This is a genomic window from Ciceribacter sichuanensis (assembly GCF_024055605.1).
Taxonomy (GTDB): Bacteria; Pseudomonadota; Alphaproteobacteria; order Rhizobiales; family Rhizobiaceae; genus Allorhizobium; species Allorhizobium sichuanense.
This window is the reverse complement of record NZ_JAMXLX010000001.1, coordinates 676205-732419: the sequence shown is the minus strand read 5'-3', so window position 1 is coordinate 732419 and position 56215 is coordinate 676205. Positions and strand designations below refer to the sequence as shown.

Annotated in this window: 55 protein-coding genes and 1 pseudogene (2 of these 56 cut by a window edge); 36 read left to right on the top strand and 20 right to left on the bottom strand. The window is 61.7% G+C overall.

Annotated elements, in window-relative coordinates:
- The 4 genes from NBH21_RS03545 to rsmA form a co-directional block, all read left to right on the top strand.
- A protein-coding gene (locus NBH21_RS03545) for an LPS-assembly protein LptD (protein ID WP_425340371.1) crosses the window boundary here: on the top strand, positions 1 to 2075 show its 3' portion. It extends 268 nt beyond the left edge of the window; 2075 of the gene's 2343 nt are visible here — the last part of the coding sequence; the start codon falls outside the window, past its left edge; the stop codon is at positions 2073 to 2075.
- A gap of 184 nt (positions 2076 to 2259) precedes the next feature.
- Complete coding sequence (locus NBH21_RS03540) at positions 2260 to 3201, top strand: SurA N-terminal domain-containing protein (RefSeq protein ID WP_250912554.1); 942 nt, start codon at positions 2260 to 2262, stop codon at positions 3199 to 3201.
- Positions 3202 to 3215: 14 nt separating this feature from the next.
- A complete protein-coding gene (pdxA, locus tag NBH21_RS03535; protein WP_250912553.1) occupies positions 3216 to 4241 on the top strand; it encodes a 4-hydroxythreonine-4-phosphate dehydrogenase PdxA in 1026 nt (341 codons plus the stop codon).
- Positions 4241 to 5068, top strand: a complete 828-nt coding sequence (gene rsmA, locus NBH21_RS03530; protein WP_250912552.1) for a 16S rRNA (adenine(1518)-N(6)/adenine(1519)-N(6))-dimethyltransferase RsmA — start codon at positions 4241 to 4243, stop codon at positions 5066 to 5068. The genes pdxA and rsmA overlap by 1 nt, the downstream gene beginning before the upstream one ends.
- Positions 5069 to 5161: 93 nt before the next feature.
- Here rsmA and gmk read toward each other — a convergent pair whose 3' ends face one another.
- The 7 genes from gmk to fabD all read right to left on the bottom strand — a co-directional run bounded on the left by gmk (position 5162) and on the right by fabD (position 11706).
- Positions 5162 to 5827, bottom strand: a complete 666-nt coding sequence (gmk, locus tag NBH21_RS03525) for a guanylate kinase (protein ID WP_250912551.1) — start codon at positions 5825 to 5827, stop codon at positions 5162 to 5164.
- A 3-nt stretch (positions 5828 to 5830) separates the two neighbouring features.
- Positions 5831 to 6721: a YicC/YloC family endoribonuclease gene (locus tag NBH21_RS03520; RefSeq protein ID WP_250912550.1), complete on the bottom strand. Its 891-nt coding sequence runs from the start codon at positions 6719 to 6721 to the stop codon at positions 5831 to 5833.
- 23 nt (positions 6722 to 6744) lie between these two features.
- The gene (mltG, locus tag NBH21_RS03515; RefSeq protein WP_250912549.1) at positions 6745 to 7962 is read right to left on the bottom strand and encodes an endolytic transglycosylase MltG; all 1218 of its coding nucleotides are present in this window, start codon (positions 7960 to 7962) and stop codon (positions 6745 to 6747) included.
- 129 nt (positions 7963 to 8091) lie between these two features.
- A complete protein-coding gene (fabF, locus tag NBH21_RS03510; RefSeq protein ID WP_099057312.1) occupies positions 8092 to 9351 on the bottom strand; it encodes a beta-ketoacyl-ACP synthase II in 1260 nt (419 codons plus the stop codon).
- 118 nt (positions 9352 to 9469) lie between these two features.
- Entirely contained in the window at positions 9470 to 9706 is a 237-nt protein-coding gene (locus NBH21_RS03505; RefSeq protein ID WP_099059947.1) for an acyl carrier protein, read from the bottom strand.
- A 284-nt stretch (positions 9707 to 9990) separates the two neighbouring features.
- Positions 9991 to 10728, bottom strand: a complete 738-nt coding sequence (gene fabG, locus NBH21_RS03500) for a 3-oxoacyl-[acyl-carrier-protein] reductase (protein WP_250912548.1) — start codon at positions 10726 to 10728, stop codon at positions 9991 to 9993.
- A 33-nt stretch (positions 10729 to 10761) separates the two neighbouring features.
- Positions 10762 to 11706 (bottom strand): ACP S-malonyltransferase, encoded by a 945-nt coding sequence (gene fabD / locus NBH21_RS03495; RefSeq protein WP_250912547.1) that lies wholly within the window; start codon positions 11704 to 11706, stop codon positions 10762 to 10764.
- Positions 11707 to 11922: 216 nt separating this feature from the next.
- On the opposite strand from fabD, the gene NBH21_RS03490 reads away from it, so the two are divergent.
- The 6 genes from NBH21_RS03490 (at position 11923) to rplI (ending at position 16857) form a co-directional block, all read left to right on the top strand.
- The gene (locus NBH21_RS03490; protein WP_250912546.1) at positions 11923 to 12966 is read left to right on the top strand and encodes an aldo/keto reductase; all 1044 of its coding nucleotides are present in this window, start codon (positions 11923 to 11925) and stop codon (positions 12964 to 12966) included.
- Positions 12967 to 13207: 241 nt separating this feature from the next.
- A complete protein-coding gene (locus NBH21_RS03485) occupies positions 13208 to 14104 on the top strand; it encodes an RTX toxin (protein WP_250912545.1) in 897 nt (298 codons plus the stop codon).
- Between the two features lie 291 nt (positions 14105 to 14395).
- The gene (rpsF, locus tag NBH21_RS03480; protein ID WP_099057307.1) at positions 14396 to 14821 is read left to right on the top strand and encodes a 30S ribosomal protein S6; all 426 of its coding nucleotides are present in this window, start codon (positions 14396 to 14398) and stop codon (positions 14819 to 14821) included.
- 12 nt (positions 14822 to 14833) lie between these two features.
- The gene (rpsR, locus tag NBH21_RS03475) at positions 14834 to 15082 is read left to right on the top strand and encodes a 30S ribosomal protein S18 (RefSeq protein WP_099057306.1); all 249 of its coding nucleotides are present in this window, start codon (positions 14834 to 14836) and stop codon (positions 15080 to 15082) included.
- A gap of 200 nt (positions 15083 to 15282) precedes the next feature.
- Positions 15283 to 16257 carry a DUF2232 domain-containing protein gene (locus tag NBH21_RS03470; protein ID WP_250912544.1) on the top strand — a complete coding sequence of 325 codons (975 nt, stop codon included), beginning with the start codon at positions 15283 to 15285 and terminating at the stop codon, positions 16255 to 16257.
- Between the two features lie 24 nt (positions 16258 to 16281).
- Positions 16282 to 16857 carry a 50S ribosomal protein L9 gene (gene rplI / locus NBH21_RS03465; RefSeq protein WP_250912543.1) on the top strand — a complete coding sequence of 192 codons (576 nt, stop codon included), beginning with the start codon at positions 16282 to 16284 and terminating at the stop codon, positions 16855 to 16857.
- A gap of 82 nt (positions 16858 to 16939) precedes the next feature.
- Here the strand turns inward: rplI and NBH21_RS03460 are convergent, their stop codons facing one another.
- The 3 genes from NBH21_RS03460 to NBH21_RS03450 form a co-directional block, all read right to left on the bottom strand.
- Entirely contained in the window at positions 16940 to 18007 is a 1068-nt protein-coding gene (locus NBH21_RS03460; RefSeq protein ID WP_250912542.1) for an HlyD family secretion protein, read from the bottom strand.
- Positions 18008 to 18014: 7 nt separating this feature from the next.
- Positions 18015 to 19589 carry an MFS transporter gene (locus NBH21_RS03455; RefSeq protein WP_280924865.1) on the bottom strand — a complete coding sequence of 525 codons (1575 nt, stop codon included), beginning with the start codon at positions 19587 to 19589 and terminating at the stop codon, positions 18015 to 18017.
- Positions 19590 to 19740: 151 nt separating this feature from the next.
- Positions 19741 to 20214 carry a MarR family winged helix-turn-helix transcriptional regulator gene (locus tag NBH21_RS03450; protein WP_250912540.1) on the bottom strand — a complete coding sequence of 158 codons (474 nt, stop codon included), beginning with the start codon at positions 20212 to 20214 and terminating at the stop codon, positions 19741 to 19743.
- Positions 20215 to 20550: 336 nt separating this feature from the next.
- On the opposite strand from NBH21_RS03450, the gene NBH21_RS03445 reads away from it, so the two are divergent.
- Positions 20551 to 22047, top strand: a complete 1497-nt coding sequence (locus NBH21_RS03445; protein WP_163904522.1) for a replicative DNA helicase — start codon at positions 20551 to 20553, stop codon at positions 22045 to 22047.
- Positions 22048 to 22155: 108 nt separating this feature from the next.
- Here the strand turns inward: NBH21_RS03445 and NBH21_RS03440 are convergent, their stop codons facing one another.
- A complete protein-coding gene (locus NBH21_RS03440; protein WP_250912539.1) occupies positions 22156 to 22557 on the bottom strand; it encodes a rhodanese-like domain-containing protein in 402 nt (133 codons plus the stop codon).
- An 85-nt stretch (positions 22558 to 22642) separates the two neighbouring features.
- On the opposite strand from NBH21_RS03440, the gene ftrA reads away from it, so the two are divergent.
- Entirely contained in the window at positions 22643 to 23647 is a 1005-nt protein-coding gene (gene ftrA / locus NBH21_RS03435; protein WP_250912538.1) for a transcriptional regulator FtrA, read from the top strand.
- A gap of 25 nt (positions 23648 to 23672) precedes the next feature.
- Here the strand turns inward: ftrA and NBH21_RS03430 are convergent, their stop codons facing one another.
- Positions 23673 to 24530: an AraC family transcriptional regulator gene (locus NBH21_RS03430; protein ID WP_250912537.1), complete on the bottom strand. Its 858-nt coding sequence runs from the start codon at positions 24528 to 24530 to the stop codon at positions 23673 to 23675.
- Between the two features lie 89 nt (positions 24531 to 24619).
- Between NBH21_RS03430 and alr the strand changes: the two genes are divergently transcribed.
- The 6 genes from alr to NBH21_RS03400 all read left to right on the top strand — a co-directional run bounded on the left by alr (position 24620) and on the right by NBH21_RS03400 (position 31303).
- Positions 24620 to 25783 (top strand): alanine racemase, encoded by a 1164-nt coding sequence (gene alr, locus NBH21_RS03425; RefSeq protein ID WP_250912536.1) that lies wholly within the window; start codon positions 24620 to 24622, stop codon positions 25781 to 25783.
- Positions 25784 to 25881: 98 nt separating this feature from the next.
- Positions 25882 to 27288: a DNA repair protein RadA gene (gene radA, locus NBH21_RS03420; RefSeq protein ID WP_250912535.1), complete on the top strand. Its 1407-nt coding sequence runs from the start codon at positions 25882 to 25884 to the stop codon at positions 27286 to 27288.
- 89 nt (positions 27289 to 27377) lie between these two features.
- Entirely contained in the window at positions 27378 to 27980 is a 603-nt protein-coding gene (locus NBH21_RS03415; RefSeq protein WP_250912534.1) for a CvpA family protein, read from the top strand.
- A 125-nt stretch (positions 27981 to 28105) separates the two neighbouring features.
- Positions 28106 to 29596, top strand: a complete 1491-nt coding sequence (gene purF / locus NBH21_RS03410; protein ID WP_250912533.1) for an amidophosphoribosyltransferase — start codon at positions 28106 to 28108, stop codon at positions 29594 to 29596.
- A gap of 27 nt (positions 29597 to 29623) precedes the next feature.
- Entirely contained in the window at positions 29624 to 30364 is a 741-nt protein-coding gene (locus NBH21_RS03405; RefSeq protein ID WP_250912532.1) for an SDR family NAD(P)-dependent oxidoreductase, read from the top strand.
- A 51-nt stretch (positions 30365 to 30415) separates the two neighbouring features.
- Complete coding sequence (locus tag NBH21_RS03400) at positions 30416 to 31303, top strand: DMT family transporter (RefSeq protein ID WP_250912531.1); 888 nt, start codon at positions 30416 to 30418, stop codon at positions 31301 to 31303.
- Positions 31304 to 31305: 2 nt separating this feature from the next.
- Here the strand turns inward: NBH21_RS03400 and NBH21_RS03395 are convergent, their stop codons facing one another.
- On the bottom strand, positions 31306 to 32058 hold the full coding sequence (locus NBH21_RS03395) for a glycoside hydrolase family 25 protein (protein WP_250912530.1): 753 nt from the start codon (positions 32056 to 32058) through the stop codon (positions 31306 to 31308).
- 100 nt (positions 32059 to 32158) lie between these two features.
- On the bottom strand, positions 32159 to 33415 hold the full coding sequence (locus NBH21_RS03390; RefSeq protein ID WP_250912529.1) for a GGDEF domain-containing protein: 1257 nt from the start codon (positions 33413 to 33415) through the stop codon (positions 32159 to 32161).
- Between the two features lie 306 nt (positions 33416 to 33721).
- Between NBH21_RS03390 and NBH21_RS03385 the strand changes: the two genes are divergently transcribed.
- The 7 genes from NBH21_RS03385 to cimA all read left to right on the top strand — a co-directional run bounded on the left by NBH21_RS03385 (position 33722) and on the right by cimA (position 40067).
- Positions 33722 to 34123 carry a hypothetical protein gene (locus tag NBH21_RS03385; protein WP_250912528.1) on the top strand — a complete coding sequence of 134 codons (402 nt, stop codon included), beginning with the start codon at positions 33722 to 33724 and terminating at the stop codon, positions 34121 to 34123.
- A 214-nt stretch (positions 34124 to 34337) separates the two neighbouring features.
- Positions 34338 to 35759, top strand: coding sequence for a cysteine--tRNA ligase (gene cysS / locus NBH21_RS03380; RefSeq protein WP_250912527.1), 1422 nt, complete (start codon positions 34338 to 34340; stop codon positions 35757 to 35759).
- Positions 35760 to 35767: 8 nt separating this feature from the next.
- Positions 35768 to 36151, top strand: a complete 384-nt coding sequence (locus NBH21_RS03375; RefSeq protein ID WP_250912810.1) for a VOC family protein — start codon at positions 35768 to 35770, stop codon at positions 36149 to 36151.
- 4 nt (positions 36152 to 36155) lie between these two features.
- Positions 36156 to 36650 carry a GFA family protein gene (locus tag NBH21_RS03370; RefSeq protein WP_250912526.1) on the top strand — a complete coding sequence of 165 codons (495 nt, stop codon included), beginning with the start codon at positions 36156 to 36158 and terminating at the stop codon, positions 36648 to 36650.
- Between the two features lie 125 nt (positions 36651 to 36775).
- Positions 36776 to 37240 carry a GFA family protein gene (locus NBH21_RS03365; protein WP_163904498.1) on the top strand — a complete coding sequence of 155 codons (465 nt, stop codon included), beginning with the start codon at positions 36776 to 36778 and terminating at the stop codon, positions 37238 to 37240.
- Positions 37241 to 37243: 3 nt separating this feature from the next.
- Positions 37244 to 38203 (top strand): prolyl aminopeptidase, encoded by a 960-nt coding sequence (pip, locus tag NBH21_RS03360; protein WP_250912525.1) that lies wholly within the window; start codon positions 37244 to 37246, stop codon positions 38201 to 38203.
- Between the two features lie 247 nt (positions 38204 to 38450).
- Positions 38451 to 40067, top strand: coding sequence for a citramalate synthase (gene cimA, locus NBH21_RS03355; protein ID WP_250912524.1), 1617 nt, complete (start codon positions 38451 to 38453; stop codon positions 40065 to 40067).
- A 24-nt stretch (positions 40068 to 40091) separates the two neighbouring features.
- Here the strand turns inward: cimA and NBH21_RS03350 are convergent, their stop codons facing one another.
- Complete coding sequence (locus NBH21_RS03350) at positions 40092 to 41126, bottom strand: aldo/keto reductase (protein ID WP_250912523.1); 1035 nt, start codon at positions 41124 to 41126, stop codon at positions 40092 to 40094.
- 58 nt (positions 41127 to 41184) lie between these two features.
- Entirely contained in the window at positions 41185 to 42360 is a 1176-nt protein-coding gene (locus NBH21_RS03345) for an MFS transporter (protein ID WP_250912522.1), read from the bottom strand.
- A gap of 102 nt (positions 42361 to 42462) precedes the next feature.
- On the opposite strand from NBH21_RS03345, the gene NBH21_RS03340 reads away from it, so the two are divergent.
- On the top strand, positions 42463 to 43368 hold the full coding sequence (locus tag NBH21_RS03340) for a LysR family transcriptional regulator (protein WP_250912521.1): 906 nt from the start codon (positions 42463 to 42465) through the stop codon (positions 43366 to 43368).
- Positions 43369 to 43392: 24 nt separating this feature from the next.
- Here the strand turns inward: NBH21_RS03340 and NBH21_RS03335 are convergent, their stop codons facing one another.
- Entirely contained in the window at positions 43393 to 44304 is a 912-nt protein-coding gene (locus NBH21_RS03335; protein ID WP_250912520.1) for a protein-L-isoaspartate O-methyltransferase family protein, read from the bottom strand.
- A gap of 145 nt (positions 44305 to 44449) precedes the next feature.
- On the opposite strand from NBH21_RS03335, the gene rarD reads away from it, so the two are divergent.
- Positions 44450 to 45358 (top strand): EamA family transporter RarD, encoded by a 909-nt coding sequence (gene rarD, locus NBH21_RS03330; RefSeq protein WP_250912519.1) that lies wholly within the window; start codon positions 44450 to 44452, stop codon positions 45356 to 45358.
- Positions 45359 to 45373: 15 nt separating this feature from the next.
- Here the strand turns inward: rarD and NBH21_RS03325 are convergent, their stop codons facing one another.
- Positions 45374 to 45994 (bottom strand): LOG family protein, encoded by a 621-nt coding sequence (locus NBH21_RS03325; protein ID WP_250912518.1) that lies wholly within the window; start codon positions 45992 to 45994, stop codon positions 45374 to 45376.
- A gap of 155 nt (positions 45995 to 46149) precedes the next feature.
- Here NBH21_RS03325 and NBH21_RS03320 point away from each other — a divergent pair, with 155 nt between their 5' ends.
- On the top strand, positions 46150 to 48117 hold the full coding sequence (locus NBH21_RS03320; RefSeq protein WP_250912517.1) for a LysM peptidoglycan-binding domain-containing protein: 1968 nt from the start codon (positions 46150 to 46152) through the stop codon (positions 48115 to 48117).
- Between the two features lie 114 nt (positions 48118 to 48231).
- Entirely contained in the window at positions 48232 to 50118 is a 1887-nt protein-coding gene (locus NBH21_RS03315; RefSeq protein ID WP_250912516.1) for an ABCB family ABC transporter ATP-binding protein/permease, read from the top strand.
- A gap of 19 nt (positions 50119 to 50137) precedes the next feature.
- Here NBH21_RS03315 and NBH21_RS03310 read toward each other — a convergent pair whose 3' ends face one another.
- The gene (locus NBH21_RS03310; protein WP_250912515.1) at positions 50138 to 51271 is read right to left on the bottom strand and encodes a sensor domain-containing diguanylate cyclase; all 1134 of its coding nucleotides are present in this window, start codon (positions 51269 to 51271) and stop codon (positions 50138 to 50140) included.
- A 454-nt stretch (positions 51272 to 51725) separates the two neighbouring features.
- On the opposite strand from NBH21_RS03310, the pseudogene NBH21_RS03305 reads away from it, so the two are divergent.
- The 3 genes and pseudogenes from NBH21_RS03305 to NBH21_RS26030 all read left to right on the top strand — a co-directional run.
- Positions 51726 to 52439: pseudogene (locus NBH21_RS03305) on the top strand (phosphatidylserine decarboxylase); the annotation flags it as partial.
- A gap of 20 nt (positions 52440 to 52459) precedes the next feature.
- Positions 52460 to 53311, top strand: coding sequence for a CDP-diacylglycerol--serine O-phosphatidyltransferase (pssA, locus tag NBH21_RS03300; protein WP_250912513.1), 852 nt, complete (start codon positions 52460 to 52462; stop codon positions 53309 to 53311).
- Positions 53312 to 53507: 196 nt separating this feature from the next.
- On the top strand, positions 53508 to 53642 hold the full coding sequence (locus tag NBH21_RS26030; protein WP_257791089.1) for a hypothetical protein: 135 nt from the start codon (positions 53508 to 53510) through the stop codon (positions 53640 to 53642).
- 6 nt (positions 53643 to 53648) lie between these two features.
- Here NBH21_RS26030 and NBH21_RS03295 read toward each other — a convergent pair whose 3' ends face one another.
- Positions 53649 to 54413 carry an SOS response-associated peptidase gene (locus NBH21_RS03295; RefSeq protein ID WP_250912512.1) on the bottom strand — a complete coding sequence of 255 codons (765 nt, stop codon included), beginning with the start codon at positions 54411 to 54413 and terminating at the stop codon, positions 53649 to 53651.
- A 156-nt stretch (positions 54414 to 54569) separates the two neighbouring features.
- Between NBH21_RS03295 and NBH21_RS03290 the strand changes: the two genes are divergently transcribed.
- The 4 genes from NBH21_RS03290 to NBH21_RS03275 form a co-directional block, all read left to right on the top strand.
- Positions 54570 to 54998, top strand: coding sequence for an NUDIX hydrolase (locus NBH21_RS03290; RefSeq protein ID WP_250912511.1), 429 nt, complete (start codon positions 54570 to 54572; stop codon positions 54996 to 54998).
- Complete coding sequence (locus NBH21_RS03285; RefSeq protein WP_250912510.1) at positions 54995 to 55495, top strand: TIGR02301 family protein; 501 nt, start codon at positions 54995 to 54997, stop codon at positions 55493 to 55495. Before NBH21_RS03290 ends, NBH21_RS03285 begins: the two co-directional genes overlap by 4 nt.
- Before the next feature lie 92 nt (positions 55496 to 55587).
- Positions 55588 to 55845 (top strand): hypothetical protein, encoded by a 258-nt coding sequence (locus NBH21_RS03280; protein WP_099057272.1) that lies wholly within the window; start codon positions 55588 to 55590, stop codon positions 55843 to 55845.
- Between the two features lie 22 nt (positions 55846 to 55867).
- A protein-coding gene (locus NBH21_RS03275) for a hypothetical protein (RefSeq protein WP_250912509.1) crosses the window boundary here: on the top strand, positions 55868 to 56215 show its beginning. The gene runs 405 nt beyond the window's last position; only the first 348 of its 753 coding nucleotides appear in the window; the start codon lies at positions 55868 to 55870; the stop codon falls past the right edge of the window.

Below are 56215 nucleotides of genomic sequence, written 5' to 3'. Positions count from 1 at the left end.
AGTATAATCAAAAGACAGGCCGGGTGCTCGCATCCGGCAATATCGAGTTGGTGGAACCGGGCGGAAACCGGATTTACGCCGAAACGCTCGACGTCACCGACAACTTTGCCGACGGCTTCGTGAAGTCGCTACGCATCGAGACGACAGACAACACCCGCATGGCTGCCGAGAGCGGCGAGCGCGTAGCCGGTACCGAGATGATCCTGCACAAGGGCGTCTACACGGCATGTCTGCCTTGCGCCGAAGATCCGAAGCGGCCGCCAATCTGGCAGGTGAAGGCTGAAAAGGTTATCCAGAACGGACAAAAGCACACGGTTCGGCTTGAGAAGGCTCGCTTCCAGCTGTTCGGCCGCACGCTTGCGGTCCTGCCTTTCATCGAAGTGCCCGACAACACGGTGAAACGCAAAACGGGCTTCCTGTTCCCGGAAATGCGGACGTCCGAAAACCTCGGCTTCGGTCTTGCTGTTCCCTATTATATCGCGATCGCCAACGACAGGGACGCCACGATCACCACGACCGGCTATACCAGCCAGGGCGTTCTGCTCGAAGGTGAGTATCGCCAGCGATTCGAGAAGGGTACGGTCACGCTACGTGCAGCCGGTATCAGCCAGCTGAATTCCGATAACTTCACGGCCGGCACCAGCGATGCCAAGCGCGATCAGCGCGGCATGGTCGCATCCAAGGGCGACTTCCAGATCAACCCGCGCTGGTCGTTCGGCTGGGACGTCATGCTGCAAAGCGACAACAACTTTGCACGCACTTACGATCTTGCCGGCCTCGACCAATCGACCCATACGAACCAAGTCTATCTGACTGGCATCGGCAAGCGTAACTATTTCGATGCGCGCGCCTTCTACTTCGACGTGCAGGACGCCGACTCCGACAGTACGGCCGAGAAAAAGCAGCCGACCGTGCTGCCATCCATCGACTACAGCTATTACGCGCCCGAACCGGTCGCGGGTGGCGAACTGTCTGCCAGGATGAACTTCACTACCCTCTCCCGCTTCAAGCAGGACGAGGAAAGTGTCGATACCAATGGCGACGACATCGACGACCTCATGCGCTATCGCGGACTTGAAGGCACGATGAGCCGTATGACCGGCGAGGTGGAGTGGAAGCGCAGCTTCACCGTACCCGGCGGCCTACAGCTCACACCATTGCTTGCAGCCCGTGGCGATGCCTTTGGCCTCGACATGAACAATCCGACCGGCTACGCGGGCGAATACAATTCCGATGCGACGGCGACACGCGCCATGCTGACCGCCGGCCTGGAGGCTCGTTATCCGATCCTGATGACGACCGCCAACAGCACCCATATCATCGAGCCGATCGCGCAGATCTATGCCCGCAATAACGAACAGCTGGCCGGTATGCTGCCGAACGAGGACGCTCAGAGCTTCGTGTTCGATGCGACCAGTCTGTTCGAACGCGACAAGTTCTCCGGTTATGACCGCGTAGAGGGCGGCACCCGCGCCAATATCGGCGTGCAATATACCGGGTCGTTCGACAACGGCTTCGGCTTGCGCGGCATCTTCGGCCAGTCCTACCATCTGGCGGGGCAGAATTCCTTTGCAACCGACGACCTCGTCTATGCGGGCGCCAATTCGGGTCTCGAAACCGATGTCTCCGACTATGTCGCAATGGCAGGCGTAGACATGCCGAACGGTGTCAGCCTTTCGACAAGCGTTCGCCTGGACGAGAAGACGCTGGAACTGCGCCGTACGGACGCCGCCATTTCCTACAGCAACAAGCGACTGCAATCCGAACTGGTATTCACCCAGCTCGATGCCCAGCCGGAATACGGCTTCACGAACGATAACCAGGCGGTCCAGACGTCGCACACGTTGAAGGTCAACGAGTACTGGTCTGTCTTCGGTTCGCTGACCTATGACATAGACGACAATGTCTTCTCGCGCAGAAGCATTGGCCTTAGCTATGCCGACGAATGCACGATCCTGACGGTGGCATTCTCAGACAAATACGATCCGGACGCGGAAGTCGCGAGCGACTGGACCATCGCCGGCCGCCTGACCTTCCGTACCCTGGGGGATATCAGGCTCGGAAGCAGCGAATAGTATCTTCCGCTGCAACCAACGCCGGAACGTCGAATTCTTGTCGACTTCCGGCGAAAGGCGGGTCTATTCGTTCGGCGTCATTGTTTTGCCGCATGGATTATGCAATCGATGCGGCAGATGTACTTTGATTGGCGGATGTATGCCCGGCGATCACGCTGACTGCATCCGAGGGAAGGAACCACAGATGACCTTTGCGAAGAAGGGGTTGCGAACCCTGCTGGCCGGCACATTGGCGCTCGGCCTTTGCGTTGGCCCCACTGCTTTTGTCGAAAACGCGAATGCTGCGAGCCAGGTGGTGGCCGTTGTCAACAAGACGGCAATCACCAACGGCGATGTTGTCCGCCGCGTCGCATTCCTCAGGCTCCAGCGCCGTAAGGGCGATCTCAACAAGCTTGCCAAGCAGGAACTGATCGAGGAAGCGCTGAAGCGTCAGGAGATCGCGCGCGTCGGCATGTCGGTCAGCACCGACGAAGTCAATGCCGCCTTCAGCCGCTTCGCGAGTTCCAATAAACTGTCCGACGCACAGCTCAACAGCATTCTTGGCCAGGCAGGTGTCGGCGCCGAACACTTCAAGGCGTATATCGCCGTTTCGATGAGCTGGCCGAGGCTGGTCAATGCTCGGTACGGCAGCAAGGGCAAGCTCTCCAATCAGGAACTGGTCAGCCGCCTGCTTGAGAACAAGCAGAAGCCGGTCACCACCGAATACTTCCTGAAGCAGGTCATCTTCGTCGTGCCTGCCTCCAAGAAGGGTATCGTGGGCAAGCGCAAGGCCGAGGCCGAGGCATCCCGCTCGAAATTCCCGGGCTGCGACGGCGCCATGGCATTCGCCAAGAACTATCTCGACGTATCCATCCGCAATCTCGGCCGCGTGCTGGAGCCGGAACTTCCGCCGGATTGGAAGCCGCTGATCGAGAAGGCCAGCGGCGGCACCACCGGAACCCGCGTCACCGAACGTGGCGTAGAGTATCTGGCGATCTGCAATCAGCGTCAGGTTTCCGACGACGTGGCTGCGGAAGTCGTCTTCCGCGCCGAGGATATCGGCAAGGAAAAGGAGACCGGTGAAAACCCGAACTCCAAAAAGTATCTCGACGACCTTCGTTCAAAGGCGCAGATTGTCGAAAACTGATTCCGGAAAACGATATGACCGCTGCCGACATGCTTCCTCTTGCCCTCAGTCAAGGTGATCCAGCCGGCATCGGGCCGGATATTGCGCTGACAGCGTGGCTCAACCGCGACCAGCATCAGTTGCCACCGTTCATTTTCATCGGCGATCCTGCGGTTCTGGCCGTCCGCGCTCGGGAACTTGAAATCGATGTCCCGATCCGTGAGACTGATGCCGCGGGTGCAGCTTCCGTCTTCTCCGGTGCCTTTCCGGTATTGCCGGTCCCTGTTGGTGTCGATGTCGTCGCCGGTGAGCCGCATGTGGCGACGGCAAAGGGTACGATAGCCTCGATCGAGACTGCCGTTTCGCTCTGCTTCGATGGCAAGGTTCGAGGCATGGTGACGAACCCGATCGCCAAATCCGTTCTCTATGAAGCCGGCTTCGGCTTTCCGGGGCACACCGAGTTTCTTGCCGATCTTGCCAAGAAGCGGACGGGCAAGACCTTCCACCCGGTGATGATGCTCGCAGGCCCGAAGCTCAAGGCTGTGCCTGTGACTATTCACATCCCGATCAAGGACGTGCCGACGGCCCTTTCCGAGGCGCTTGTCGTTGATACCTGCCGCATCGTTGCGGAAGACCTCAAGACGCGCTTCAGGCTTGCGCATCCGCGGCTTGCCGTTGCCGGGCTGAACCCGCATGCGGGTGAGGACGGCGCCATCGGTCACGAGGACCAGGACATCATCCATCCGGCCATCATGCAGTTGCGCGAGGAAGGTATCGATGCTTTCGGCCCCCTGCCCGCGGATACGATGTTCCATGATGATGCCCGTCGGCGTTACGACGTGGCGATCTGCATGTATCACGATCAGGCGCTGATCCCGGCAAAGGCGCTCGGCTTCGACGATTCCGTCAATGTGACGCTTGGCCTTCCTTTCGTGCGCACCTCTCCCGATCACGGGACTGCCTTCGGCATTGCCGGCAAGGGAATAGCACGCGAGAAAAGCCTCGTTGCCGCAATCCAGCTTGCGTCTGAAATCAGCCTGCTCACCGAAGCACAGATCTGATGGCAGCTCTCGACGGACTTCCGCCGCTGCGGGATGTAATCTCCCGCTACGGTCTCGACGCCCGCAAGGCTCTCGGCCAGAACTTCCTGCTCGATCTCAACCTGACCCAGAAGATCGCCCGCACCGCCGGTTCGCTGGAGGATGTGACGGTGTTCGAGGTCGGCCCCGGTCCGGGCGGTCTCACGCGCGCCATCCTCGCGCTCGGAGCGAAGAAGGTCATTGCCGTAGAGAGGGATTCGCGCTGCCTGCCGGCTCTCGCCGAAGTGGCGGAACACTATCCCGGTCGGCTCGAAGTGATCGAGGGCGATGCGTTGAAAACCGATTTCGAGGCGCTTGCGCCCGAAGGCCCGATCAAGATCATCGCCAACCTGCCCTACAATGTCGGCACGCAATTGCTGGTCAACTGGTTGCTGCCACGGTCATGGCCGCCCTTCTGGCAATCACTGACGCTGCTGTTCCAGAAGGAAGTCGGCCAGCGCATCGTCGCTCGCGCAGACGACAACCATTATGGCCGCCTTGGTGTGCTCTGCGGCTGGCGGACACAAGCGCATATGGCGTTCGATATACCGCCGCAGGCTTTCACGCCGCCGCCGAAGGTCACCTCCAGCGTCGTGCATCTGGTGCCGCGTGCGGAACCCCTGCCCTGCGATCCGGATAAGCTTGAGAAGGTGACACAGGCAGCATTCGGCCAGCGCCGCAAGATGTTGCGCCAGAGCGTGAAATCCCTTGGCGGCGAGGCTCTTCTGTCCAAGGCCGGGATCGATCCGGCCCGACGTGCGGAAACGCTGAGCGTCGAGGAATTCGTCAGTCTGGCGAACCAGATCTGACGCATGCCGCGCAAAGTTCGAGGCATACAGAAAAGCCAGATCTAAGGTTAAAGCGCGAATGCGAAGCCGCTTGATCGCGGCACGCGCCGACGATCAGAGCTTCGGCTCTTCCGTCAACAGTTGCTCCACGAAATTGAAGAGGCCGTAGCGGCGGTCACGACGGATACGTTCGGCGCCAACAATACTGCCCACCGCGCGAAACGCACTATCCAAATCATCGTTGACGATCACATAGTCATATTCCCGCCAATGCTCGATTTCTGAGCGCGAATTATGAAGGCGGGTGCGGATAACCTCTTCGGTGTCCTCTGCCCGGCGGTGCAGGCGGGACTGTAGTTCGGTCATGCTCGGCGGAAGCACGAAGATCGAAACGACGTCGGCCTTCATCTTCTCCTGAAGCTGGCGAGCGCCCTGCCAATCGATGTCGAACAGCATGTCCCGGCCTTCGGACATCGCCTGCTCGACCGGCTCGCGCGGCGTTCCATAGAAGTTGCCATGAACCTCAGCCCATTCCAGCAGCTGGTCGGATTCACGCATGCGTTCGAACTGCGGAATGCTGATGAAATGATAGTGCTTGCCCGCGATCTCGCTCGGCCGCTTGGCGCGCGTGGTGACGCTCACGGAAATGCCCAGTGTCGGATCGTCTTCCAGCAGGTTGCGCGCAATCGTGGACTTTCCGGCGCCGGAAGGCGACGACAGCACCAGCATCAACCCGCGCCGGGCGATCTTTACAGGCGAGGACGGGGTTACCGGGCTCATTTCCTACTCCAAATTCTGGACCTGTTCGCGGAACTGGTCGATGACAACCTTCAATTCGATACCGGCCGAGGTAACCGCCACGGCATTCGACTTGGAACAGATGGTATTCGATTCGCGATTGAATTCCTGCGCCAGAAAATCGAGCTTGCGGCCGATCGGGCCGCCCATGGCAAGCAGGTCACGCGCCGCAGTCACATGGGCCTTCAGCCGGTCGATCTCTTCGCGCAGATCCGCCTTGGTTGCGAGAAGCGCTGCTTCGGCATGGAGCCGGTCGCGGTCGAGCGAGGGGGAAGCGTCGAGAAGTGCAGCGAGCTGGGCCACCAGCTTGCGGGCGATCTCTTCCGGCTGACGGGACGGATCGGCCTCGACCTTCTGTACGAGGTCCTGGATATTCGACACGTGGTCGGAAAGCACGCGACAGAGAGCATCTCCCTCGGTCTTGCGCATATCGCAAAGGGCACGCGCCGCCTGCTCCAGTCCGGCCAGGATATCGGCGTCGCGGGCAGCGAGTGCCGCCTCGTCATCCTGGGTTTCACGAAAATCGACAAGTCCGCGGATCGCCAGCAGAGCATCGAGGCGCAGCGGTGTGGGATCGACGAGAGCTGTGCCAAGTTCGTCGCGCAGGCGCAGAACCGCGTCGAGAGCGTCGCGGTTCAGTACGGCCTCGACCCGGTTTTCGCTGACGGACACATTAAGGCCGACCTGCACGTTGCCGCGGGTCAGGTACTGCCCGAGCAACCGGCGAACTTCCGCTTCGAAACCTTCCATCCCCTGCGGCAGACGCATGCGGATGTCGAGACCCTTGCCATTAACCGAGCGCAGCTCCCAGGCCCAGCGGTATCGCCCGCTCGTGCCTTCGGCGCGGGCGAAGCCGGTCATGGATTGCAGCGCCATAGCATTTACTCCCGGCTGTGCTGTCAGTTCTTTTTCTTCTTGGGCGCCGAAGCTTCCGGCTCGCCCTCGGGCTGCCCGTCGACCGCGATGTTCGGATCGGAGCCCTTCTCCGCTTCCAGCTTGCGCCAGCGCCGTACATTGGCGTTGTGCTCGTCAAGCGTCGGGGCGAAAATATGGCCGCCGGTTCCATCGGCCACGAAGTAGAGGTCGGAGGTCTTCCACGGATGAGCGACAGCTTCAAGCGCCGCCTTGCCGGGGTTGGCGATCGGTCCCGGGGGAAGGCCCTTGATCACATAGGTGTTGTAGGGCGTTTCCTTCTGCAGGTCCGACTGATAGATCGGCCGGTCGGAAGGCTTCCCTTCGCCGCCGAAGAGACCGTAGACGATGGTCGGATCGGACTGCAGGCGCATTCCCTTCTTCAGGCGATTGATGAAGACGGAAGCGACGTGGGCGCGCTCGTCGTCCTTGCCGGTTTCCTTCTCGACGATGGACGCCAGAATGACGAATTCTTCCTTGGTCTTGATCGGCAGGTCCGGATCGCGGCGCTCCCAGATCTGGTCTACGAGCTTCTCCTGAGCCGCCAGCATCTGGCTGACGATCTCGGTACGCTTGGTGCCACGCGAATACTTGTAGGTGTCAGGCCGCAGGGTGCCCTCAATGGGCAGTTCCGACGGCAGACCGCCTTCGAGAACCGTATCCTCCGCAAGCTTGCGGAACATCTGCTGGACCGTCAGGCCTTCCGGCATGGAGACCGAATAAAGAATGGACTTGCCCGACTTCAGGAGTTCCATGATCTCCTTCATTGAGGCGCCCGCCTTGATCTCGTATTCGCCAGCCTTCAGCGTTTCGCCTTCTTCCAGATAGATATCGGAAACGTAGCGGAAGATACGGCCGTCGCTGACGATACCGTTGCGCTCAAGGTTGTTGCCGATTTCCGACGGGCCGGCGCCGCTGCGAACCACGAAATTCGTGTTCACCGTCAGCGGTCCCCGATCCTGATAGGCGGACATGACATAGTAGAAACCGGCTACGGCCGCGATGCAGACGGCGACCGCCATGGTCATGATGAAATTCAGGAAAATGACAAGCTGGCTGCGGGCCTTGCGCGAACGGCGCGGCGGAGCGGGCACCCGTTCCGGCCGAAGCGCCTCATTGGGCGACTTCGGGATGATCGGGCCTTTCGGCTGGCCTTCCGAGCCACGGCCGAAGGAAACACCGCTGTTCTGGCTATTGTCGCTCACCGGCAATCCTCTTCAGTTCGGTATCGCTGCTATCTGGCCAAGCAATGCGGCAAAATACAGGTAAGGTCACCCGTCCCTGCAAGGGACGGAGAACCTCTCTCACATCGTTTCTGGCGATCCCTGGATCGCTCAGCCTTCGTACCGGCGAAGGACCAACGATGCGTTGGTGCCGCCGAAGCCAAAGGAATTGGACAGGGCGACGTTGATGTCCCGCTTGCGGGCCTTGTGCGGCACGAGGTCGATGGCCGTTTCGACGGAGGGATTGTCGAGATTGAGCGTCGGCGGGGCGACGTTGTCGCGGATCGCCAGCGTGGCGAAGATCGCCTCGACGGCACCGGCAGCGCCGAGAAGGTGACCGATTGCCGACTTGGTCGAGGACATCGAGATCCGGGAGGCCGAATCGCCGACGAGGCGCTCGACCGCGCCAAGCTCGATCGTATCCGCCATGGTCGAAGTGCCATGGGCATTGATGTAGTCGATGTCCGACGCTTGCAGGCCGGCGCGCTTCAGCGCCATGGTCATGCAGCGAAACGCGCCATCGCCATCCTCGGACGGAGCCGTGATGTGGAAGGCGTCGCCCGACAGACCGTAGCCGACGACTTCGGCGTAGATCTTGGCACCGCGAGCCTTGGCGTGTTCGAGTTCTTCCAGGACGACGATGCCGGCACCCTCACCCATGACGAAACCGTCGCGGTCCTTGTCGTAGGGACGGGAAGCGCGCGTCGGGTCGTCATTATGCTGGGTGGACAGCGCCTTGCAGGCGGCAAAACCGGCCAGCGAGATGCGGCTGATCGGAGATTCGGTACCGCCGGCCACCATCACATCGGCATCACCGAGCGCGATCAGGCGAGCGGCGTCGCCTATGGCGTGTGCACCGGTCGAGCAGGCGGTAACGACAGAATGATTGGGACCGCGCAGCTTGTGGCGGATCGAGACCTGGCCGGAGGCGAGGTTGATCAGGCGACCCGGAATGAAAAAGGGCGAAAGACGGCGCGGGCCCTTGTCGCGCAGAATGAACCCTGCCTCGACGATGCCCTCGAGACCGCCGATGCCCGAACCGATCAGAACGCCTGTGGCGCACTGCTCGTCATCCGTCTTCGGATGCCAGCCGGCATCCTCCAGCGCCATATCGGCAGCTGCGATCGCGTAAATGATGAAGTGGTCGACCTTGCGCTGCTCCTTGGCTTCCATCCAATCGTCAGGATTGAATGTGCCTTCACCTTCGCCGGTCGGAATACGGCAGGCGATCTTCGCCGGCAGATCTTCGACTTCGAATTCGGTAACGCGGCGCGCACCGCTCTGGCCATCCAGAAGACGCGACCAGGTCAGTTCAGTTCCACATCCCAGAGGAGATACCATGCCGGTACCGGTGATAACGACACGTCTCATCGTCCGTAGCCCACCCCACTCTTGCAGCCGATGCCATTTGAATACAGTAAGGCCCGCTTTCCGCGGGCCTCAGCGGGACCAGCGCTCCTGAGAGCCTTCCCGCAATGATGATAATCGATCAGGACTGAGCCTTCTCGATGAACTTGACCGCGTCGCCGACGGTCAGGATCGAGTCAGCGGCATCGTCCGGGATCTCGACGCCGAATTCTTCTTCGAAGGCCATGACCAGTTCAACGGTATCGAGCGAGTCCGCGCCCAGATCGTCGATGAAGCTCGCGCCTTCAACAACCTTTTCAGCGTCTACGCCGAGATGATCAACAACAATTTTCTTAACGCGTTCTGCGATATCGCTCATGTCGGTTTCCTCGACCTTCTTTATCTCAAGGGCGGCCGTAATGGCGTCCCTACCCTGCATTTCGTCGACGGCGTCTTTCTAGCCCGCCGACAAATTTGTTCAGCCCGGTTTTCTTCGACCCCGCCATGCAATCAAAAGCGCAGCAGTTTCCCTTAAAAACCGGGCGACTGTTCACAGTCATGGCCCGCTTAACACGGTTTAAGTTCCGCGCAAAGCCTGAAAATCGCCGTCGCCAATTGGTCAACATACAATTGCATGTCGCCGCTTCGCGAGGCGATGCAACATCAGATCATCGCCATGCCGCCGTTGACGTGCAAAGTCTGCCCGGTCATGTAGGCAGCTTCCGACGACGCCAGATAGAGAACGGCAGACGCGACTTCAGCGCCCGTTCCCATGCGCTTCATCGGGATTGCCCCCATGATCGCTTCCTTCTGCTTGTCGTTCAGCTTGCCCGTCATAGCGCTCTCGATGAAGCCCGGAGCAACACAGTTGACCGTCACGTTGCGGGTGGCGATTTCCTGGGCCAGCGATTTTGTGAAGCCGATCATGCCGGCCTTGGAAGCGCAGTAATTGGCCTGCCCCGGATTGCCAGTAACGCCGACGATCGAGGTGATGTTGATGATGCGGCCATAGCGGCGGCGCATCATGGGATGGGTCAGTTCGCGCGTCAGGCGGAAAACCGCCGTAAGGTTGACCTCAAGCACGCTGTCCCAGTCGGCATCGCTCATGCGGACGAAAAGTCCGTCCTTGGTGATACCGGCATTGTTGACGAGGATGTCGACGCCTTCGAGCTCGGCCTCGGCCTTTTCGCCAAGAGCCTTGACTTCTTCACGATCCGAAAGGTTAGCCGGGAAGATCTTGACGCGTTCGCCAAGTTCGGAGGCCAGCGCCTCCAGCTTCTCGACGCGGGTGCCGTGCAGGCCGACGGTCGCTCCGCGCGCATGCAGCAGACGGGCGATCTCTTCGCCGATGCCGCCGGTTGCACCGGTGACGAGTGCCTTGCGGCCGGTCAGGTCAAACATGATGCGAGTTCCTTGTTCTGATGGTTCCGGATGTCAGCCGATAAGAGCCGCAAGCGCGGCATCGATATCGGCCGGCGTATTGACGGCTACGCCCGTGACATTCTTGTCGATGCGGCGGGCAAGTCCCGTCAGGACCTTGCCCGAACCCAGTTCATAAAGCGTCGTGACACCGTTCCGGCCGAACCACTCGACCGTCTCGCGCCAGCGGACCTGGCCGGTGACCTGCTCGACGAGCAGGGCGGCGATCTCATTGGCATCGGTTACGGGAGCGGCGCGCACGTTGGCGATCAGCGGCACGACGGGATTCTTCTTTTCAACGCCGGCAAGCGCCTCGCGCATGGCGTCTGCGGCGGGCGCCATGAGAGCCGAATGGAAGGGTGCTGAAACCGGCAGCATGATGGCGCGCTTGGCGCCCTTTTCGCTGGCAAGTGCCGCCGCCTTTTCAACGGCAGCCTTGGCGCCGGAAATGACGAGTTGGCCGCCGCCATTGTCGTTGGCGATCTGGCAGGAGCCGAGAGCGGATGCGTCCTTGCAGACGGCTTCGACATCGCCGTGCTCAAGGCCGATGATCGCGGCCATGGCGCCTTCGCCGACCGGAACCGCAGCCTGCATGGCATTGCCGCGAATACGGAGAAGCCGGGCAGTGTCGGCCAGCGAGAAGGTGCCGGCAGCGCAGAGAGCGGAATATTCGCCGAGCGAGTGACCGGCAACGTAGGAGACCTTTGACTTGAGGTCGAGGCCCCGCGCTTCCAGAACACGAATGACCGCCATGGACACAGCCATCAGCGCCGGCTGCGCGTTGGCCGTCAGCGTCAGCTTGTCCTCCGGTCCGTCGAACATGGTCGCGGACAGTTTCTCGCCGAGCGCCTCATCGACCTCATCGAATACGGCCTTCGCCTCCGTATACGTATCGGCAAGATCCTTGCCCATGCCGACGGCCTGGCTGCCCTGGCCCGGAAACGTAAATGCCAAAGTCATTGGATTATCCTTCTTCGGATCGGGTGTTTACCCTTCGTTTTTCTTTTCCAATTGACGTTCTTGCCGCATGAGTCAAGTGCGTGGGCCCCGAACGCCGCATACGTCACAGACTTCGTTAGCACCCGCTTTGGGCTTGCACTGCAGCAAAACGGCCCTAGATTTGCCCAGGGCAATCCTCACCCCTCCTCCCGCCTCCTATCGTCCGAGATCATTTTCATGAAGTACAATCAACTAGGCCGCACCGGCATTTTCGTTTCCGAAATCTGCCTGGGCACGATGACCTGGGGTTCGCAGAACACCGAGGCAGAAGCCTTCGCGCAGATGGACTACGCATTCGACCAGGGCATCAATTTCTTCGACACGGCAGAGCTTTATCCGACCACGCCACCGTCTGCCGCCACTTATACATTGACCGAAAGCTATATCGGCAACTGGATCGAAAAGAGCGGCAAGCGCAAGGATTTGATCCTCGCCACCAAGATCGCCGGATCGGGCCGCCCGTGGATCCGTGAGGGGCGACCGATCAACGGCGTCACCATTCATGAAGCCGTCGACGCCAGCCTCAAGCGCCTCAAGACCGATTACATCGACCTTTACCAGATCCACTGGCCCAATCGCGGGCACTTCCATTTCCGTCAGGCATGGACCTTCGACGCCTTCAAACAGGATCGCGAGAACACTGTTGCCGACATGGTCGAAAAGCTCGAAGCGCTGAATGACTGCGTCAAGGCCGGCAAGATCCGCGCCATCGGGCTTTCCAACGAGAGCACCTGGGGCACGCAGAAATACCTGACGCTTGCCGAGGAGCGCGACCTGCCCCGCGTCGCCACCATTCAAAACGAGTACAATCTCCTCTACCGTCACTTCGATCTCGATCTGGCCGAACTCTCCTGCCATGAAGGTGTCGGCTTGCTCGCCTATTCGCCGCTCGCCGCAGGGCTTCTCACCGGCAAATATCTCGGGGGCCAGAAGCCGGCCGGATCCCGCGGCGCGATCAATGGCGACCTCGGCGGGCGGCTGCAGCCGTTGCAGGAACCGGCTGTGCGCGCTTATGTCGACATCGCCCGGAAACACGGCATCGATCCGGCCCTGATGGCGCTCGCCTTCTGCCTCACACGCCCGTTCATGACCTCGGTCATCTTCGGCGCGACGAGCATGGAACAGTTGAAGACCGATGTCGGCGCAGCAGACCTCACGCTCTCCGACGAGATCCTCAAGGAAATTGCCAAGGTGCATCGCCAGTATCCTGCGCCGATCTGAAACTGTCGCTGCGACCTGAACAGAGCAAAGAAACGCCACACGGAAGCGGTCCAAACGGGCCGCTTCCGTTGCAATGATATTCGAGTATTTACCTTTCGCTTACCGCCTCCCGCGGATCGACTGGCCGGGCCTGATACTTGCGATTAGGTTTAGCTTAAAGCATCGTTCGACATGATGGCGAACACGACATGCCTTACTTCGCGGTCAGCGAAGACGGCCATGCAATCGACAGGGTCCGGACGTGAGCGCCATCAACGCCTTCTATCGTAATTCGAATGTCAGCCAGTATGTCACGCAGTTGTTCACCGCGAACACGCCACTGACGCCTGGCAAGAACTCGTCTTCACGCGATTGGCAGAACGACAGCGACGCCGGCTATGTCCGTAACGAAGTGGCCGAACGCGCCATGGCGCGGATTATCGAGATCGTCTCGCTCGGCAAGGATACCGGCGGGGCTGAAACCAGCACCACGGTCAGCGAAAGCTTCGGCCATATCACCGGCGCAACCGGGACCTCGGATGCGGACACGCTAACGATGGACACCCGCAGCGTCTACGGAATCGACATGGGCGCAGGCGACGATACGATCACCGCGAGATCGGACCGGGTTGCGAACATTTCCGGCGGCGCCGGAAACGACACCTTCAACATTTCCACTGATGTCGCCAACGGCATCCATGGCGACGACGGCGACGACACGATCAACATCTCCAGCAAGCTGGTGCTCGACGTCGATGGCGGCAGTGGCGACGACATTATAAAGGTGGCCGCCGACACCATTCGCGGCGTGAACGGCGGGGCCGGCAACGACACCATGACGCTCGAGGGCAACCGCATCTACGCTTCTGGCGGCACCGGCGACGATACGGTGACGTTCACCCAGACCGGCCGTAATGCGGTTGCCGAATACGGCTTTGCCAAGGGCGACGGCTCCGATACCGTCACCAGCAACGGTGCATTGTCGATCCGGTTTTCCGGCCTGACGGACAAGGACGTCGCAATCTCCGTCAGCGGCAATACGCTGACCGCGAAAGTTGCCGGCTCGGACGACCAGATCAGCCTGACGCTGACCGATGGCGACGCCTCGAACTTCAGCTGGACACTCGACAGTGGCAACTACGTATTGAACGTCGGCTGAACCAAACCCGACATCGTCGCCATCAAAATGCGCTGATGGCCTTGCCTTCCCGGCAAAAATGCGTATAAGCGCGCTGTTCACAACACCCGGTCTCATGGCTGGTGGCTGAACGGAGGGCAGGCTTTCGCAAGATCGCCGCAGGAACCAGAAGGGTTCCGGCCTCCCGTGTCTCCGCTCTCGACCGTCTCGATCAAACGCTTTTCTTGCCTTGGGGATACCCAATCAGGAGCAGTCGTTGAGGCTTAGCGCCGGATCCCGGGTGATGACAACCGCAAGAAAGGCAAGCTTATCATGGCTCTTTACGAACATGTATTCCTTGCCCGGCAGGATATGTCCGCTCAGCAGGTTGACGCCCTCGTAGAACAGTACAAGGGTGTCATCGAAGCTAACGGCGGCAAGGTCGGGCGCATCGAAAACTGGGGCCTCAAGTCCCTGACGTACCGCATCAAGAAGAACCGCAAGGCTCACTACGCCCTCATGGACATCGATGCTCCGGCACCGGCTATCCACGAGATGGAGCGTCAGATGCGCATCAACGAAGACGTTCTTCGTTACATGACCATCGCTGTCGAAGCCCACGAAGAAGGCCCGTCTGCAATGATGCAGAAGCGCGACCGTGACGACCGTCCGCGCCGCGAAGGCGACGATCGTGGCCCGCGCCGCGAAGGTGGCTTCGGCGACCGTGGCCCGCGCCGTCCGCGCGAAGACCGTGCATAAGGAGATATGACAATGGCTGACGCTTCTTCCTCCCCGGCACGCCGCCCGTTCCACCGCCGTCGCAAGACGTGCCCCTTCTCCGGCGCAAACGCTCCGAAGATCGACTACAAGGACGTTCGTCTCCTGCAGCGCTACATCTCCGAGCGCGGCAAGATCGTTCCGTCCCGCATCACGGCTGTTTCCCAGAAGAAGCAGCGCGAACTCGCCCAGGCGATCAAGCGCGCCCGCTTCCTCGGCCTGCTGCCGTACGTCGTAGCCTAATTACGATTTTCTGCCCTCCGGTCCTGGACCGGAGGGCAGTTTCTCCCTTCCGCGTTGGGCGCGGATCGGAACTCATACCGGAAGAGCCGAACTTCAAGCGAAGTCTGAGCGTCTTCAGGTGAAATCCCATGTTGGGGCACGGAACTCAGGATCTGATTCCGGATTTTCCCCTAACTGCTTGATGTAGCAGGACAGCGAACGTGAAACAGGTGAATGGACAATTGCTGCTGACCGGCATCATTGCCGGCATGACCGCCGCCCTGCTGGTGCTGGGCGCGAACGCGCAGCCGTTCCTGTCTTCCGTTCTCTATGCCGCATCGGCCATGCCCATCCTGATCGTCGGCCTCGGCTGGGGAAATCGTACGGCAATCGTCGCCATCGCCGTCGCGTCCTTGATCGGCGCCATTGCGGTCTCACCGATATTCGCCCTCATCATGGCAGCTTTCATGCTGCTGCCGGCGGGCTGGCTTGCCCATCTTTCCAACCTCGCCCGCCCGGCATCGGAAATCGGCGGCCCGGCGCACCTCACGGCCTGGTACCCGCTATCCGACATCCTGCTGCACCTGTGTGCGCTTGTGACGCTCGCCGTCATCCTTGTCGGCATCATGATCGGCTACGGCCCGGAACTGACCGACCAGATCGTCGATCTGGTTGTGTCCACCATGAACGAGCAGAACCCGGCGATTGCGACAACCGCCGAAGAAGTGGCGCGTTTGAAAAGCGTCACGCTTTTGGGCATTCCGATCGTTCAGGGCGGCACGTGGGTGATGATGCTGTTTGCCGCCTATTACATCGCCACTCGGATCGTTTCCGCTTCCGGCCGAGCGTTGCGTCCGCGGGAAGACATTCCCTCGGCTCTCAGGATGAACCGCAACGCGCTGTTTGTCTTCCTCGCCGGCATCCTCGGCTGCTTTGCCGGCGGAACCCCTGCCCTGATCGGCGCGACGCTCTGTGGCACCTTCGGCGCGGGATTCCTGATCAGCGGATTCGCCTCGCTGCACCTGCGTACCCGTGGCAAGGACTGGCGCGTACCGGCGCTGATCCTCGTCTATCTCTCGATGATGATGCTTTTCCCGGCTTTCATCGTGTTCATTCTCGGTCTCGCCGACACGCGGCGGACCGTGGCTCTTACGCCGACTGTCCCCGGCACCGGCTCGGACAACCCAAATTCGTGAACTCAAACTGAAAGGAACAATGCAATGCAAGTCATTCTTCTCGAACGCATCGCCAAGCTCGGCCAGATGGGCGAGACCGTAAAGGTCCGCGACGGCTTTGCACGTAACTACCTGCTGCCGCTCGGCAAGGCACTTCGCGCCAACGCAGCCAACAAGGTCCGTTTCGAAGCCGAGCGCGCAACGCTCGAAGCCCGTAACCTCGAGCGCAAGTCGGAAGCCCAGAAGGTTGCCGAAGTTCTCGACGGCAAGACCTTCGTCATGGTTCGCGCTGCTGGCGAAACCGGCCAGCTCTACGGTTCGGTTGCTGCCCGTGACATCATCGAGGCACTGGCTGCCGAAGGCTTCAACATCGGCCGTAACCAGGTCGAGCTCAACCACCCGATCAAGACCATCGGCCTGCATAAGGTGACCATGCACCTGCATGCCGAAGTCGAAATCGCCGTTGAAATCAACGTTGCCCGTTCTGCCGAAGAAGCCGAGCGTCAGATCAAGGGCGAAAGCCTCACCTCCGCTGACGCCATCTACGGCGTTGACGAAGACGCTCTTCGTCCGGAAGACTTCTTCGATCCGGATGCAGATCGCGACGGCGACGAAGAATAAGCAATCCGCCCTTCGGGGCATTGCGAAACGCCCGGTCCTCACGGACCGGGCGTTTTCTTTTGAGCGGCTGGGAAGGAAAGGCTCAGAGGCTGCCGGTCATGGCGCCATCAGGAGAGACCGACTTGTCGACCCGGACCACCACCGACATGCCCGGCGACAGATGCGCCCTTTCTTCCTGGCCCGGATCGACCTTGATGCGGGTTGCGACGCGCTGGGCAATCTTCGTGAAGTTGCCCGTCGCATTGTCGGTCTTGATGACGCTGAACTCTGAACCGGTTGCCGGCGAGAAGCGCTCGATATGCCCATGCAGAACGGTACCGCCGAGTGCATCGACGGCAAAAACCACGGGCTGGCCGGGCTTCAGGCCATTGATCTGGGTTTCCTTGAAATTGGCGACGACCCAGACATCGTTCGGCACCAATGTCGTCAACTGGGTTCCGGCAGTCACATACTGCCCGAGGCGGACACCGACCTCACCGACCCTGCCGTCGCGAGGTGCAACGATGCGGGTGTTGGCGAGATCGATCTCGGCAAGCTTCACAGTCGCTTCGGCGTTCGCCACGGAGGCCTCAAGCGAGTCGCGCGTGCCGAGAATGGTCGCGACCTTCTGGCGTGCGACCTCGATTGCGGCCTCGGCCTTGGCGACACCGGCCTTGGCCTGCGCCAGCGCGTAGCGATCGCTATCCCTTGAGCTTTCGGCCACCACGCCCTTGCCGACAAGCCTCTGGCTGCGGTCCCAATTGGCCTCGGCGTTAGCAAGCGCCGCCTGCGTGCTCTTAAGCTCCGCCTCCGCCGAACCAACCGAGGCGCGGGCCGACATCTCGTCCTGATACGAGTTGGCGAGCGTCGCCTTCTGCATGGCAAGGCTTGCCTTCGCCTGTTCGAGTTTCTGCGTGTAGATCCGATCGTCGATCCTGACCAGCAGGTCACCCGTCTTCACCTCCTGGAAGTCCTGCACGGCAACCTCGGCGACATCGCCGCTGAGCTGTGGTGCAAGCACCGTCACGTAACCGCGGACATAGGCGTTGTCGGTGGTTTCGACCGAGGTCCTGAAGGGCGGAAGATGCCACGAGTAAAGCGAGAGGGCGACGCCGGACGCACCGACGAGGAGAGCAGCGACTGCAAAGGGGGAACGCAGGATATTTGTCATGACAGGCTCATTGGGCAACGGCTGGCCGGCGGACGGCGTCCGTGATGCGTTTCTTGGCGAGATTAAAGGAGAGATGGGCGATCAACGCGACGAGTGCCGCGACGGCAACCATCGAGATCAGGAAGAAGGTATCGTTGTATGCGAGCACGTAGGATTCACGGCTTATCGTCTGGTAGACCGCGGAAATCCCCTGGGAATTGGCGGCAAGCTTGTCGGTGACCACCTTGCCGTAGGCTGTCGCATAGGTCTGCACCCGCGCCGCGACCATGGGGTCGATGAGCACGAAGTTTTCGAGAAGCGCCTGCAGGTGAACGCGCTGGCGGATCTGCATGAAGGTGCCGAACACCGCGGAGCCGATGAGGCCGCCGATCGACTGCGTGAACAGGAAGATCACCAGGAAGGTCAGAACATATTGCGGCCCCTTGACCAGAGCCGTGCCGAAACCCTTGGCCATGGCCGTCGGCAGGAACATCGCCGCACCGGCAGCGACCATGGCCTGGCTCAGATACATCTGTTCCGGTCGTGTCAGGCTCGTCGCATGGGAATCCATGAAGGCGCCCAGGGCCATCAGCACGAGCGCGAAGATGTGCGAGCCGGCGATCCAGTTCTTCCGCAGGAAGAAACAGCAGCTCCAGGCGCCTGCAAGCCCCGACAGGATCATGATGACATAGAGGCGCGGCATCAGATCGTTGGTCAGGCCGAGATTGGTGAAGAAGTTGACTGCAACGCTGCTCTGTTCGGAAGCAATGACACGGAAGACCAGCAGCACAAGACCAAGATGGATGTTGTCGCGGGTCAACAGCCAGCGCACATCGACCAGCGGTTTTTCGCGCTGGAGCTCGATCAGCACATGTGCCGTCAGCGAAGCGCAGGCGACCGCCAGCAGCATGCCGATCCACGGCGCCTCGAACCACCAGTAGAGACGGCCGACGGCGAGCGTTACCGCAATACAGCCGAATCCAATTCCCAGCAGCGGATAGCTCAGGAAATCGAGCTTCTCGATGACCTTGCCATGGGGAAGCGGTGTCAGTGGCAGCAGGTAGATGATCGGAAAGGCCATAAGTGCCATGGCGAGTTCGAAGGTGTAGAGCCCCTGCCAGCCGCCGAAGTTGATGAGATGGGGAGAGACGAGCTGCGCCAGCGGTGCGGAGATTGAGGTGTTGGCCAGCGCAAGCGGCAGGCCATAGGCAAACTTCCTCTCCCTCGGAAACGGCTCCAGCATATAAAAGAATGCGAGCGAGGACAGAGGTGCAGCCGCCATGCCGCTGATGAAGCGTACGACGATGCCCGAGTTCAGGTCATTGACCGCGAGGTTCAGCAAAGAGGCCAACACGAAGACGGCGATGCTGATCTCGGCGAAGCGACGCAGGCCGAAGTGATTGCGGATGCGAACCAGCGCCAGCGACATGCTGGCGTAAGGCGCCATGTAGGCCGCCGTCAGCCATATGGCCTCGTTGACGGTGACATGAAGCGAACCCTGCAACTGGTAGAGGTTCACCGACGCGAAGTTCATGTTCAGGCCCTGCAGCAGGGCGAGCAGCGTCGAGGACAGAAAGTAAGCCAAGGCCCGCGTCTGCGACATGACGAAAAATGGCGTGGGTGCCGGCGCTTCGGCTGGAGGCTGCGCAGTGGCAGGCGCGCTCGTGCTGGCTGCATCTGCCGCCTGCGGCGCGTCGGTGGTGCTCGTGCGCGGAACCGAAGCAGACACCGGCTCGTCGGAAAGGCTTGCGACGCTACTCACTTTCGCCTCCTGCGCCGGCGCCCATGGCCAGCAGCCGGGCGAAGAGGTGGTGCACCACGGTTTGGGCCACCTTGAGTTCGTCGTCATTCAGGCCGACGGTCAGCTCGGAACGGAACTCGTCGGCAAAGAGGTTCATTTCGTCGGCCAACCGCTCACCGTCCGACGTCATGTAGATCTGCTTGACCCGGCGATCCCCTTCCATCGCGCGACGCTCGACAAGGCCGCTTTCCGCCATGGAATCGAGAAGGCGCACAAGGGTCGGCGTTTCGATATCGAGTTCGGCGGCAAGCTCGCTCTGGGTCATGCCCTGACGGACAGAAAGCGCAAACAGCACCCTCGCCCGCGGAAGGGTCAGCCCCTTTTGCCGGACGGCAATATCGAACTGTACCCTCAGCTTGCGACTGAAGGCTGCCATTTCATGGATCAGCAGGCGCTGGATCCCGGAGCGGTTTAATTGATCGGTCATATTATAATTAGCACCCTAACTATTGTCATACTACATAACTTTAAACTTGACATTTCTCAAGAGTGGAGCCGTGAAATTTCTGCATGGCAGATCTCTTTGCGCGCTATATTTGCCACCATGTCGTGCTGATTCGCGTCCCGGGCGACGCAAGCGGAATCCATCGTTCGCGAGCCGATTTCCTGTCGCCTGTGGATAAGAGGGACAACCGCCCCGACAGCGCCCGTTCGGCGCTTTGCGCCCGCGTGTTGCCGTGATGTCGTTGACTCTTGGGCGAGCACTCGACAAACCGGTTTTTTTGTTGATCGACGTTTCGAAGAGAAAAGACGGTAGCCCGCAATGAACGACACTGCGCGCAAGATTGCTCCCATCAAGCCGGCCGAGCCGCTCTATCGGGAAGCTCCCAACAACATCGAGGCCGAGCAGGCGCTGCTCGGCGCCATCCTCGTCAACAACGACGCCTATTATCGCGTTTCGGACTTTCTGAAAGCCGAGCATCTTTACGAGCCCTTGCACCGCAAGATCTTCGAGGTCGCCTCGGAGATCATTCGCATGGGCAAGACGGCCAACCCCGTCACCATCAAGACCTTCCTGCCATCGGATGAAAAGGTCGGCGACCTGACCGTGGCGCAGTATCTCGCCCGCCTCGCGTCCGAAGCCGTCACCATCATCAACGCCGAGGATTACGGCCGCGCGATCTACGACCTTGCGCTTCGCCGCTCGCTGATCACCATCGGCGAGGACGTCGTCAACATCGCCTATGACGCGCCGCTGGACATGCCGCCGCAGGCACAGATCGAGGATACGGAACGGCGGCTCTTCGCGCTCGCCGAGAACGGCCGCTACGACGGCGGCTTCCAGTCGTTCAACGACGCCGTGGCTCTCGCCGTCGACATGGCGGGTGCCGCCTTCGAACGCGACGGAAACCTCTCGGGCATCTCCACCGGCATCATGTCGCTCGACGGCAAGATGGGTGGTCTGCAGCGCTCCGACTTGATCATCCTCGCCGGACGTCCGGGCATGGGTAAGACCTCGCTCGCAACCAACATCGCCTGGAACATCGCAGCCGCCTATGAGCCCGAAGTCATGCCCGACGGCAACTTCAAGGCCAAGAACGGCGGCGTCGTCGGCTTCTACTCGCTCGAAATGTCCTCCGAACAGCTCGCCACCCGTATCATGTCGGAGCAGACGGAAGTCTCCTCCTCCAAGATCCGCCGAGGCGATATCACCGAGCACGAATTCGAAAAGCTGGTCGGCTTCTCGCAGACCATGCAGAAGGTGCCGCTCTTCATCGACCAGACCGGCGGTATCTCGATTGCGCAGCTTGCAGCGCGCGCGCGCCGCCTGAAGCGCCAACGCGGTCTCGATTGCCTGGTGGTCGACTACGTTCAGCTGATGACCGGCACCGGCAAGTCCGGAGAGAACCGCGTTCAGGAAATCACCGCCATCACCACGGGCCTGAAGGCGCTGGGCAAGGAACTGAACGTTCCGATCATCGCGCTCTCACAGCTCTCCCGTCAGGTGGAAAGCCGCGACGACAAGCGCCCGCAACTCTCCGACCTTCGTGAATCCGGCTCGATCGAACAGGACGCCGACGTGGTGCTCTTCGTGTTCCGCGAAGAGTACTATGTGAAGAACATGGAGCCACGCGATCCCGCCGACCCGAAATATGCCGAGTGGGAAGCCAACATGGAAAAGGTCAAAGGCACGGCGGACGTCATCATCGCCAAGCAGCGCCACGGACCGACAGGCACCGTGAAGCTCGCCTTCCAGGCCGAGTTCACCCGCTTTGCCGACCTCGCGGAGCCGAGCTTCACCCAGTACGAAGAGCCCTGAGGCGGGGCTGAGCGGCAACCTCTTCTGCCGCCGCCTTTCCCGGGCAGATCGACAGTCCATAGAGAGGCGCCCACAGGCGCCTCTTTCTGTTTTGAGACCGGAACAGCATCACGCCGCCACAGCTCTTTCCAATTCGAAGCCCTCGTCGAGCCAGCCTGTTACTCCGCCTACCATGATCTTTACGGGGCGACCGAGTTCGGCCAGCCGCAATGCGCCACGGGCGGCGCCGTTGCAGTGGGGGCCAGCGCAATAGGTCACGAAGATCGTATCGTCAGGCCATTGCGACATGCGATGGGCGGTGATCTTGCCATGCGGCAGGCTGATCGCACCGGGAACATGCCCCTTCGCATAAAGTGCCGGGCCGCGAACGTCGAGCAGCACGAAATCCGCTCCTTTCGCCATGCTGTCATGGACGTCCCAGCAATCGGTCTCAAAGGAAAATTCGGCGGCAAAGTGTTCGCGGGCGATGTCGCTTGGCGCGGGCTTTACGGCGGTTACGGCGGTGGTCATCGGTGTGGTCTCCTTTCGATGCGGCAAACATCGAACGAAAGCCATCCGTTGCAAACTGGCAAGATTGACAATAAGCGTAAAGATCATGACAAGCCCTACGAACACAAATACTCCCCTTAGCGGCCCTCTCGTCGTTGCCCTCGTCTATGACGGGTTGTGCACTTTCGAATTCGGTATCGTGACGGAGATCTTCGGCCTCAGTCGCCCGGAGATGGGACCGGGCTGGTACCGTTTTTCCAGTTGCGCCGTCGATGAAGGCCCGATGCGCGCCCATGGCGGGTTGGTGGTAACGGCGGATGCGGGACCGGAACTGCTGGAAGAAGCCGATGTCATTGTCGTGCCGGGCTGGCGGAGTATCGGCAGCGCCGTTTCGGACGGGCTGTGCGAACGGCTTCGCGCCGCCCATGCGCGCGGCGCGCGTCTCGTTTCACTCTGCTCCGGCGCCTTCGTTCTCGCCGCAACGGGCTTGCTGGACAACGGCGTGGCAACAACCCACTGGCGCTATGCGGATACGCTGCGAAACCGATATCCCTCACTGACTGTCGATGAAGCTTCGCTCTACCGGTCCCATGGCGGCATCTTCACCGCGGCGGGGAGCGCTGCCGGCATCGATCTGCTGATCGAGATCGTCAGGCGCGATTTCGGGGCCGCCGCGGCCAATTCAGTTGCGCGCCGGCTCGTCATGCCGGCTCATCGGACGGGTGGGCAGGCGCAGTTTCTCGAACGACCGGTCGCCCGGCGCGAAGGCAGCGAAATCGCCCCCCTGCTCGACACGATCAGGGCGTCGCTCGTCCGCGAATGGACGATCGGGGACATGGCGAAAGAGTGCCGCATGAGCAGCCGGACATTTCTTCGCCGCTTCACCGAGGCGACCGGCGCGACACCCGGCGACTGGATCATCGCCGAACGGGTCGCCGCCGCAAGGCAGCTTCTCTGCCAGGGGGCGGCGCGCATGGAGGAGATCGCCAGCGCCGTCGGCTTCGGCTCGGCCCATACGCTCCGCCACCACTTCAGGCGAAAGCTCGGCCTCAGCCCGACCGAATACCGCACCCGCTTCATCGAGGAAAACAGTCAGCCGGAAGCCGCCTGACCGCTCGCGAAGCACTTTCGGCGCGTCAGGCGACGCGGAACTGGCCGGGAGTGACGCCGATGCGGGATTTGAAATGCCGGCTGAAGTGGGCCTGATCGGCAAAGCCGCAATCGAAGGCGACCTCGGCGATGGGACGGCCGAGCCTGAGCAGCATGCGCGCCTGACGGACACGGACATCCGTCAGGAAAGCATGGGGTGTGATGTGAAATTCCTTGCGGAAAGCCCGGATCAGATGCGCCCTCGATAGCCCGGCAACCTCGGCCACCTCTTCCAGCCCGATATCGGAAGCGAAATTCTCGGTGAGATAATCGCGGGCGCGCGATATCGCGGTCCGCTCGCGCGTGTCGATCGGGGTAATGCTGTGGCTGCCGTAACGGGCGAAGATCGTGGCCAGCATTCGGAACATCCCCTCCTCTGCCTCCAGCGCGCCGGATTTTTCCTCAAGCTGCCGGTGGGCGTCGTTGAAGGCCTGCGCCAGTTCTCCGTCAAACGGCAATTCCCGAGAGAAAGCCGGAGTGGTGTGGCAGGCCCTGCCCGTCACGTCTTCCAACACCTCGCGAAACAGCGCCTCGCCCGGATAGATCATCCTGTAGCGATAGCCGCTGTCTCCCGGCACGCCGTCGTGCACGACTTCCGGGTTGATGAGATAAAGATGGCCGGGACCCGTTTCCTCTCGGCTGCCGCGGATCCGCGCGATCTGGCTTCCGGCCTCGATGGCGCCGATCGAAAAGGTCTCGTGGGAATGCGGCGCGTATTCGTGGGTCTGGAACGTGGCGGTCAGGCATTCCATGTCGCCAAATCGCTCGTCGCGCCAGAAGCGCGTCGCCTCGATCTTCGTCAGCGGCATGTCGTTGACGGCTTGTGCCTGAGAGATATTGTGCATCGCCAAATATTAGCGCCTTCGGCCGTTCCAGTCTTGAAGAAAAGTGATAGGGTCCCGCCACTCCCTCAACAGACATGCATTTTTCAAAAATGACCGACCCCTTTGACCTTTCCGAAGCCTCCGACGAATTTCTCGCCGCCCCCACGCGTCTGACCATCGACCTCACTGCCGTTGCCAACAACTGGCGCGACATGGCGAAGCGATCCGGCAAAGCGCGCGCCGCCGCCGTGGTCAAGGCGGACGCCTACGGACTCGGCATCGAGGATGTCGGCCGCACTCTCTATCACGCCGGCGCCCGCGATTTCTTCGTGGCCGTACCGGCGGAGGGTGCCACGCTCCGGGCCTATGCGCCGGAAGCGCGGATCTTCGTGCTGTCCGGCATCTGGCCGGGCGCCGAACACTTCTTCTTCGATTACGATCTCGTGCCGGTTCTCGCCTCGGAAGAACAGCTCGCTTTCTGGATGTCCGCCGTGGCGGAACATGGCGACCACCCCTGCGCGCTGCATGTCGACACGGGCTTCAACCGTCTCGGCCTGTCCATCGAGGAAGCGTTGGCGCTCGCCGACGACGTATCCCGGCCGGCGAGTTTCTCGCCGGTGCTTGTGCTGAGCCACCTCGCCTGCGCGGACGATCCCTCCTCTCCGATGAACCGCCAACAGCTTGAATCATTCCGGCAGGTTAGCGCAGCTTTCGAAGGCATCGATTCAAGCCTTTCAGCTTCTGCTGGAATCTTCCTCGGCCCGGAATATCACTTCGACCTCACCCGCCCCGGCATCGCCATATATGGCGGCGAAGCTGTCAGCGGCGTGGCCAATCCGATGCGCCCGACGATCAAGGCGGAAGCCCGCATCCTGCAGATCCGCGAGGCGAAGGCGGGCGAGAGCGTGAGCTATGGCGCGAGCCTGAAACTTGCCCGCGACAGCCGCCTTGCCATCGCTTCCGCCGGCTATGCGGACGGCTATCAGCGCTCTGCTTCCGGCAGCGGCGTCGGCCTGCGCCAGACCGGTCTTGCCGGCGCCTACGGCTTTATCGCCGGCCACAATGTGCCGGTCGCGGGACGCGTGACCATGGATCTCACGATCTTCGACGTGACCGACGTTCCCGCCAACGCGATTGCCGCCGGCGATTATATCGAGCTCTTCGGCCCCAGCATGCCGCTCGACGACGTGGCGCGCGCCGCCGGAACGATCGGTTACGAACTTTTGACCTCTGTCGGGCTGCGTTACGAGCGTCATTATAACGAAACGGAGTGATCACTACCGGGTGACTTGTATCTTTCCGTCGTTTGTCCTAACTGGAAAACGAATATTCACTCTTTGTTCTCCCTGAACGAAACGCGGGAAGCCTCCTGATGGCGAAGGCCAAGACTCAATTCATCTGCCAGAATTGCGGAACCGTTCATAGCCGCTGGGCCGGCAAGTGCGACGGCTGCGGCGAGTGGAACACCATCGTCGAGGAAGATCCGATGGGCGGCATCGGCTCGGGGCCCGGCAAGGCGCCGAAGAAGGGCCGCCCGGTGACGCTCACTTCTCTTTCCGGCGAGATCGAGGAAGCGCCCCGCATTCCCACCGGCATGAGCGAACTCGACCGCGCCACCGGCGGCGGTTTCGTGCGCGGTTCGGCCGTGCTGATCGGCGGCGATCCCGGCATCGGCAAGTCGACGCTTCTCATGCAGGCGGCCGCCGCGCTCTCGCGCAAGGGCCATCGCGTCATCTATGTTTCGGGTGAAGAAGCGGTCGCGCAGGTCAGGCTTCGTGCGCAACGTCTCGACGCAGCGCAGACGGATGTGCTGCTTGCTGCGGAGACCAATGTAGAGGACATTCTCGCAACGATATCAGAGGGTAAGCGCCCGGATCTCGTCATCATCGATTCCATCCAGACCCTGTGGAGCGACACGGCCGAATCGGCTCCCGGCACTGTCACGCAGGTCCGCACCGGCGTGCAGGCGATGATCCGCTTCGCCAAGCAGACGGGCGCAACCATGGTGCTGGTCGGCCACGTCACCAAGGACGGACAGATCGCCGGCCCGCGCGTCGTCGAGCACATGGTCGACGCAGTTCTCTATTTCGAGGGCGACCGCGGCCACCACTACCGCATCCTGCGCACGGTGAAGAACCGCTTCGGACCGACCGATGAAATCGGCGTGTTCGAGATGTCCGACAAGGGGCTGCGTGAAGTCGCCAACCCTTCCGAACTCTTCCTCGGCGAGCGCAACGAGAAAGCCCCGGGTGCGGCAGTTTTCGCCGGCATGGAGGGCACCCGCCCCGTTCTGGTCGAGGTGCAGGCACTGGTCGCTCCGACGACGCTCGGCACGCCGCGCCGCGCGGTGGTCGGCTGGGACAGTTCGCGGCTCGCCATGATCCTCGCCGTGCTGGAAGCCCATTGCGGCGTGAGGCTCGGTCAGCACGACGTGTACTTGAATGTTGCCGGCGGATACCGCATCTCAGAGCCTGCTGCGGATATGGCGATCGCCTCGGCGCTGGTTTCCTCGCTGGCCGGTCTTGCCCTTCCGGCCGATTGCGTCTATTTCGGCGAAGTCAGCCTGTCGGGTGCCGTCAGGCCGGTTGCGCATACGGCTCAGCGGCTGAAGGAAGCGGAGAAGCTCGGCTTCTCGTCTGCGGTTCTGCCCACGGCCTCGTCCGAACTGCCGAAAGGCGGGGCGGGAAAGTGGAAAGAGGTGGAAAGCCTGCCGGATCTTGTGGCGCGGATCGCCGGTTCCCGGCTGAAGGCCCGCCAGGAGCAGCAGGACGGCGACTGACGGAATGGGGCAATATGCCTTGCGTGCCGAAGACGGTGATGACGGTGACTTGATGCAGGCCCTGCCTGCAACTCTTGGAGTTGGTATTAATGCCCATTACGATTTTCGACGGTATTGTCATCGGCGTCGTTCTGTTTTCCGCCGTACTCGCCATGGTACGCGGCTTTTCACGCGAAGTGCTCTCGATCGCGAGCTGGGCAGGCGCGGTAGCCGCCGCCTACTATCTCTATCCGATCCTGGTGCCCTACGTTAAAAACTACACGAGCGACGATCGCATCGCGATCGCCGGTTCCGCAGGCGCAATCTTCCTCATCGCGCTGATCGTTATTTCGTTCATCACGACCCGGATTGCCGACTTCATCATCGATAGCCGTATCGGCGCACTCGACCGAACGCTCGGCTTTCTCTTCGGCGCCGCACGCGGTATTCTGTTGCTTGTCGTCGCGGTCGCCTTCTGGAACTGGCTGGTCGATGTGAAGCACCGGCCCGACTGGGTCAACAATGCCAAGACGAAGCCGTTCCTGGATGGTCTCGTCGGAAAACTTGAGGCAGTATTGCCGGAGGATATCGAGCCGCAGATCCGCGCGCGCATCCTCGGCAAGGAAGAGTCGGCAGGCGAACCGTCGGCAGAGCAGGCTCCGGGCGAACAGGCACCCGCCGAAGACGCACCGGCACCCGCCACCAGCAACTGACACGGCGCGGCCATCGGCCGCGCAAGAATTCGCATGACGGAGGCAGCCGGATCGGGACAGACCGGTGCCGCCGTGGTAACGCATTCCAGATTGCAGCTGTCCCGTGCGAGCAAAGGCGAGCTTCGATGATCCAGTCCACCCATTCCGATTTCGCATTCGGTCTCGATGACGACACCCTGCATGAAGAGTGCGGGGTGTTCGGCATTTTGGGCCATCCCGACGCCGCGACCCTCACGGCGCTCGGCCTGCATGCCCTGCAGCATCGCGGGCAGGAAGCAGCCGGTATCGTTTCCTTCGACGGCAAGCGGTTCCATCAGGAACGCCATATGGGCCTCGTCGGTGACCACTACACCAATCCGGCAACGCTCGCTCGCCTGCCCGGCAGCATGTCGATCGGCCATACGCGCTACTCCACCACCGGCGAAGTCGCCATGCGCAACGTGCAGCCGCTGTTCGCCGAGCTGGAAGAAGGCGGCATCGCCATCGCCCATAACGGCAACTTCACAAACGGCCTGACGCTGCGCCGCCAGATCATCGCCACCGGCGCCATCTGTCAGTCGACCTCCGACACGGAAGTCGTGCTTCACCTGATCGCCCGCTCACGCCACTCCTCCACATCGGACCGCTTCATCGACGCCATCCGGCAGATGGAGGGCGGCTATTCCATGCTGGCGATGACGCGCACCAAGCTCATCGCCGCCCGCGATCCGATCGGCATCCGTCCGCTCGTCATGGGCGAACTCGACGGCAAGCCGATCTTCTGCTCGGAAACCTGTGCGCTCGACATCATCGGCGCCAAGTTCATCCGTGACGTCGAGAACGGCGAAGTCATCATCTGCGAGATACAGCCGGACGGCTCGATCACCGTCGATGCCCGCAAGCCAAGCAAAACCCAGCCGGAGCGGCTCTGCCTGTTCGAATATGTCTACTTCGCCCGGCCGGACTCGATCGTTGGCGGTCGTAACGTCTATACGACGCGCAAGAACATGGGCAGCAACCTCGCCAAGGAAGCCCCGGTTGAGGGTGATGTCGTCGTGCCGGTTCCCGATGGCGGCACGCCGGCGGCACTCGGCTACGCCCAGCAGAGCGGCATTCCTTTCGAATACGGCATCATCCGCAACCACTATGTGGGCCGCACCTTCATCGAGCCGACCCAGCAGATCCGCGCCTTCGGTGTAAAGCTGAAGCATTCGGCCAACCGTGCGATGATCGAAGGCAAGCGCGTAGTGCTGGTGGACGACAGCATCGTGCGCGGCACGACCTCGCTCAAAATCGTGCAGATGATCCGCGAAGCCGGCGCGAAGGAAGTGCATCTGCGCGTCGCCTCGCCGATGATCTTCTATCCAGACTTCTACGGCATCGACACGCCGGATGCGGACAAGCTGCTCGCCAACCAGTATGCGGACGTCGCAGCCATGGCGAAGTATATCGGCGTCGATTCGCTCGCCTTCCTGTCGATCAACGGCCTCTACCGCGCCGTCGGCGGCGAGGATCGCAATGCGGCCCGGCCGCAGTTCACCGATCACTATTTCACCGGCGACTATCCGACCCGTCTTCTCGACAAGAACGGCGAAGCGATGGGCAACAAGCTCTCGATGCTCGCCAGCAACGGCTGAACGCCAGAGACAAGAGACAGGCATATCATGACAGTTGACCTGAAGGGCCGCATCGCGCTCGTCACCGGCGCTTCGCGGGGCATCGGCTACTTTACCGCGCTCGAACTGGCGAAGGCCGGTGCTCATGTCATCGCCTGCGCGCGCACTGTCGGCGGGCTTGAAGAACTCGACGACGCAATCAAGAAGGCCGGCGGCTCGGCTACGCTCGTGCCATTCGATCTCGCTGACATGAACGCAATCGATGCGCTCGGTGGTTCGATCCATGAACGTTGGGGCAAGCTCGACATTCTCGTCGCCAATGCCGGCGTGCTCGGCGTCATCTCGCCAGTCGATCACATCGAGGCCAAGGTGTTCGAAAAGGTGATGAACATCAACGTTACTGCGACATGGCGGCTAATCCGGTCGGTCGCTCCGCTGATCAGCAAGTCCGATGCCGGCCGCGCGCTGATCCTGTCTTCCGGCGCGGCCCACAAGTGCCGCCCGTTCTGGGGCGCCTATTCGGTATCGAAGGCTGCCGTCGAAGCGCTTGCCCGCACCTGGGCAGCCGAGACGCAGCGGTTGCCGCTACGCATCCTCTCGATCGACCCCGGCGCAACCCGCACTGCAATGCGCGCCCAGGCGGTGCCGGGCGAGGATCCGGAAACCCTGCCGCACCCCTCCGAGGTCGCCGCAAAGCTTCTGCCGCTTTGCGGACCGGATCAGACGGAAACGGGCAAGCTTTTCGTCGTCCGCGAGAACAGGATCGTCGACTACCGCCTGCCGGAGTGAGCCCATCGAGGGCGATCCGACGGCCGTCCCAACCGCCTTGCAGAGTTTCCCATGCAACCCAGAGACATCGCAGCCTATAGTTTCCTCGCGATTGCCTGGGGTATGTCATTCCTGTTGCTGCTGAAAGTCGTTCATGCCTTCGGCTGGATCGGCGCGGTCACGTTCCGCTGCTTCCTTGCAGGCCTCATCCTACTGGCCGCGGCCAAGCTTACCCGGCGCAAACTGGATTTCAGCGTCGGCTGGCTGCCGCTTTTGATCGTTGGCGCGACCACGGTTGCGGGGCAGCTCATTGGCCTTTCCTATTCCACGCCGTTGATCGGCACCGCCATGGCCGCGATCTTCGTTGCCGCCATTCCCCTGTTTTCGATGATTATCGGGCAGCTATGGGGCATAGAGCGCATCACGCCGCCGCGCGTCGTGGGCCTGCTGCTCGGCACGGTCGGCATCGTTATGCTCGTGGGTTTCCCCGCGGTTCCGATCGATGCCTCCTTCCTGCTCGGCTGCCTAGGAATGCTGTTTTCCACCTTCTCGGCCGCGTTCGGCAGCAATTATGCCAGCCGTTACCTGCGCAACACCGGCGCATGGGAGGTCACCGTAGGCTCCTTCCTATGGGGCGGGCTGCTGACCTTGCCACTGGTCTATTTCGTCCCGGTTCCCACCTCGCCCGCCGCAATCGATTACCTCTATCTCGTCGTACTCGCCGGGGTCATGAGTTCGCTCACCTATGTCGCCTATTTTGGCCTCGTCAGCCGCATCGGCGCCACCCGCACGATCAGCGTCGAATTTGCGGTAACTGTCGTTGCCGTCGTGATCGGGGCACTGGTGCTTGGCGAACAGCTGACGGCGATGCAGCTTGTCGGCGCAGCGGTCATCATCGCCGGCTGTTCGCTGGTGCTTGGCCTGCTGCCGCTGAAACCCAAGGCGCAGGTGGCGAACTGATCTCAGTTGTTCTCGGCGACAGGCGCAAAGAGATGGGAAAATCCCGCTTCCGAGGGGCATAGGACGTTCAAGTCCACCGGCCCCTCTATGCCGTCGAGGATGCCGTTATCGGCGAACTGCCAGATGGACCATTCTTTGCAACCTTCCTGCTCCGGCTCCCGGGAAATGCTTCGGAGCCAGAGATAATGCTCCGGAAAAAGCGGCTCGTTGCCCTTCAGATAGCGGTCGCGGAAGTCCTGCGTCACATAGAAGATCGGCTTTTGCGGGAACGTACCCCTGATCCCATCCATGAAGGCGTTCAGTTCACCCGCCAGCTCGTCGACCGTCGGCACCTTGTCGCAATTTCCATGAAACTCGATGTCGACCGCGATCGGCAGCGTCCCCTCCTCCCTTGGAACCGTGGCGATGACGTTCCGGGCCTGATCTCGCCCCGGTCGGCAGAAGGTGAAGAAGTGGTAAGCGCCGCGCACAAGACCGGCATCCTTCGCCTGCCTCCAGTTTTCCGCAAACCTGCGATCCCTGAAATCGCCGCCCTCGGTCGCCTTGATGATGGCAAAGCGGACATTGGGAAGGGCCGCGACCTTCCGCCAGTCGATCTCGCCCTGATGATGGCTGACGTCGATGCCCTGGACCGGGAAATCTTCAAGCGATGGAGAACGGAAGGGAGCCATTTCCGTTTTATAGAGAATAAAAGCCGCGCATGCAGCGGCCAATGTCACCGAACCGACGATGGTCGCCTTGACCGCACCGCGCATAGCCGCGCTCCTCCTGGCTTTCCCGTGACCGGCCCGGATCCTAGCGCCGGACCGCCACGCGTAGAAGACATCCGCCACCGGGGGAAACCACATGCCGTGTTCAGCTACGTCTCTTGGCCCGCGACGAGCGCCCGGAGGGGGCCGCCTCATTCGCGGCAACGGGTGTCGCCTGGTCCTGCGTGAGCAGATCACGCAAGTACTGGCCCGGCCGATGGATACGCACGGCGTTTCGGCCATCGGCTTTCGCCTGATAGAGCGCGAGGTCGGCTGCCGCGAGCAAGGGATCGAGACTCGATGCCACCTCGTCGGTCGCGGCCACCCCGATGCTGACGGCAACTGGAACGAACCTTCCGTCGATCGTCGTGTGCAGGCATTCGACGGCCCGGCGCATGGCCTCGGCGATGTCGGCCGCATCGCTGGTCCCGACGTTCGGGATGAGGCAGGCAAACTCCTCGCCGCCGATGCGGGCCAGAAGCCAATCGGCTTGCATCCGCCCTTCCAGCGTGGCGGCAAATTCCATCAGCACCTTGTCGCCGGCGGCATGGCCGTGGGTGTCGTTGATCTGCTTGAAATGATCAATGTCGAAGAGCAGCAGCGCCGAAGAATTGCTCTCAAGCTTCAGCAATGTCTCGGCATGTTCGACGAAGGAACGGCGATTGCGCAGATTGGTGAGCGGATCGCGTTCCGCGACACGGCGGCTTGCACCCTCGTCGCGCTCCAGCGCGAGGATCAGCAGGGTAATGATCGACAGCATGACAAGCAGGGTCTGCAGCAGGGATGCCAACACGAACCAGTCGGCATATTGGCCCGGCGCCTTGTAGGGCGGCTCGAGCAACAACGAGCCTACGAGCATCGAGTACCAAACGCCGCCGCGGGTGCAATGCACCCAGGCGGCCAGCTTGCGGGACGGTAGCGGTTCGCGTTGCATGCCAAGCCAGATCTCGCGCCCGCCGAGCACCGAATAGGTGCCCAGAATGAGAGCGGCGGACGCCGTGCGGAATGTCATCGAGGCATGGAAGATCGGCGTCAGATACAGCACGACCCAGATCACCGTCCCGGCCGCGGCCCGGACGTAGTTGGGGCGCTTTCCTTCGAACACCGCGATCGCCTGCCAGAACAGGCCCAGTGCCAGTGCGCCGGCGCCCGGCGCGAACCCGGCGGACATCCAGAACGGCACGATTGGACGCATGGCATGTGCGACCGTCCCGAGAAAACCGATAGCGGCGGCGAAGGTCAGGATGCCGAGCAGCACGCTGCTCCAGCGCTGACGCCAAAGGTTTCCGACCAGCAATGCCGAGATCAACGTCGAACACCCATGGATTACCATGATGGTCGGAAGATGCAGGAAATGGTTCATGCTGAAATAAGTGTCCGCTCAAAGAGACCTTGTGGCGTCATCCTACAAGACGGCTCATTGAGAAACCCTTACGCCGACGGCACCGCGGACGAAACCTCTCGCGCCCTCGCCATCGCCGGGCGGCCGGGAACCTCCCCTTCCAGAGTTGGGAATCCGTGCCGCAGTCCTCCTGCCTCCATGCCTTGATGCCAAAATTGGTCCGGCTTTCCGCCGGATTTCCCCTCTTCGGCAACGGTCCCTGCCTTTCCTTCACCCGAACATCTGGCTAGCGTCGCGCGTCACTGTTGAACCGGGAAGAGATCTCGAATGAAAGCCCTTGCCTATGCCGCCGCCCTGTTGCTTGCCGCGAGCCCAACGCTTGCCGACGATCTGTTGGCACTGAGCACGACCGCGACATCGATCACCGGCGACATCAGCTTCGATGACCACGAAATCGTCTTCGAAAACGGCAAGAAGCTGGTGTTCGAGGACCTGATCGCCGACAATTTCATCGTCGGCGGCAAGAAGGTTCCGGCCTCGGTCTACAGCGTCAAGGGAACCGCAAATCCGAAGCTTCTCAACGGCAACCGGCTGTGCGGAGAAAGCCCCGTCACCTACCTCGCCTCGTGGCTCGACGACGACGTCACGATGATCGCCGTGTTCGAAACGCAGGACGCTCCGGAAAGCGACGAAGACATGTGTGCGCTCTACACCTACGTCTATCCCTGACAGGCATCAGGGACGCTTGCGAGCGGCGATCACGAGCACTTGACCTTGCGTCCGACCCGCGCCATAACACCGCGCATGAAAACGACCATCTGCATTATTTGCGGGACTATTATTCGCTAGCGCAAGCGCTGGCCCGGCCGTTTTCGTCTCCTGATCAAGTCCCAGATGACAAACGCCCCGGTCCAGCCGGGCAATTGCATTCCGGGAGACAGACATGGCCGCAGGCCTCAAGCTTTACAACACGCTGACACGCGAGAAGATCGATTTCGAACCGATCGATCGGAACAATGTCCGCATGTATGTCTGCGGCCCCACCGTCTATGACTATGCCCATATCGGCAATGCCCGCCCGGTCATCGTCTTCGACGTACTCTACCGGCTGCTGCGCCACATCTACGGCAAGGATCACGTCACCTATGTGCGCAACATCACGGACGTCGACGACAAGATCAACGCGCGTGCGCTGCGTGACTATCCGAACCTGCCGCTGAACGAGGCGATCCGCGCGGTCACGGAAAAGACCGAGGACCAGTTTCACGCCGATGTGGCGGCCCTCGGCTGCCTGTCGCCGGATGTGGAACCGCGCGCGACCGACAATATCGCGCAGATGATCGAGATCATCCAGAAGCTCCTCGACAAGGGACACGCCTATGTGGCGACCGGGTCCGAGGGGCAGGAAGTGCTATTCTCCACCACGTCGATGGCGGATTACGGCCAGCTTTCCAAGCGCAAGCTCGAGGATCAGCAGGCGGGCGCGCGCGTCGCCGTCGAGGTCCACAAGAAGAACCCGGCCGACTTCGTTCTCTGGAAGGCGTCGGCTGCGACCGAGCCAGGCTGGCCGGCCGATTTCACCATCGACGGCGGCAAGGTTGCGATCTATGGCCGTCCCGGCTGGCATATCGAATGCTCGGCCATGTCCGGCCGTTATCTCGGCGACGTGTTCGACATTCACGGCGGCGGGCTGGACCTGATCTTCCCCCATCATGAAAACGAGATCGCCCAGTCGCGTTGCGCCCATGGCACCCATGTCATGGCGAATGTCTGGATGCATAACGGCTTCGTGCAGGTGGAAGGCCGCAAGATGTCGAAGTCGGAAGGCAATTTCGTCACCATCCACGAACTGCTGGCAACCGAGAAGTTCGGCGGCCGCCAGTGGCCGGGCGAAGTGCTGAGACTCGCCATGCTGATGACCCATTACCGCGAACCGATCGACTTCTCCGTCAAGCGGCTGGAGGAGGCCGAACGTCTGCTGGCGAAGTGGCCCGTCGCGGATGCGGACGATGCCACGCCGGATGCGAGCATCATCGAAGCGCTCGGCGACGACCTCAATACCGTTTCGGCCGTGCAGGCGCTGCATGCGCTTGCGCAGGTCGCCAATGCGGATACCTCCAAGCTCGGCGTTTTCGCGGCAAGCGCAGCACTTCTCGGCGTGACGCCGAAGAAGGCCGAAGTGAGCGACGATCTCTCGGCTGCGGTCGAGGCCCTCGTCCAAATGCGGCTCGAAATGCTGAAGGCGAAGAACTTCGCGGAAGCCGACAAGATCCGCGACGACCTCGCCGCCCAGGGTATCCAGCTCAAGGACGGCAAGGACAAGGAGACCGGCGAGCGGGTCACCACATGGGAGGTCAAGCGGTGAGCGAACGCATGATGGACCACATGTCGCTGCATGTGGCAAATCTTCCGGCCATGCGGGCCTTCTATGAAAAGGCCTGTGCGCCGCTCGGCATTTCCGTCGTCATGCAGGTGACCAAGGAAATGACGGGCGATGCCGACATGGCAGGTTTCGGCGGCCACAAGCCGTTCCTATGGCTGGTCGGCACCGAGAAGACCGTACCTCCCCTGCACATGGCGCTGAGAGCCGAAAGCCGCGCCGAGGTCGATGCCTTCTACGCGGCTGCGATGGCTGCCGGTGGGCGGGACAACGGCAAGCCGGGTATCCGCGAGCATTACCACCCCAATTATTACGCCGCCTTCGTGATCGACCCGGAAGGGCACAATCTCGAAGCCGTCTGCCAGAAGCCGGAGTAGAGCCATGAGCGCCGCATTAGAACCGACCTATAGCGGCGGCTGTCAGTGCGGCGCGGTGCGCTTCCGCGTCACGGGGGCGCTCACCGATTCCTCCATCTGCCATTGCCGGATGTGCCAGAAGGCCTTCGGCGCCTATTACGCGCCGCTCGTCTCCACCCGTGGGGCGAAGCTCGAATGGACCCGAGGCGAGCCGAAGAGGTTCCGCTCCTCGAATTTCGCGCTGCGCGGCTTCTGCGAGAATTGCGGCACGCCACTGACCTACGAGGCTCCCGACGGCATCGCGATCGCCGCCGGCGCCTTCGACGATCCGTCGCTTCTGCCGCCCACGGTTCAGTTCGGGACGGAAGGCAAGATCGGCTTCGTCGACCACCTGCACGAACTGCCGGGACATCGCACGGAAGAGGATGCGGAATCAGCGCCCTTCGTGCTGGATGTCGTGTCCTATCAGCATCCGGACCATGACACCGATGGCGGCTGGCCGCAGGAGGAGACACGATGACCGGGAATAACCCCAATACGAAAATGCCGAAATGGCTGCTCTACGGCCTCATCGGCAAGGGCGTCCTCGTTGCCGTCATCACCATCGGCGTCGTCGCCTATGTGGCCTTGCGCTAGGAGAAGAACATGGAAGGCGTATTTACCGGTGGATGCCAGTGCGGCGCGGTGCGGTTTCGGGCTGAAAAGCTGGGACGACCGTCGATCTGCCATTGCCGCATGTGCCAGAAGGCATTCGGCGGCTTTTTCGGCGCTCTGGTGACCGCCGACCATGCGCATCTGACATGGACACGCGGCCAGCCCACCCTGTTCCGCTCATCGGCCAAGGTGAAGCGCGGCTTCTGCCAGAAATGCGGAACGCCGCTTTCCTACCATGCCGGAGAAGGTATCGAGCTTGCCATCGGCGCTTTCGACCATCCGGAACTGCTGGAACCGCAGGTGCAGGTCAACCATGACAAGCGCCTGCCGTGGATCGATCACCTTTTCGAAAAGCCCGCCGTGAAAACGCCTGAGATGGAGGCCTTCTTCGCATCCGTGGTTTCAAACCAGCATCCCGACCATGATACGGCGGTCTGGCCGCCGGAAGAGGATTGATCGATGACCAGCCAATTGCGCGGCTTCTACCCCGAAATCGAACCCTACGAGACCGGCTTTCTCGACGTCGGCGACGGCCACACCCTCTATTGGGAGCGCGTCGGAACCAAGGGCGGCAAGCCCGCCGTCTTCCTGCATGGCGGCCCGGGGGGAGGATCGAGCCCAACCCAGCGCCGCCTGTTCGATCCGGCAGTCTACGACCTGCTGCTGTTCGACCAGCGCGGCTGCGGAAAGTCCACCCCGCATGCTTCGCTGGAGGCCAACACCACATGGCATCTGGTGGCCGATATCGAGCGCCTGCGCGAGATGGTCGGCGTCGACAAGTGGCTGGTGTTCGGTGGCTCCTGGGGCTCGACGCTGGGGCTTGCCTATGCGGAAACCCATCCGGACCGGGTCTCCGAACTGGTATTGCGCGGCATCTACACGCTGACGAGGCCCGAACTCCTCTGGTACTACCAGTTCGGCGTATCGGAAATGTTTCCGGACCGGTGGGAGATGTTCCAGGCGCCGATCCCGGAAGCCGAGCGTCACGACATGATGGGCGCCTACCGCAAATACCTCACCGGCGGCGACCGCAAGAAGCAGCTCGAATGTGCGATCGCCTGGAGCACATGGGAGGGCGCGACCATTACGCTCCTGCCGAACCCCGAATATGCCGCCCATTTCGGCGAGGACGACTATGCGATCGCGTTTGCGCGCATCGAGAACCACTTCTTCGTCCATGCCGGCTGGATGGAGGAAGGCCAATTGCTGCGCGATGCGCACAAGCTTCAGGATATTCCCGGCGTCATCGTCCATGGACGTTACGACATGCCCTGCCCGGCCAAATATGCCTGGCAGCTTCACAAGGCGTGGCCGAAGGCGGACTTCCATCTGATCGAAGGCGCCGGCCACGCCTTTCTGGAGCCCGGCATTCTCGACCAGCTCATCCGCGCGACCGACAGGTTTGCCGGGAAGAATTGAACCGATAGTGGCCTTGGCCACCCCCCTCTGCCCTGCCGGGCATCTCCCCCTCAAGGGAGGAGATCGAATAGCGGCAAGGAACGGCCTCTACCGCGAGGCCGAGACAGCCAGACCAGCACCCGATACGGCTGTTGTTTCGGGAAGCGGGTGCGTCTTGCCGATCTCCCCCCTTGAGGGGGATATGGCCGGCAGGTCAGAGGGGGGAGCGACGGCAAACGCATACGATACTGCCCGGGGAGGCACACACATGACACGCGAGAAAATCTATCTCTTTGACACGACATTGCGCGATGGCCAGCAGACGCCGGGCATCGACTTTTCGGTCGAGGACAAGATTGCGATTGCGGCCATGCTGGACGCGTTCGGGCTCGATTATGTCGAGGGCGGCTATCCCGGCGCCAATCCGACCGATACCGCCTTCTTCACGAAGAAGCGCACGGAGCGAGCCGGCTTCGTCGCTTTCGGCATGACCAAGCGAGCCGGTGTTTCGGTCTCAAACGATCCGGGCATCTCGCAGCTTCTGCAAGCGAAGGCCGACGCCATCTGTTTCGTCGCCAAGAGCTGGGACTACCACGTCAAGGTGGCGCTCGGCTGCACCAATGAGGAAAATCTCGATGCGATCCGCGAGAGCGTCGAGGCAGCCATCGGGGCCGGCAAGACGGCGATGGTCGATTGCGAACACTTCTTCGACGGCTACAAGGCCAATCCGCAATATGCGCTCGCCTGCGCCCGCACCGCCTATGATGCCGGTGCCCGCTGGGTGGTGCTGTGCGACACCAATGGTGGTACGCAGCCACCCGAGATCCGCGACATCATCGCCGCCGTCATCGCGGCGGGCGTGCCCGGCTCCTCGCTCGGCATCCATGCGCACAACGACACCGGACAGGCCGTCGCCAATTCGCTTGCCGCCGTCGAGGCCGGCGTGCGGCAGATCCAGGGAACGCTGAACGGCATCGGCGAACGCTGCGGCAACGCCAATCTGGTAACGATCATCCCGACGCTCTGTCTGAAGGAAACCTATGCGTCGCGGTTCACCACCGCGATCGATACCGAAAAGCTGGTCGAACTGACCCGTCTCTCGCATTCCTTCGACGAACTGCTGAACCGATCGCCGGATCATCAGGCGCCCTATGTCGGCGCTTCAGCCTTCGCCACCAAGGCCGGCATCCATGCCTCCGCCCTGCTCAAGGATCCAAAGACCTACGAGCATGTCGAGCCGCAGAGCGTCGGCAATTTCCGCAAGGTCATGGTGTCGGACCAGGGCGGCAAGGCCAATTTCATCAACGAGCTGAAGCGCCGCGGCATCGCCGTGGAAAAGGACGATCCGAAGCTCGACCAGCTCATCTCCATCGTCAAGGAACGAGAAGCCTCCGGCTATGCCTATGAGGGTGCCGATGCGAGCTTCGAGCTTCTCGCCCGCCGCACGCTCGGCACCGTGCCGAGTTTCTTTTCTGTCGAAGGCTTCCGGGTGATGGTCGAGCGGCGCTTCGACGCCAACGGTCACCTGAAGACCATTTCCGAAGCGGTCGTAAAGCTCGTCATCGACGGCAACAGGGTGATGTCGGTGGCGGAAGGCGACGGTCCGGTCAACGCGCTCGACCTTGCGCTGCGCAAGGACCTCGGCAAGTATCAGACCGAGATCGACGATCTCGAACTGGTCGACTTCAAGGTGCGTATCCTCAACGGCGGCACGGAAGCCATCACCCGCGTCCTGATCGAATCCACCGACAATACCGGCGTGCGCTGGTGGACGGTCGGTGTTTCGGAAAACATCATCGACGCCTCGTTCCAGGCACTGATGGATTCGGTCGTCTACAAGCTGATGAAGAACCGGCAGCTTGCAGGCAAGATCGCCGCCGAGTGATCGGCGGCGACCGCAACAGATGTGTCAGACAGCCGGCGGGTTGAGGCGGGCAAAGCCCTCCTGCCGGTAGTAAGGGAAATGCGGATAGGAGGCGTCGGTGGCGCTTGCCGCATCGAGCACCGCGATCTGCTCAGCCGTCAGGCTCCAGCCGACCGCGCCGAGGTTCTGGCGCAATTGCTCCTCGTTTCGCGCGCCGATGATGACCGATGAGACGGTCGGGCGCGACAGAAGCCAGTTCAGCGCGATCTGCGGCACCGTCTTGCCCGTTTCTCCTGCAATTGCCTCAAGAGCATCGACGACGCGATAGAGCCGCTCGTCATCCACCGGCGGGCCGAAGGCCGCGGTTTCATGCAGACGGCTCTTTTCCGGGAGGGGTACGCCTCGGCGGATCTTGCCGGTGAGACGGCCCCAGCCGAGGGGGCTCCAGACCATGGCGCCTACGCCCTGATCGAGACCGAGCGGCATCAGGTCCCATTCGTAGTCGCGGCCGACCAGCGAATAGTAGACCTGGTTTGCCACGTAGCGTGGCCAGCCGTGACGGTCGGCGGCAGCGAGCGACTTCATGATCTGCCAGCCGGCGAAATTGGAAACGCCGACGTAGCGGACCTTGCCGGCATTCACGAGACGGTCGAGCGTCGACAGCACTTCTTCGACCGGCGTGGAGGCATCGAAGGCGTGAAGCTGCAGCAGGTCGATGTAATCGGTGCCGAGCCTACGGAGAGCGCCATCGACGCTGGCCGTCAGGCGGGCGGAAGACGTGCCCCATTCGGCGGGACCGTCGCCCATCGGCAAGCCTGTTTTGGTGGAGATCAGCACGTCGCCGCGCCGGCCCTTGATCGCCTGACCGAGCACTTCCTCCGATGCGCCGGCGGAATAGACGTCCGCGGTATCGAAGAGGTTCACGCCCGCATCGAGGCAGATATCCACCAGACGGCGGGCCTCGGCGGCATCGGAGTTGCCCCAGGCGCCGAACAGCGGGCCGGAGCCGCCGAAGGTGCCGCAGCCGAAGCTCAGGACCGGGACGCGGAGACCGGAGGCTCCCAAACGACGATATTCCATATGACTATCCTTTCCTTGTGGATCGATGGAAGCGAGAAGAAAGAGGGCACGCGCCCTTTCAGACGTGAGCCGGTTCGGCAGCCGGTCGCCTTGCGTCGCGGCGCATGGCAATGACGGCCAGCAACAGGCCGGCTACCGGGAAGATGGCGGCGACGAGCGGCAGATGGGCAAGGCCCGGACCGTTGTCGATCGAGAGCCCGCCGACCCAGGCGCCGATGGCGTTGCCGAGGTTGAAGGCGGCGATGTTGAGGCTGGAGGCGAGCGCCTGCCCCATGCCTTCGGCCTTTTGCAGGATACGAAGCTGAAGTGGGGCGACCGTTGCGAAACCTGCTGCACCGAGCAGGCCGACCATGGCGGCTGCGACCGGCTGAATGCCCATCAGGAACTCCATCGCAATCAGGACGACACCGAGGGCGCCAAGCGACATGAGAAGCGCACGGTCGAGATTGCGATCCGCCAGACGACCGCCGAGCAGGTTGCCGACGATCAGTCCGCCGCCGAAGAGCAGCAGGATCGGCGAAACCGCCGCTTCGCTGAAGCCGCTGATCTGGGTCAGGATCGGCGCGATGAAGGTGAAGACGGCGAAGACCGCGGCAAAACCCAGTACCGTCATGGCAAGGCTGGTCACCACCGGTTCGCTGAAGAGTACCGAGAGCGAACCGGCTTCTTCCGGCTTGTTGGCGGAGGTTTCTTCCTTCGGCAGGAAGATGGCAAGGACTGCGACCGCGATGACGCCGACGACGGCGACGGCCCAGAAGGTCATGCGCCAGCCATATTCCTGTCCGAGCCAGGTTCCGAACGGAACGCCGGCGATATTGGCAACCGTCAGGCCGGTGAACATGACGGCAATGGCCGAGGCCCGGCGATCCTCCGGAACCAGTCCGGTGGCGACAACCGAGCCGACGCCGAAGAAGGTGCCGTGAGCGAGCGCCGTCACCAGACGGGCGACCATCAGCGCCTCGAAGCTGGGGGCGAGCGCACAGGCTATGTTGCCGATGGTGAAGATCACCATGAGCATCAGCAGCGTGGTGCGGGGCTTCAGCCGACCGGAAAAGGCCGTCAGCACCGGCGCGCCGACAACGACGCCGAGCGCATAGCCGGAAATCAGCAGGCCGGCAGTAGCAATGGAAATGCCGAGATCGCGGCTGACGTCGATCAGCAATCCCATGATGACGAATTCGGTGACGCCGATGCCGAAGGCTCCGGCTGTCAGTGCATAAAGGGCAAGTGGCATTGGATCATCCTTTCTGATGCCAGCGAGCCCTTCAGATAGACAAGGGATATTCAGTGAAATAGTCTGCCTTGAAGAACAATATCTATGAGATGAATTCACAATATGGCCAGACAGGACATCAACAGGTCCGGAGAGATGGAAGTCTTCGTGCAGGTGGTGGAGCGTGGCGGCTTTTCCGCTGCCGCCCGTGTCAGCCGCATGACGCCATCGGCTGTGAGCAAGCTGGTTGCCCGACTGGAAACCCGGCTGGGCACGCGCCTTGTCAACCGCTCGACCCGCAAGCTGCTGCTGACACCGGAAGGCCGTGCCTTCTACGAGCGTTCCGTGCGCATCCTCGCGGATATGGACGAGGCCGAGCGAAGTGCTGCCTCGCTCGACAATCCGCGCGGGCTGATCCGCATCAACACCAGCGCCGCCTATGGCACCCACGTGCTCTCCCGTATTCTGTCTCGCTTCCTTTGCGACTATCCCGGTATCTCTGTGGAGATCGTACAGACGGACCTCGTGGTCGATCTTCTGGCCGAGCGGGCGGATATCGCTGTCCGCGCCGGCCCGATGACCAGTTCCAGCCTGATTGCCCGCAAGCTCGGGGATACCCAACTGATGATCGTCGCTTCCCCAGACTATCTGGCACGCCACGGAATTCCTGTGACGGCCGACGATCTGGAGCATCATTGCCGGTTGGGCTTCGGCTATGTCAGGGCCTTTTCCGACTGGGATGTCCCACAGGGCGACGGGATCGTCTCCGTTCCGGTTGCCGGACGCGTCAGCGCCAGCGATGGCGAAGCGCTCCGGCATCTGGCAATCGGCGGCACCGGACTCGCGCGGCTTGCTGCCTTCACCGTGCGCGAGGATATCGCCGCCGGACGTCTGGTGCAGGTGCTCGATGACCCGCGAACCCGGCGCAGCGAGGCCTTTCATGCGGTCTATGTCGGCCAGGGCGGGCATCTGCCGGCACGAATCCGCGTGATGCTGGATTTTCTCTCCGAGCATGGCCGGGTGTCCTGAAGCCGGCATCTTCCGGCCCGGGCGCTAGGTGCCCTTCCCGGTGACGGCTTCGCCTATATTTCCATCTGGCGGACGGGTCGAAAGCCCCCAGTCGGCTTCGGAATACCATTCGCCGGGCTGTTCCGGTTGCCGCCAGCGCAGGCTGCGGACGGCGCGCCAGTTATCTCCGAAGGCCGCACGAAGCCGCGCGTGGCTTGCCCAGTCGGAAAACCGCGCGCCTTCTGCCCAGACGAAAGAAACGCTCTCGATGAAGCGCGCGGCATAACCCTGCTCCTCGCGTCGGATAAAGAGATAGCCTGCCATACCGGAATAGACCGGTCCCTTGCCCCTTTTCTCGAAAATCGGCACACCGAGCGGAAAAAGCAGCCGACCGCCGGGCTTCAGCCGATCGATCCATGGACCGGCGGGCTGATCGACGGCGAAGTTGACGTAGACGATATCGACGTCGTCGCGCGGCCATTCCAGCCCGTTTCCCCTGACAACCTCGACATTCTCCCGCCCTCTCAGGCAGGCCTCGGCGCGGGCGGCAAGTTCATCGTCATATTCGACGGCCCTGACGTGCCCGGCGGCGCCGACGAGCTCGGCGAGGATGGCGCTGTAATAGCCTGTGCCAGCGCCAATGTGACAGATCCGTTCGCCTGGCTTCGGCGCAAGGGCGTGAATCCCCAGAGCATGCAGCGACGGGCTGCCGTTGTTGACGCCGCGCGGCGCATCAAGGGCTATCAACACGTCATCATAGAGAAGGGCGACATCATCGGATGGCGCTTCACGATAGCCGCCATGGTTGGAGACCAGCCAGGGCGGTGGACCGACGAAATCCTCGCGGGGGACCTGGGTGAAAGCATGAAGCAAGGCGGTGTCCGACGAGACACCGGCCTTTTCCAGCATCCGTATCGCGTAGTGACGCCGTTGTTCCATGGTTGAACCCTGCAGCATCTCCTGCCTCGCCAACAATGCCCCGTCACCCTGCCGCACCGGTGGTTCAGATGCAATCAGCCATTGTTCACGGGAATGAATTTGTTCATTCGCAAACCTTCAGGTAACCGGGTGGATCAAAAAGAAAAACTCGGGCGGAAATACCATGACGGACCCTGTTGCTCCGGCAATGAAGAATGAAGATAGTGCGCGGGGCTTCGCCTTCGCGCTGACGGCCTATGTCATCTGGGGCTTCCTGCCCCTGTTCATGAAAGCCGTCGCTCACATCCCGCCAACGGAGGTGATAGCGCACCGGGTCATCTGGTCCGTTCCGATCGCTGCCGGCGTGCTTCTCATCCTCCGGCGGACCGATGATCTGAAAGCGGCCCTTCGCTCGCCGCGCATCATCCTGATGGCGGCGGTCACGGCGACGCTGATCAGCATCAACTGGGGCCTCTACGTCTGGGCAATCGGCGCGGGCCGCGCCCTCGACACCGCGCTCGGCTATTTCATCAATCCACTGTTCTCCGTGTTTCTCGGAGCGGTGTTGCTCAAGGAAAAACTGAAGCCCACCCAGATCGCGGCAATCGCGCTGGCGGCAATCGCGGTAACGATCCTGACAGTCGAAGCCGGAACGCTTCCATGGGTCTCGCTCGGCTTGACAGTGACCTGGGGTTTCTATGCCTTCTTCCGCAAGACGCTGCCGATCGGCCCCAATCAGGGCTTTCTGCTGGAAGTGCTGCTGCTCAGCCTACCGGCGCTCGCCTACATGATCTATCTCGGCGTTTCCGGCCAGAGCCATTTCTTCACGACCAGCTCGACAGACACGATACTGCTGCTTTCGAGCGGTCTCGTCACCGCCTGCCCGCTGATCATCTATGCGAACGGCGCGAAGCTGCTCAGGCTTTCGACCATCGGCATCATGCAGTACATCGCACCGACGATGATCTTCCTGATTGCCGTCTTCCTGTTCAAGGAACCGCTGGGCACGGCACGCACAGTCGCCTTCCCGCTGATCTGGGCAGCGCTCGTGCTCTACTCCCTGCCGATGATCCGGGATTACCGCCGGCGCTGACGCGCCGGCCTTGCCTTACAGCTTGGAAATAACTTCGCCGGAACCAGCGTTTCTGCCGGCAGCCTCAAGCCTGTCGAGGATTGTCGGCACGACTTCCTCGACATCTGCGATGACGAGCGGCTGTACGCGATGCCCGGTGTGGATGAAGCCCTGATCGCGCATGTGGCGGATCAGCTCCAGCATGGGGTCCCAGAAGCCGTTGACGTTGACGAAGACCATCGGCTTCTCATGGCGTCCGAGCTGGGCCCAGGTCATGATCTCGACGATCTCCTCAAGCGTTCCGATACCGCCCGGAAGCGTCACGAAGGCATCGGCGCGCTCGAACATCGCATGCTTGCGCGCATGCATGTCCGGCGTGATAATCAGGTCGTCGAGCTGACCGAGGGAATGGCGTGTCGCCTCCATGTCGACGAGGAAATCCGGGATGATCCCGGTCACCTTGCCGCCGTTCGAAAGAACGCCGCTTGCAACCGCCCCCATGATACCCTTGGTGCCGCCGCCATAGACGAGGCGCATCCCGTGTGTGGCGATGGAGCGGCCAAGCGCACGGCCAGCAGCAATGTAAGCGGGATCGCGTCCAGGCTGTGAGCCGCAGTAGACGCAGACGGATCGAATCGGAAAATTGTTTTCGTTCATGCCCCAAAAAACTATGCAGGGCGCGCGAGGTCAACAAAATAGACGGAAAGCGGTGCGCGGAAACCCGGAATCCCTTGAGAACGCTTGTGAAAACGGTCAGATGAGGCTAGCAATTTCCTTGGGGTCATGGCGGTTTATCCGCCCGGAGAGAAAGAATGATGAAAAACCGCACCGGATGGGTCGCTTTGTTGGTGCTGGGCGTCGCGACTCTGCTGATGGTGTTCTTCGTATTGCCGCGGATTTCCGAGACCGGCAAGGAAGCCGAGAAGCCGACGACGACGGCAGCCGACACAACCAAGGATACGGCAGCGAAGGCGGAAACGACGCTTGCCGAAGCCGGCAAGTCCGCAGCCGAGAAGATGGATCGTCTGAAGGCAGATGCGACGACCGCCGTTCAAGGCCTGTCGGCCCTGTTCGCCGATGGAAAGACACCGGCGGTCGAGGCTTTCACGTCGGCGAAGTCAGCCGCGCAGACCGCGCTCTCGGCTCTTTCGGCGCTTGAAATTCCGCAATTGCCCGACACATCAGCCATCGATGCGCTGACGAGCGCTCGCGACAATGCCGCCAAGGCGCTGGCGCTGCTCGAAGCGCTTCCGCAGGATCCGTCTGCAGCCAGCACCCTTCTGGGACCGATAGAGCACGCCCTGCAGGGCACCCCCGCCCCGGCCGACCTCGCAACGGAAGCAGCGCCCCCGGCACCCGCCAACGAAAGCGCCTCGACTCTGCCGCGCTTCGATGTTCTGCGCGTCGAGCCCGATGGCTCGACGGTGATTGCCGGTAGCGCCGAACCCGGTGCCAAGCTCGACATTGTCAACGGCGACAAGACCGTGACCTCGGTACAGGTCGAGCCGAACGGCGATTTCGTGGCTGTTCTGGACCAGCCGCTGCCGCCCGGCGATCACGTGCTGGCGCTACGCGTCACCGGCAAGGACGGCAAGACCGCCACATCCGAAGAGATGGCGACCATATCGGTGCCCAACTCGGCTGACGGCAAGCTGCTGGCCATGGTCACCAAGCCCGGCGAAGCGAGCCGCATGATTACCCTGCCTGAAACAGTGAATTCCGACGCCAAACAGAGCCGCGTTGCAGCGGAAACAGCAACGGCTACGACCGACAATGGCGCGACTTCCGCGCCCGCAACGCCGGCCGCCCCTGCCGTGAAGGCCGAAATCCAGGTCAGCGCCGTGGAAATCGAGGGCAAGCGTATCTTCGTCGCCGGCGAAGCGCCTGCAGCAAGCACCGTGCGTGCGCTGGCGGACGAAACGCGGATCGGAGAAACCAAGACGGACGCAACCGGCCATTTCGTGGTCGAAGGCATCATCGACCTGCCGGTCGGCGGCCATGTCATCACCGTCGAACTGCTGGACGAGAACGGCAACGTCAAGGTGAAGGCCTCCGTACCGTTCGACCGCCCGGCCGGCGATCAGGTCTCGGTCGTTGCGCAGGCCTCCGGCGAAGCCGGTGCCCTCGTTCCTCTGGAACAGGCCGCCTTCGAAAAGCAGCGCGATGCACTGACCAAGGCTTTCGCCATCCTCAAGGGTCTCTACGCTGACGGCAAGTCGCCCGCGATCGAGGAACTGGCCGCCGCCCGCTCCGCAACGGAAATCGGTCTCCAGTCCATCGCTGACTTCCGCCTGCCGTCATCGACGGGTCAGGCACTGATCGACTTCATTTCGCAGGCCGCAGGTGGAGCCAAGACCGCACTTTCTGCGCTGCGTGCGGTTCCGGCCGGCGACGTCAAGACAATGGGCACCGCCCTGCCACAGCTTGCCAGCCTGATCGACGCAATTCTTGCACCGGCAGCGCCCACGCCTGCCGTTGCCGTTCAGGAGCAGAGCCCGTCGACCGAGACAGCGATCGCCGAACCGAAAACGATCACGCAGGCTCCGCTACAGGAAAGCCGCAACAGCGTCATCATCCGGCGTGGCGATACGCTTTGGCAGATCTCCCGCCGCGTCTATGGTCAGGGCGTCCGCTACACGACGATCTATCTGGCGAACGCCAAAGACATCGCCAATCCGGACAGGATCGAACCGGGCCAGATTTTTTCCGTCCCGAACGAAGCACTGCCGAATGCGGAAGAACTGCACCGCAAGAGACTGCATGGCGAAAAGCTGAACTGACGATCAGAAAAACGCCCATTGCATTAGCCGGGGCTAGATCCTATTTGCCGAGAGGCGGCGGTCCGGTCGGGACCGCCGCCTTTTATCGTTTGCGCAAGGACGGGGCCGGCATTCATGGCTGACAGGAAGAAGACGGTTTCTGCCGACAGCAGCAACCCAATGGGTACGCTGGTCAATCTGTGGCCCTATATGTGGCCCGCCGACCGCCGCGACCTGAAGATGCGGGTCGTCTGGGCCACCGTTTTCCTGATCATCTCAAAATTCGTGCTGATCCTCGTTCCCTACTTCTTCAAGTGGGCGACGGATGCGCTGAACGGCAAGCTCGACATGGTCGGTCTCTTGCCCGCCTTCCTGCTTGGCGCGGTGGTGCTCGTCATCGCCTATAACGTCGTCCGTATCGCTCAGGTCGGTCTCAACCAGCTGCGTGACGCACTGTTTGCCAGCGTCGGGCAGTATGCGGTGCGCCAGCTTGCCTACAAGACCTTCGTTCACATGCACCGGCTTTCCCTGCGCTTCCATCTGGAACGCAAGACCGGCGGCCTTTCGCGCATCATCGAGCGCGGCACCAAGGGCATCGAGACGATCGTCCGTTTCACCATTCTCAATTCCGTTCCGACGCTCATCGAATTCCTGCTGACGGCTGTGATCTTCTGGTGGGGCTACGGCTTTTCGTATCTTGCTGTCACAGCCATCACCGTCTGTGCCTATATCTGGTTCACCATCAAGGCCAGCGACTGGCGCATCAACATTCGCCGCGCGATGAACGACAGCGACACCGACGCCAACACCAAGGCAATCGACTCGCTCCTGAACTTCGAGACCGTCAAGTATTTCGGCAACGAGGAGATGGAGGCCAAGCGGTTCGACGGGTCGATGGCGCGTTATGAAAAAGCCGCGACCGAAGTCTGGACCTCGCTCGGCTGGCTCAACTTCGGCCAGGGCGTGATTTTCGGCCTCGGCACCGCCGTCATGATGGTCATGTCCGCGCTCGCGGTGCAGCGCGGCGAGCAGACCATCGGCGATTTCGTCTTCATCAACGCGATGCTGATGCAGCTTTCGATTCCGCTCAACTTCATCGGCTTCGTCTATCGCGAGATCCGGCAGGGTCTCACCGACATCGAACAGATGTTCGACCTCCTCGAAGTTCAGGCGGAAGTGGTCGACAAGCCCGGTGCACCGGCGCTTGCCATCGCTCAGGGCAGCATCGCCTTCAAGGACGTCCACTTCGCCTACGATCCGCAGCGGCCCATCCTCAAGGGCATTTCCTTCGAGGTGCCGGCCGGCAAGACGGTAGCCGTGGTCGGCCCTTCCGGCGCGGGCAAATCGACGATCTCGCGTCTGCTCTACCGCTTCTATGACATCCAGCAAGGATCGATCACCATCGACGGCCAGGATGTGCGTGACGTCACCCAGCAAAGCCTGCGCAAGGTGATCGGCATGGTGCCGCAGGATACCGTGCTGTTCAACGACACCATCGCCTACAACATCCGCTACGGCCGCCCGAGTGCCACCGATGCAGAGATCGAACAGGCGGCGGATATCGCGCAGATCAGCCGCTTCATTCGCGAATTGCCCGAAGGCTTCAAGACGATGGTCGGTGAGCGCGGGCTCAAGCTCTCCGGCGGAGAGAAGCAGCGTGTGGCGATCGCCCGCACCGTGCTGAAAGCGCCGCCGATCCTGATCCTCGACGAGGCGACCTCGGCACTCGACACCACGACCGAACAGGAAATCCAGGCAGCGCTCGATATCGTTTCGGAAAACCGCACGACGCTGGTGATCGCGCATCGCCTCTCGACCGTCGTCGGGGCCGACGAGATCATCGTGCTCAAGGGCGGCGAGATCGCCGAACGCGGAACGCATTCGGCGCTTCTGGAAAAGAACGGGCTCTACGCCTCGATGTGGAACCGCCAGCGCGAAGCGACCCAGGCGGAAGAGCATCTGCGGCAGGTGCGCGAAAGCGACGAACTCGGCGTGGTGGTGCGCAAGGCGCCGGCGATCTGACGGTCGCGGGTTCTACGCCTCAGTCGGCTAGGCAGAGCCGGTTTCGCCCCTCGCGCTTGGCGAGATAAAGGGCGGAATCGGCACGTTTCAGCGCCTCGTCCAGACTTTCGAACTCCGGATCGAACTGGGCGAGGCCAACGCTGACAGTTCCCGCGACAGACGACAGCGTATCGATACGGCAGAAGCGCTCGACCTCGCTGCGCATGTCATCCGCGATCGCCGCTGCGTCCTTAATGAGCAACCCCGGAAACAGCGCATAGAATTCTTCCCCGCCGGCGCGGGCGACGATATTGTTCTCCCCGCTGGCGGCCTCCAGCACCTGCGAGACCGTGCAGAGCACGTTGTCGCCCTCGGAATGCCCGAGGCGATCGTTGATCAGCTTGAACTGGTCGACGTCGATGATGGCGACCGAGACGGGTCTTGCACCGTTGCGCGCCCATTCGGCGGCATCTTCGGCAAGCTGGAAGAACTTGCGGCGATTATAGGCGTTAGTCAGGGGATCGCGCTCGGCGGCCTCGATCAGCTGCGTCTCCAGCCGCTTGCGGTCGGTAATGTCGAGGATCGCGCCGGCGATGCCGTAAACGCCCTGGTTCCGGCTCTTGATCACTGCCTTCTGGAATTCGACGAAACGCATGTCCCCGTTGGAGTGACAGACCTTGCTTTCGTAGACCTGCACACCCCCACTGTCGAACAGCGCGTCGTCGGCCGCCTGATATCGTCGCGCGATCTCCGCGGGCGCGACGTCATAGACGGATGCCCCCAGAATCGTTTCAAGCGGCAGTCCGAGATATTCGGCAAAGGCAGAGTTGCAGCCTACATAGACGCCTTCCACGTTTTTGAAGAAGATCGGCGTCGGCAGGTGATCGATGCAAGCTTGCAGATAGTCGCGTTCGAGGGTGACGTGTCCCACCTCATCCTCGGCCCGGCGCGAGCGCTCCTGCACCTTGCGGGCGCGGGAGAGACAGCGCGCGACTTCGGCGTCGTCAACATCCGCCAGCACATCGTCTGCACCAAGGTCGAGCGCGCGGTCGAACCACTCGGAGCCGAGATTTTCCTCGACAACGATCACGATATAGGCGCGCTCCCCCAGAGTACGGCGCAGATCGCGGATACCGACACCGAGGCTTTCCCGGGCAAGAGGGGCGAATACCACGGCATGATCGGCAATCTCCCTTGCTTCCCGCCTTGCTATCACTCCGGCCTGCAGCAAGGTTGGGGGAACGGAACGACCCGGTGCAGCGATCCAGAACAGATCACCGCGCTCCCTGCGCCGCCTATCTTCGTCAGCAGTCTTCCCAGCCCCACGCACTCGTTCGTCCATTTCAATGTGCGGGAAACAAGGCTCCGCACGTCACGGCCTGCAATGCATACCCGCCATTTTTAGCGGTTAATCGTTGACGGAAGGTGCATGAATCTTCCATTTTGCGGCGACGCAGCATGGAACCTCCGGCCCTCTCCCGGCCGCCGGACCGAATGTCGCGTAAACAGGCTTTGACGGCCGCAAGCATTGCCCCGGACGCGCTTTCGGGTTAGTCAGCAGCCACAAATCCGAAGTTTCTCCCGTTGCTGCGACTGCGCGGGAACGGCTTCAAGACCCGGAACAGCAACGACGCGAGGTAATCATGGATCTGTTCGAGAGCATTCGTAAGTCCATCGTGCCGGTGCACAAGGAAGGTTATCCCTTCGTTGCCGCATTCTTTGTGGCCTCCCTCATCCTTGGCTGGCTTTTCGAACCGCTCTTCTGGGTCGGCTTCGTGCTGACGTTGTGGTGCGCCTATTTCTTCCGCGATCCGGAACGGGTCACCCCGCAGGATGACGATCTGGTCATCAGCCCGGCTGACGGCCGCGTATCGGCCATCCAGATGGTCGCGCCGCCGGAAGAACTGGGCCTCGGCAGCGATCCGATGCTGCGCATCTCGATCTTCATGAATGTGTTCAACTGCCATGTGAACCGCGCACCCGTGCGTGGCCGCGTCATCAACGTTGCCTATCGCGAAGGCAGCTTCCTCAATGCCGAACTCGACAAGGCCAGCCAGGAAAACGAGCGTAACGGCATCGTGATCGAAAGCACCCATGGCGAAATCGGCGTTGTGCAGATCGCCGGCCTCGTCGCACGCCGCATCGTCTGCTGGACCCACACCAACGAACCGCTGGATGCCGGCGAACGTTTCGGCCTGATCCGTTTCGGCTCGCGCCTCGACGTATTCCTTCCGGCAGGCGCGGAACCGCGCGTCTCCCTTGGCCAGACGGCCATTGCGGGGGAAACCGTGATTGCCGAATTCGGCTCCTCCAAGGGTCCGGTCGTCAGCCGTCGAAGCTGAGCGTCGCGGGAGCAAGGCACATGCAGACAGCACAGCAGCAGCCCGAGGGCATAGCCAAGGATGACGGTTCGCGAGGCCCAAGGCTTCGGGAGATCCCGCTGCGGCTTGTCGTTCCGAACCTGATCACCGTGCTGGCCATCTGCGCTGGCCTGACCGGTATCCGGCTCGCCTTCGAAAACCGTTACGAACTGGCGGTGATGATGGTGCTGGCTGCGGCATTCCTCGATGGTATCGACGGGCGGATCGCCCGCATGATGAAGGCGACGTCCAAGTTCGGCGCCCAGATGGATTCGCTGGCCGATATCGTAAACTTCGGCGTGGCCCCTGCGCTCGTGCTCTATGCCTTCATCCTGGATCAGGCCCGCTCGCTCGGCTGGATCGCGGCTCTGCTCTATGCGATCGCCGCCGGCCTTCGGCTCGCCCGCTTCAATGTCATGGCGGATCGTGAGACCAAGGCTCCCTGGCAATCGGAATATTTCGTCGGCGTGCCGGCGCCTGCCGGGGCCATGCTGGTGCTGCTGCCTGTTTATCTCGGCTTTCTCGGCGTGCCACCGACGGCGCCCGTCGCCTATGCAGGATCGCTCTATACGGTCCTGATCGGTTATCTGCTAGTCAGCCGTCTGCCGGTCTGGTCCGGAAAGTCGGAGACGAGCCGCATCCGCCGCGATCTCGTATTGCCGATGATTCTCGGTGTCGTTCTTTACGTCGCCCTGTTGATGAGCTTCACCTTCGAAGTTCTGTCGTTCACCGTGCTCGCCTATCTCCTCTCGCTCCCCTTCGGCGCACGCGCCTGGCGTCGTCGCTACGGCACGCTGACCATCGGCGAAGAGGGACACGAGAACGGATTGACCGAAATCGACCGCGGTCTCTGACACGCTCCTGCCTATTGTTTTTCAAGGTTTTCCGGCTTGCCCCGACGCGTTCACCATGCCGTTGATCGCGGAATATGGTCGATATTGACTAAATTTGATTTGCGTCATTGAAAGCGTCACGTTTTTGTCATGATCTACTCAGAGAGAGCAAAAAATAAGAAGACGAAGACTCAGGAAACACCCACAGGAGCATGACATGCAGAAGAAGACTTCCGCCGAGGGGAAGCCGGCGACCAGCAATCTGGATTCCCATTACCGGCCTCTGGGCCTGAAGGCGGTATTGGCAGCCGCGCTGATGTTGAAGCGCAAGCCTGCCAAGCAGATCGCCTGAACAAGCTCAGAATAGACTGAGCTGACCGCCATTCGCCTTGCCGACCGGCGCTTTCGCCGGCGGAAGGCTATTGCCAACCGGTTCCTGGATCTCAGGACCGGTGTTGGCAACCTTGTTGACAAGGTTGGAGACAGGCACCGCCTCAAAGAAATCCTCCTCCGCCGGCACCATGAGATCCGCTACATCGCGTGGTTCGCCCGACTTGCAATCGAGCCAGCGGGTATAATCCTCCGGCTTGATGACGACCGGCATCCGGTCGTGAATACGGCCGATCGTGCGATTGGCCGATACCGTCAGGATCGCGCCGGTATCCACCTCCGAACCATCGGCGGAGGACCAGATTTCCATCAAACCCGCAAAAGCGACGATCCGGCCATGGCGCGGACGGATCCAGTAGGCTTGAGACGCCTCTCCGCTCTCCTTGCTAGGCCGATGCCATTCGTAGAAACCCGAGGCAGGAACCAGAACGCGGCGATGGCGCATCGCGGCGCGGAACGAGGCCTTGCCGATCGCCGTTTCCGAGCGCGCATTGATGAGCAGCGGAAAATCGCGCGGATCCTTGACCCAACCCGGCAGGAACCCCCAACGCACGAGAACGGCCTGCCGCTCAGGCAGGTTGCTGCCCGGTTCGCGCCTGTCGCTGGAGACGACGACCAGGATCGGCTGGGTCGGGGCAATGTTGTAGCGGGCCGGAAAGCCCTCAAGCTCCACGAGCCCGAAAGTTTCCCGCACCTCATCCGGCGTTGCCGTCAGTGAAAAGCGTCCGCACATGCAGTGATCCATGCCAGCCAGCATCCGGGCGGTCAAGCAGAGGCCGATGTGGCGCAGCAGCAATTCCCTTGCGGTCGCGAGAGAATAACCCGATATTCGCCGCGAAACGCCGCATCGACGAATCCGGAACGACGGCGGCCCATTTGCAGAGACCTCATGCAGACACAAAGCCAACCCCGCCTCGCCTCATCCGCCATCGTCGAACGTGACGGCCGCTTCCTGCTGGTCAAGCGGATGAACCCGCCGGCGGCCGATCTCTATGCCTTTCCGGGCGGCAGAGCCGAACCGGGCGAGACACCGGCAGAGACGGCCATTCGCGAACTTCTCGAGGAAACCGGCATTCTGGGCAGCAATCCCAGACTTTTCGAAGAACTGGAGCTTCTGCCGGAAGAAGGTGTGGCCGGCAGTCATTTCCTTCTCTCCGTCTTCCGCCTCGACGCCGATGCAGAAACGGTCGTGCGCGCCGACAGCGACGCCACGGAGGCCGGATGGTTCCTGCCGGAAGAGATCTATGCCCTGCCCGTTCCGCCAAGTGTTCGCGCCTGCGTGGAACGGCTAGCGGAAGGGCTGGAGACACGCGCATGACGAAGGCCCACTTTGCTTGCGCAGGCAGTTTCGGCCTGCTCCTCCCGCGAGAACGCGGTCAACTCTGCTTCAAGGCTCTCGTTTGCGGGTTGCTGACCGCCGCCGCCATCAACTGCACGGCCTTGCCAACAGTGGCACAGGACAAGGCAGCGAAGAATGCCCCGGAAGAGACGGTCGCGCCGGAAGAGAAACCGGCGCCTTACGACGATCGCCTTGCCCGGCTCTCCGAGATCATGGGCGCGGTGCATTACCTGCGCAATCTCTGCGTTGCTGGCGGTGAACCGGAATGGCGCGAGGCCATCCAGAAACTTATCGATTCGGAGACGGCGACGGAACCGAAGCGCAAGGCACGAATGATCGCGGCCTACAACCGAGGTTACCGCTCATTCGCCTCCGTTTACACCACCTGCACCCCGGCAGCGGCGACCGCGGAAGAGAATTACCGTAACGAAGGCGCAACACTCGCTGTTGAAATTGCTTCCCGCTTCGGAAATTAACGATAAATTAACCTGTTTTACCTTGCAGCCGTGTCGTTTCGGCAAAAGGCTGCTAAAGTCGTTAACAGCTGAGTAAGGACTAGAGTAAGCCCATGGAACCGCGCCGCAACGAGATCGACGACATGATCGTACACGAGAAGATGCAGGCCGCGTTGGAATACCAGAACGAGGCATGGGCCGATGGCATGGCCGATGGCATCGAACCGGAAATCATCGCGGATGCCGCTTTTGCGCTCGCCATGCGCGAAACCATCCGCATCCATGGCGAGGATGGTGCCGAGGCAATCCTCGAAGCCTTGCGGACCCGCATGCTGGCCGGCGAATTTTCTCCCGAGCGGCGCGTACAGTAACCAGAATCCCAGAGGACGGACGATGCATATCGGACGTAATGTCAGGCGCAGCGGCCTTGCGGCCATGATTGCCGTATCGACGGCTTTGTCCGCGGTGACGGTGTGGGGAAATGCAGCCTTTGCACTTTCCGACATCAAGCAGCTGCCGGCGCCGCATAGCGAAGAACAGCCCGAAGAGAACCAGACCTCCCCGGAGGAGACGCCGGAAACGGAGGCTCCGGCTGATGAGGCTTTGCCGGGCATTCCCTCCCCCGATCCGCTGATCAACAAGCCGCAGCAGGACAAGGCTGCGGATGCGGAAGAGCCGCCGCCGGAAGTCATCTACGACATCAGCAAGGCGCCGGAAGCCGTGCGTCACCTGCGCGAACAG

Coding starts and splice junctions, on each gene's coding strand:
- NBH21_RS03540 (WP_250912554.1), top strand. CDS start 2,260: ATGACCTTTGCGAAGAAGGGGTTGCGAACCCTGCTGGCCGGCACATTG.
- pdxA (WP_250912553.1), top strand. CDS start 3,216: ATGACCGCTGCCGACATGCTTCCTCTTGCCCTCAGTCAAGGTGATCCA.
- rsmA (WP_250912552.1), top strand. CDS start 4,241: ATGGCAGCTCTCGACGGACTTCCGCCGCTGCGGGATGTAATCTCCCGC.
- gmk (WP_250912551.1), bottom strand. CDS start 5,827: ATGAGCCCGGTAACCCCGTCCTCGCCTGTAAAGATCGCCCGGCGCGGG.
- NBH21_RS03520 (WP_250912550.1), bottom strand. CDS start 6,721: ATGGCGCTGCAATCCATGACCGGCTTCGCCCGCGCCGAAGGCACGAGC.
- fabF (WP_099057312.1), bottom strand. CDS start 9,351: ATGAGACGTGTCGTTATCACCGGTACCGGCATGGTATCTCCTCTGGGA.
- NBH21_RS03505 (WP_099059947.1), bottom strand. CDS start 9,706: ATGAGCGATATCGCAGAACGCGTTAAGAAAATTGTTGTTGATCATCTC.
- fabG (WP_250912548.1), bottom strand. CDS start 10,728: ATGTTTGACCTGACCGGCCGCAAGGCACTCGTCACCGGTGCAACCGGC.
- fabD (WP_250912547.1), bottom strand. CDS start 11,706: ATGACTTTGGCATTTACGTTTCCGGGCCAGGGCAGCCAGGCCGTCGGC.
- NBH21_RS03490 (WP_250912546.1), top strand. CDS start 11,923: ATGAAGTACAATCAACTAGGCCGCACCGGCATTTTCGTTTCCGAAATC.
- rpsF (WP_099057307.1), top strand. CDS start 14,396: ATGGCTCTTTACGAACATGTATTCCTTGCCCGGCAGGATATGTCCGCT.
- rpsR (WP_099057306.1), top strand. CDS start 14,834: ATGGCTGACGCTTCTTCCTCCCCGGCACGCCGCCCGTTCCACCGCCGT.
- rplI (WP_250912543.1), top strand. CDS start 16,282: ATGCAAGTCATTCTTCTCGAACGCATCGCCAAGCTCGGCCAGATGGGC.
- NBH21_RS03460 (WP_250912542.1), bottom strand. CDS start 18,007: ATGACAAATATCCTGCGTTCCCCCTTTGCAGTCGCTGCTCTCCTCGTC.
- NBH21_RS03455 (WP_280924865.1), bottom strand. CDS start 19,589: ATGTCGCAGACGCGGGCCTTGGCTTACTTTCTGTCCTCGACGCTGCTC.
- NBH21_RS03450 (WP_250912540.1), bottom strand. CDS start 20,214: ATGACCGATCAATTAAACCGCTCCGGGATCCAGCGCCTGCTGATCCAT.
- NBH21_RS03445 (WP_163904522.1), top strand. CDS start 20,551: ATGAACGACACTGCGCGCAAGATTGCTCCCATCAAGCCGGCCGAGCCG.
- NBH21_RS03440 (WP_250912539.1), bottom strand. CDS start 22,557: ATGACCACCGCCGTAACCGCCGTAAAGCCCGCGCCAAGCGACATCGCC.
- ftrA (WP_250912538.1), top strand. CDS start 22,643: ATGACAAGCCCTACGAACACAAATACTCCCCTTAGCGGCCCTCTCGTC.
- NBH21_RS03430 (WP_250912537.1), bottom strand. CDS start 24,530: ATGCACAATATCTCTCAGGCACAAGCCGTCAACGACATGCCGCTGACG.
- alr (WP_250912536.1), top strand. CDS start 24,620: ATGACCGACCCCTTTGACCTTTCCGAAGCCTCCGACGAATTTCTCGCC.
- radA (WP_250912535.1), top strand. CDS start 25,882: ATGGCGAAGGCCAAGACTCAATTCATCTGCCAGAATTGCGGAACCGTT.
- NBH21_RS03415 (WP_250912534.1), top strand. CDS start 27,378: ATGCCCATTACGATTTTCGACGGTATTGTCATCGGCGTCGTTCTGTTT.
- purF (WP_250912533.1), top strand. CDS start 28,106: ATGATCCAGTCCACCCATTCCGATTTCGCATTCGGTCTCGATGACGAC.
- NBH21_RS03405 (WP_250912532.1), top strand. CDS start 29,624: ATGACAGTTGACCTGAAGGGCCGCATCGCGCTCGTCACCGGCGCTTCG.
- NBH21_RS03400 (WP_250912531.1), top strand. CDS start 30,416: ATGCAACCCAGAGACATCGCAGCCTATAGTTTCCTCGCGATTGCCTGG.
- NBH21_RS03395 (WP_250912530.1), bottom strand. CDS start 32,058: ATGCGCGGTGCGGTCAAGGCGACCATCGTCGGTTCGGTGACATTGGCC.
- NBH21_RS03390 (WP_250912529.1), bottom strand. CDS start 33,415: ATGAACCATTTCCTGCATCTTCCGACCATCATGGTAATCCATGGGTGT.
- NBH21_RS03385 (WP_250912528.1), top strand. CDS start 33,722: ATGAAAGCCCTTGCCTATGCCGCCGCCCTGTTGCTTGCCGCGAGCCCA.
- cysS (WP_250912527.1), top strand. CDS start 34,338: ATGGCCGCAGGCCTCAAGCTTTACAACACGCTGACACGCGAGAAGATC.
- NBH21_RS03375 (WP_250912810.1), top strand. CDS start 35,768: ATGATGGACCACATGTCGCTGCATGTGGCAAATCTTCCGGCCATGCGG.
- NBH21_RS03370 (WP_250912526.1), top strand. CDS start 36,156: ATGAGCGCCGCATTAGAACCGACCTATAGCGGCGGCTGTCAGTGCGGC.
- NBH21_RS03365 (WP_163904498.1), top strand. CDS start 36,776: ATGGAAGGCGTATTTACCGGTGGATGCCAGTGCGGCGCGGTGCGGTTT.
- pip (WP_250912525.1), top strand. CDS start 37,244: ATGACCAGCCAATTGCGCGGCTTCTACCCCGAAATCGAACCCTACGAG.
- cimA (WP_250912524.1), top strand. CDS start 38,451: ATGACACGCGAGAAAATCTATCTCTTTGACACGACATTGCGCGATGGC.
- NBH21_RS03350 (WP_250912523.1), bottom strand. CDS start 41,126: ATGGAATATCGTCGTTTGGGAGCCTCCGGTCTCCGCGTCCCGGTCCTG.
- NBH21_RS03345 (WP_250912522.1), bottom strand. CDS start 42,360: ATGCCACTTGCCCTTTATGCACTGACAGCCGGAGCCTTCGGCATCGGC.
- NBH21_RS03340 (WP_250912521.1), top strand. CDS start 42,463: ATGGCCAGACAGGACATCAACAGGTCCGGAGAGATGGAAGTCTTCGTG.
- NBH21_RS03335 (WP_250912520.1), bottom strand. CDS start 44,304: ATGCTGCAGGGTTCAACCATGGAACAACGGCGTCACTACGCGATACGG.
- rarD (WP_250912519.1), top strand. CDS start 44,450: ATGACGGACCCTGTTGCTCCGGCAATGAAGAATGAAGATAGTGCGCGG.
- NBH21_RS03325 (WP_250912518.1), bottom strand. CDS start 45,994: ATGAACGAAAACAATTTTCCGATTCGATCCGTCTGCGTCTACTGCGGC.
- NBH21_RS03320 (WP_250912517.1), top strand. CDS start 46,150: ATGATGAAAAACCGCACCGGATGGGTCGCTTTGTTGGTGCTGGGCGTC.
- NBH21_RS03315 (WP_250912516.1), top strand. CDS start 48,232: ATGGCTGACAGGAAGAAGACGGTTTCTGCCGACAGCAGCAACCCAATG.
- pssA (WP_250912513.1), top strand. CDS start 52,460: ATGCAGACAGCACAGCAGCAGCCCGAGGGCATAGCCAAGGATGACGGT.
- NBH21_RS26030 (WP_257791089.1), top strand. CDS start 53,508: ATGCAGAAGAAGACTTCCGCCGAGGGGAAGCCGGCGACCAGCAATCTG.
- NBH21_RS03295 (WP_250912512.1), bottom strand. CDS start 54,413: ATGTGCGGACGCTTTTCACTGACGGCAACGCCGGATGAGGTGCGGGAA.
- NBH21_RS03290 (WP_250912511.1), top strand. CDS start 54,570: ATGCAGACACAAAGCCAACCCCGCCTCGCCTCATCCGCCATCGTCGAA.
- NBH21_RS03285 (WP_250912510.1), top strand. CDS start 54,995: ATGACGAAGGCCCACTTTGCTTGCGCAGGCAGTTTCGGCCTGCTCCTC.
- NBH21_RS03280 (WP_099057272.1), top strand. CDS start 55,588: ATGGAACCGCGCCGCAACGAGATCGACGACATGATCGTACACGAGAAG.